At 31.2% G+C, this 57,671-nt stretch carries 54 protein-coding genes (1 of these 54 running past the window's edge); 24 read left to right on the top strand and 30 right to left on the bottom strand.

Features of this window, described 5'->3' with window-relative positions; translation table 11 throughout:
• Positions 1-787, bottom strand: the 5' portion of a protein-coding gene (gene uvrC, locus Q0049_RS02910; protein ID WP_298116385.1) for an excinuclease ABC subunit UvrC. Its footprint begins 1,010 nt before the window's first position; the window shows 787 of its 1,797 coding nt (coding positions 1-787); its start codon is at positions 785-787; its stop codon lies beyond the left edge, outside the window.
• Positions 788-899: 112 nt separating this feature from the next.
• Between uvrC and Q0049_RS02905 the strand changes: the two genes are divergently transcribed.
• A complete protein-coding gene (locus Q0049_RS02905) occupies positions 900-1,466 on the top strand; it encodes a 5-formyltetrahydrofolate cyclo-ligase (RefSeq protein WP_298116383.1) in 567 nt (188 codons plus the stop codon).
• Here Q0049_RS02905 and Q0049_RS02900 read toward each other — a convergent pair.
• Positions 1,463-2,116, bottom strand: coding sequence for a lipoprotein signal peptidase (locus Q0049_RS02900; protein ID WP_298116381.1), 654 nt, complete (start codon positions 2,114-2,116; stop codon positions 1,463-1,465). The genes Q0049_RS02905 and Q0049_RS02900 overlap by 4 nt on opposite strands.
• Positions 2,117-2,308: 192 nt before the next feature.
• On the opposite strand from Q0049_RS02900, the gene Q0049_RS02895 reads away from it, so the two are divergent.
• Positions 2,309-3,565 (top strand): hypothetical protein, encoded by a 1,257-nt coding sequence (locus Q0049_RS02895; protein WP_298116380.1) that lies wholly within the window; start codon positions 2,309-2,311, stop codon positions 3,563-3,565.
• Between the two features lie 48 nt (positions 3,566-3,613).
• Here the strand turns inward: Q0049_RS02895 and Q0049_RS02890 are convergent, their stop codons facing one another.
• The 5 genes from Q0049_RS02890 to gdhA all read right to left on the bottom strand — a co-directional run bounded on the left by Q0049_RS02890 (position 3,614) and on the right by gdhA (position 12,093).
• Positions 3,614-3,994: a TraR/DksA C4-type zinc finger protein gene (locus Q0049_RS02890; protein ID WP_298116378.1), complete on the bottom strand. Its 381-nt coding sequence runs from the start codon at positions 3,992-3,994 to the stop codon at positions 3,614-3,616.
• 8 nt (positions 3,995-4,002) lie between these two features.
• Complete coding sequence (ileS, locus tag Q0049_RS02885; protein ID WP_298116376.1) at positions 4,003-7,461, bottom strand: isoleucine--tRNA ligase; 3,459 nt, start codon at positions 7,459-7,461, stop codon at positions 4,003-4,005.
• 109 nt (positions 7,462-7,570) lie between these two features.
• The gene (gene recO, locus Q0049_RS02880) at positions 7,571-8,296 is read right to left on the bottom strand and encodes a DNA repair protein RecO (RefSeq protein ID WP_298116374.1); all 726 of its coding nucleotides are present in this window, start codon (positions 8,294-8,296) and stop codon (positions 7,571-7,573) included.
• A gap of 39 nt (positions 8,297-8,335) precedes the next feature.
• A complete protein-coding gene (locus tag Q0049_RS02875; RefSeq protein ID WP_298116372.1) occupies positions 8,336-10,633 on the bottom strand; it encodes a two-component regulator propeller domain-containing protein in 2,298 nt (765 codons plus the stop codon).
• Positions 10,634-10,749: 116 nt separating this feature from the next.
• A complete protein-coding gene (gene gdhA, locus Q0049_RS02870) occupies positions 10,750-12,093 on the bottom strand; it encodes an NADP-specific glutamate dehydrogenase (RefSeq protein WP_298116371.1) in 1,344 nt (447 codons plus the stop codon).
• A 265-nt stretch (positions 12,094-12,358) separates the two neighbouring features.
• On the opposite strand from gdhA, the gene Q0049_RS02865 reads away from it, so the two are divergent.
• On the top strand, positions 12,359-13,147 hold the full coding sequence (locus tag Q0049_RS02865) for a glutamate dehydrogenase (RefSeq protein ID WP_298116369.1): 789 nt from the start codon (positions 12,359-12,361) through the stop codon (positions 13,145-13,147).
• Between the two features lie 60 nt (positions 13,148-13,207).
• On the opposite strand, the gene Q0049_RS02860 is transcribed toward Q0049_RS02865, so the two are convergent.
• From Q0049_RS02860 to Q0049_RS02850, 3 genes are read right to left on the bottom strand one after another with little or no spacing between them, the layout of a single operon-like run.
• Positions 13,208-14,350: a cystathionine gamma-synthase gene (locus Q0049_RS02860; protein ID WP_298116366.1), complete on the bottom strand. Its 1,143-nt coding sequence runs from the start codon at positions 14,348-14,350 to the stop codon at positions 13,208-13,210.
• Positions 14,351-14,381: 31 nt separating this feature from the next.
• Positions 14,382-14,834 (bottom strand): DinB family protein, encoded by a 453-nt coding sequence (locus Q0049_RS02855; RefSeq protein ID WP_298116364.1) that lies wholly within the window; start codon positions 14,832-14,834, stop codon positions 14,382-14,384.
• Between the two features lie 9 nt (positions 14,835-14,843).
• A complete protein-coding gene (locus Q0049_RS02850) occupies positions 14,844-15,281 on the bottom strand; it encodes a thioesterase family protein (RefSeq protein ID WP_298116363.1) in 438 nt (145 codons plus the stop codon).
• 71 nt (positions 15,282-15,352) lie between these two features.
• On the opposite strand from Q0049_RS02850, the gene Q0049_RS02845 reads away from it, so the two are divergent.
• The 11 genes from Q0049_RS02845 to Q0049_RS02795 all read left to right on the top strand — a co-directional run bounded on the left by Q0049_RS02845 (position 15,353) and on the right by Q0049_RS02795 (position 23,499).
• Complete coding sequence (locus Q0049_RS02845) at positions 15,353-15,712, top strand: arsenate reductase family protein (RefSeq protein ID WP_298116361.1); 360 nt, start codon at positions 15,353-15,355, stop codon at positions 15,710-15,712.
• Positions 15,705-16,595: a DMT family transporter gene (locus Q0049_RS02840; RefSeq protein WP_298116360.1), complete on the top strand. Its 891-nt coding sequence runs from the start codon at positions 15,705-15,707 to the stop codon at positions 16,593-16,595. Before Q0049_RS02845 ends, Q0049_RS02840 begins: the two co-directional genes overlap by 8 nt.
• Before the next feature lie 96 nt (positions 16,596-16,691).
• Positions 16,692-17,552, top strand: a complete 861-nt coding sequence (locus tag Q0049_RS02835; RefSeq protein ID WP_298116358.1) for a YicC/YloC family endoribonuclease — start codon at positions 16,692-16,694, stop codon at positions 17,550-17,552.
• A gap of 53 nt (positions 17,553-17,605) precedes the next feature.
• The gene (locus tag Q0049_RS02830) at positions 17,606-17,971 is read left to right on the top strand and encodes a four helix bundle protein (protein WP_298116356.1); all 366 of its coding nucleotides are present in this window, start codon (positions 17,606-17,608) and stop codon (positions 17,969-17,971) included.
• A 29-nt stretch (positions 17,972-18,000) separates the two neighbouring features.
• Positions 18,001-18,573 (top strand): guanylate kinase, encoded by a 573-nt coding sequence (gene gmk, locus Q0049_RS02825; RefSeq protein WP_298116354.1) that lies wholly within the window; start codon positions 18,001-18,003, stop codon positions 18,571-18,573.
• Positions 18,574-18,658: 85 nt separating this feature from the next.
• The gene (gene nadD / locus Q0049_RS02820; RefSeq protein ID WP_298116352.1) at positions 18,659-19,252 is read left to right on the top strand and encodes a nicotinate (nicotinamide) nucleotide adenylyltransferase; all 594 of its coding nucleotides are present in this window, start codon (positions 18,659-18,661) and stop codon (positions 19,250-19,252) included.
• A complete protein-coding gene (locus Q0049_RS02815; protein WP_298116350.1) occupies positions 19,253-19,828 on the top strand; it encodes a Crp/Fnr family transcriptional regulator in 576 nt (191 codons plus the stop codon). It abuts the gene before it with no gap.
• An 81-nt stretch (positions 19,829-19,909) separates the two neighbouring features.
• On the top strand, positions 19,910-20,698 hold the full coding sequence (locus Q0049_RS02810) for a type 1 glutamine amidotransferase domain-containing protein (RefSeq protein WP_298116348.1): 789 nt from the start codon (positions 19,910-19,912) through the stop codon (positions 20,696-20,698).
• 3 nt (positions 20,699-20,701) lie between these two features.
• On the top strand, positions 20,702-21,868 hold the full coding sequence (locus Q0049_RS02805) for an iron-containing alcohol dehydrogenase (protein ID WP_298116346.1): 1,167 nt from the start codon (positions 20,702-20,704) through the stop codon (positions 21,866-21,868).
• A 415-nt stretch (positions 21,869-22,283) separates the two neighbouring features.
• Positions 22,284-23,279, top strand: coding sequence for an NAD(P)H-dependent glycerol-3-phosphate dehydrogenase (locus Q0049_RS02800; protein ID WP_298116344.1), 996 nt, complete (start codon positions 22,284-22,286; stop codon positions 23,277-23,279).
• Position 23,280: 1 nt separating this feature from the next.
• Positions 23,281-23,499 carry a hypothetical protein gene (locus tag Q0049_RS02795; protein ID WP_298116342.1) on the top strand — a complete coding sequence of 73 codons (219 nt, stop codon included), beginning with the start codon at positions 23,281-23,283 and terminating at the stop codon, positions 23,497-23,499.
• A 54-nt stretch (positions 23,500-23,553) separates the two neighbouring features.
• Here Q0049_RS02795 and Q0049_RS02790 read toward each other — a convergent pair whose 3' ends face one another.
• The 4 genes from Q0049_RS02790 to Q0049_RS02775 all read right to left on the bottom strand — a co-directional run bounded on the left by Q0049_RS02790 (position 23,554) and on the right by Q0049_RS02775 (position 30,398).
• Entirely contained in the window at positions 23,554-28,185 is a 4,632-nt protein-coding gene (locus Q0049_RS02790) for an FG-GAP-like repeat-containing protein (RefSeq protein ID WP_298116340.1), read from the bottom strand.
• A 160-nt stretch (positions 28,186-28,345) separates the two neighbouring features.
• A complete protein-coding gene (locus tag Q0049_RS02785; RefSeq protein WP_298116338.1) occupies positions 28,346-28,753 on the bottom strand; it encodes a hypothetical protein in 408 nt (135 codons plus the stop codon).
• Between the two features lie 161 nt (positions 28,754-28,914).
• Positions 28,915-29,934, bottom strand: a complete 1,020-nt coding sequence (pheS, locus tag Q0049_RS02780; RefSeq protein WP_298116336.1) for a phenylalanine--tRNA ligase subunit alpha — start codon at positions 29,932-29,934, stop codon at positions 28,915-28,917.
• 107 nt (positions 29,935-30,041) lie between these two features.
• Positions 30,042-30,398: a hypothetical protein gene (locus tag Q0049_RS02775; protein WP_298116334.1), complete on the bottom strand. Its 357-nt coding sequence runs from the start codon at positions 30,396-30,398 to the stop codon at positions 30,042-30,044.
• 147 nt (positions 30,399-30,545) lie between these two features.
• On the opposite strand from Q0049_RS02775, the gene Q0049_RS02770 reads away from it, so the two are divergent.
• Both Q0049_RS02770 and Q0049_RS02765 read left to right on the top strand, forming a co-directional pair.
• Entirely contained in the window at positions 30,546-31,037 is a 492-nt protein-coding gene (locus Q0049_RS02770; RefSeq protein WP_298116332.1) for a CvpA family protein, read from the top strand.
• Positions 31,038-31,086: 49 nt separating this feature from the next.
• Positions 31,087-31,572: a hypothetical protein gene (locus tag Q0049_RS02765; protein WP_298116330.1), complete on the top strand. Its 486-nt coding sequence runs from the start codon at positions 31,087-31,089 to the stop codon at positions 31,570-31,572.
• 57 nt (positions 31,573-31,629) lie between these two features.
• On the opposite strand, the gene Q0049_RS02760 is transcribed toward Q0049_RS02765, so the two are convergent.
• From Q0049_RS02760 to Q0049_RS02725, 8 genes are all read right to left on the bottom strand, one after another.
• On the bottom strand, positions 31,630-32,379 hold the full coding sequence (locus Q0049_RS02760; protein ID WP_298116328.1) for a tetratricopeptide repeat protein: 750 nt from the start codon (positions 32,377-32,379) through the stop codon (positions 31,630-31,632).
• A 5-nt stretch (positions 32,380-32,384) separates the two neighbouring features.
• Positions 32,385-34,178 carry a BatD family protein gene (locus tag Q0049_RS02755; RefSeq protein ID WP_298116326.1) on the bottom strand — a complete coding sequence of 598 codons (1,794 nt, stop codon included), beginning with the start codon at positions 34,176-34,178 and terminating at the stop codon, positions 32,385-32,387.
• Between the two features lie 27 nt (positions 34,179-34,205).
• On the bottom strand, positions 34,206-34,940 hold the full coding sequence (locus Q0049_RS02750; RefSeq protein ID WP_298116324.1) for a tetratricopeptide repeat protein: 735 nt from the start codon (positions 34,938-34,940) through the stop codon (positions 34,206-34,208).
• Between the two features lie 69 nt (positions 34,941-35,009).
• A complete protein-coding gene (locus Q0049_RS02745) occupies positions 35,010-36,050 on the bottom strand; it encodes a VWA domain-containing protein (RefSeq protein WP_298116322.1) in 1,041 nt (346 codons plus the stop codon).
• Positions 36,051-36,120: 70 nt separating this feature from the next.
• The gene (locus Q0049_RS02740; protein WP_298116320.1) at positions 36,121-37,125 is read right to left on the bottom strand and encodes a VWA domain-containing protein; all 1,005 of its coding nucleotides are present in this window, start codon (positions 37,123-37,125) and stop codon (positions 36,121-36,123) included.
• Positions 37,113-38,756 carry a BatD family protein gene (locus Q0049_RS02735; protein WP_298116318.1) on the bottom strand — a complete coding sequence of 548 codons (1,644 nt, stop codon included), beginning with the start codon at positions 38,754-38,756 and terminating at the stop codon, positions 37,113-37,115. Before Q0049_RS02735 ends, Q0049_RS02740 begins: the two co-directional genes overlap by 13 nt.
• Positions 38,757-39,626 carry a DUF58 domain-containing protein gene (locus Q0049_RS02730; protein WP_298116316.1) on the bottom strand — a complete coding sequence of 290 codons (870 nt, stop codon included), beginning with the start codon at positions 39,624-39,626 and terminating at the stop codon, positions 38,757-38,759.
• Between the two features lie 70 nt (positions 39,627-39,696).
• Positions 39,697-40,701, bottom strand: coding sequence for a MoxR family ATPase (locus Q0049_RS02725; protein ID WP_298116314.1), 1,005 nt, complete (start codon positions 40,699-40,701; stop codon positions 39,697-39,699).
• A gap of 272 nt (positions 40,702-40,973) precedes the next feature.
• Here Q0049_RS02725 and Q0049_RS02720 point away from each other — a divergent pair, with 272 nt between their 5' ends.
• From Q0049_RS02720 to Q0049_RS02695, 6 genes are all read left to right on the top strand, one after another.
• The gene (locus Q0049_RS02720; protein ID WP_298116312.1) at positions 40,974-41,366 is read left to right on the top strand and encodes a four helix bundle protein; all 393 of its coding nucleotides are present in this window, start codon (positions 40,974-40,976) and stop codon (positions 41,364-41,366) included.
• Between the two features lie 5 nt (positions 41,367-41,371).
• A complete protein-coding gene (locus tag Q0049_RS02715) occupies positions 41,372-42,274 on the top strand; it encodes an aldo/keto reductase family oxidoreductase (RefSeq protein WP_298116310.1) in 903 nt (300 codons plus the stop codon).
• Positions 42,275-42,346: 72 nt separating this feature from the next.
• Positions 42,347-43,498, top strand: coding sequence for an ATP-binding protein (locus Q0049_RS02710; protein ID WP_298116308.1), 1,152 nt, complete (start codon positions 42,347-42,349; stop codon positions 43,496-43,498).
• Positions 43,491-44,219 (top strand): metallophosphoesterase, encoded by a 729-nt coding sequence (locus tag Q0049_RS02705; protein ID WP_298116306.1) that lies wholly within the window; start codon positions 43,491-43,493, stop codon positions 44,217-44,219. The genes Q0049_RS02710 and Q0049_RS02705 overlap by 8 nt, the downstream gene beginning before the upstream one ends.
• Before the next feature lie 137 nt (positions 44,220-44,356).
• A complete protein-coding gene (locus tag Q0049_RS02700) occupies positions 44,357-44,848 on the top strand; it encodes a DUF6646 family protein (protein ID WP_298116304.1) in 492 nt (163 codons plus the stop codon).
• Between the two features lie 24 nt (positions 44,849-44,872).
• On the top strand, positions 44,873-45,448 hold the full coding sequence (locus tag Q0049_RS02695) for an alkylphosphonate utilization protein (protein ID WP_298116302.1): 576 nt from the start codon (positions 44,873-44,875) through the stop codon (positions 45,446-45,448).
• Between the two features lie 97 nt (positions 45,449-45,545).
• Here Q0049_RS02695 and Q0049_RS02690 read toward each other — a convergent pair whose 3' ends face one another.
• From Q0049_RS02690 to Q0049_RS02680, 3 genes are all read right to left on the bottom strand, one after another.
• Entirely contained in the window at positions 45,546-47,099 is a 1,554-nt protein-coding gene (locus Q0049_RS02690; RefSeq protein ID WP_298116299.1) for an aldehyde dehydrogenase family protein, read from the bottom strand.
• Between the two features lie 96 nt (positions 47,100-47,195).
• Positions 47,196-47,735: a 3-hydroxyanthranilate 3,4-dioxygenase gene (locus Q0049_RS02685; protein ID WP_298116296.1), complete on the bottom strand. Its 540-nt coding sequence runs from the start codon at positions 47,733-47,735 to the stop codon at positions 47,196-47,198.
• A 72-nt stretch (positions 47,736-47,807) separates the two neighbouring features.
• A complete protein-coding gene (locus tag Q0049_RS02680; RefSeq protein WP_298116294.1) occupies positions 47,808-48,914 on the bottom strand; it encodes an endonuclease/exonuclease/phosphatase family protein in 1,107 nt (368 codons plus the stop codon).
• A 136-nt stretch (positions 48,915-49,050) separates the two neighbouring features.
• Between Q0049_RS02680 and Q0049_RS02675 the strand changes: the two genes are divergently transcribed.
• Together Q0049_RS02675 and Q0049_RS02670 are read left to right on the top strand one after the other, a co-directional pair.
• On the top strand, positions 49,051-51,933 hold the full coding sequence (locus Q0049_RS02675; protein ID WP_298116292.1) for a TonB-dependent receptor: 2,883 nt from the start codon (positions 49,051-49,053) through the stop codon (positions 51,931-51,933).
• 19 nt (positions 51,934-51,952) lie between these two features.
• Positions 51,953-53,341, top strand: a complete 1,389-nt coding sequence (locus Q0049_RS02670) for a DUF5689 domain-containing protein (protein WP_298116290.1) — start codon at positions 51,953-51,955, stop codon at positions 53,339-53,341.
• Between the two features lie 237 nt (positions 53,342-53,578).
• Here the strand turns inward: Q0049_RS02670 and Q0049_RS02665 are convergent, their stop codons facing one another.
• The 5 genes from Q0049_RS02665 to Q0049_RS16630 form a co-directional block, all read right to left on the bottom strand.
• A complete protein-coding gene (locus Q0049_RS02665) occupies positions 53,579-54,061 on the bottom strand; it encodes a hypothetical protein (protein WP_298116288.1) in 483 nt (160 codons plus the stop codon).
• A 17-nt stretch (positions 54,062-54,078) separates the two neighbouring features.
• Positions 54,079-54,453, bottom strand: coding sequence for a hypothetical protein (locus Q0049_RS02660; RefSeq protein WP_298116286.1), 375 nt, complete (start codon positions 54,451-54,453; stop codon positions 54,079-54,081).
• Between the two features lie 256 nt (positions 54,454-54,709).
• Entirely contained in the window at positions 54,710-56,575 is a 1,866-nt protein-coding gene (locus Q0049_RS02655; protein ID WP_298116284.1) for an OmpA family protein, read from the bottom strand.
• A 19-nt stretch (positions 56,576-56,594) separates the two neighbouring features.
• Complete coding sequence (locus Q0049_RS02650) at positions 56,595-57,515, bottom strand: type IX secretion system membrane protein PorP/SprF (protein WP_298116282.1); 921 nt, start codon at positions 57,513-57,515, stop codon at positions 56,595-56,597.
• A gap of 28 nt (positions 57,516-57,543) precedes the next feature.
• A partial coding sequence (locus Q0049_RS16630; protein WP_366941668.1) for a gliding motility-associated C-terminal domain-containing protein occupies positions 57,544-57,671 on the bottom strand: 128 nt, incomplete at its 5' end.

The raw sequence follows: 57,671 nt of genomic DNA, 5'->3' as shown, positions 1-57,671 counted from the left end.
AAACAATTGAAAACACATCGATATTGGAAATTTTTGGGTTTAAAACTGTGGAACGCGATTGATAATTTTCGAGAACTTCGATTTTTTCTTTAACTTTTTGCGCTTCTTCAAATTGCATACTGGCGGCAAACTCGTGCATTTTAATTTTGAAATCTTTCAAACTCTCTTTGAAATTTCCTTTCAATATTTCACGAATAGCATCGACTTGTTTTTGGTAATTCTCCAATAATTCATAACCTTCACAACCGCCTTTGCAATTGCCAATATGAAATTCTAAGCAAACTTTGTATTTTCCTTTTTCAATGTTATTTTCGGTTAAGTCATAGTTACACGTTCGAAGTGAATACAACTCTTTTACTAAATCTAAAATGGTATTTACGGTTTTGAAATTGGTATAAGGTCCAAAATATTCAGAACCGTCTTTTATCATTCTACGTGTTGGAAATATCCGAGAAAAGGGTTCTTTTTTGATGCAAATCCAAGGATAAGTTTTGTCGTCACGCAATAAGACATTATAACGCGGTTGGAGTTTTTTAATCAAATTATTTTCCAACAAAAGCGCATCTTGCTCACTTGAAACTACAATGTGTTTGATGGTTTCAATTTTGCGAACCAGTACATTGGTTTTCCCGTTATCGTGTACTTTATTGAAATAAGAAGAAACTCTTTTTTTGAGGTTTTTTGCTTTTCCGACATATAGAATTTTACCTTCTTTATCGTAATACTGATACACTCCGGGATTATCGGGTAACGTTTGTATTTGAAGTTCTAAAGATGGGTTGTTCATTGTTTTAAGAAAATAGAGCAAAGAATAAAGAAAACAGATTTTGTAAATTATCTTCAAACAAATTTAACTTTAAATTCCACACAAAACAAATAGAGTTTTTTACTTTTACTAAATGAATAAAAAAGAGTTAAGAAAAAAGTACAAAGAGTTAAGAGTAGCTTTATCTGAAGAGACAATTGAAGATGAAAGTTTGGCAATTGCAAATCGATTGTTATCAATAGATATTTGGGACAAAACCTACTTTCATTTGTTTCTAACTATTGAAGAACAAAAAGAAATTGATACCGAATTTATTCTTCAAATTTTAGCTGGAAAAGACAAAGAAATTGTAGTTTCTAAAAGTGATTTTTCAACTTTAGAAATGACGCATTATCTACTCACAGACAATACTAAATTTAAGAAAAACAATTATAACATTCCTGAGCCAATTGATGGTTTAGAAGTTCCTGTTTCAAAAATTGACGTGGTTTTTGTTCCTCTTTTAGCTTTTGATGTAAAAGGAAATCGTGTAGGTTATGGTAAAGGTTTTTACGATAAATTTTTAGCCAATTGCAAACCCGAAACTATTAAAATAGGATTGTCTTTATTTGAAGCAGAAGAAACTATTGATGATGTTTCAGAAAATGATATTCAGTTAGATTTTTGTATTACACCAAATAAAACTTATACCTTTTCTTAGTCTAATTTATTGTGGAATACTCTTGAAATACTGTTTTGTGGAAGAGTGAATGCTCTTTTATTAAAAAATATTAATATCCCAATTCCAAGAGAAATTGCAAAATCAGCAACATTAAAAATTGCATTAAAAAAAGTTATTCTTTCTCCACCCCAAATTGGTACCCATGTTGGTAAAAGATAATTGTCAATAAAAGGAAAATAAAACATATCGACTACTTTTCCGTGAAAAAGAGTTCCGTAAGGAGTATCCGAACCTAAAACAGCAAGATTTCTTGTTGCTGGATTACTTTCATCAAAAAGAACACCATAAAAAACAGAATCAATAATATTTCCTAAAGCTCCGGCAAAAATTAATGCAATTGAAACTATAAGAAAATTTGATTTCTCTCTTTCGATTGAATCCCAAAGCCAATATCCTATGAAAGGCATTACTAAAATTCTAAAAACTGTTAGAATTACTTTACCATAATCTCCAGGAATTTTCGTTCCCCAAGCCATTCCTTCATTTTCAATAAAGTAAAACTGAAACCAATCCAAACCAAAAACATGGTATGCTTCTCCGTAGAAAAAATTTGTTTTAATAAAAACTTTTGAAAATTGATCAATAATTAAAATTAAAATTATGAGAAAAACAGCTTGATAAAGTTTCATTTTTTTTGATTTGTGTGCAAAAATAGTAATTATATCAAATAAAAAAAGAGATTTTAATAATATAAAGTAACTTATTATTCTAATTCTTAATGATTTGTATAGAATTAACGAGAAGTATTTATTTAATATTTTCTAATTTTTTTATAGGTATAAATAAAAATTGTATTTTTGATTAGATTTAAATCATTAATTATGAAAACTTTAAAGTCATTATTACTTTGTCTATCGTTAGTGTTTTTAGCTTCTTGCGATAACGACGATTCAAATTCAGAGAAAGTAAAATTTGCTGTTCCTGTAATAAAATCATTATCAGAAATTAGAAATAGTGTTTCTGTTGTTGCTGCAAAACAAACCAACTCTGATGGTAAAATATACGTGGCTCAAAACTATTTATTTTACATTGCTCAAGAAGAAGGAGTTCATGTTTATAATAATCAAAACCCTGCTTCTCCATCTAATATTGCCTTCATAAATATTGATGGTGTTCATGATATTTCTGTAAAAGGAAATTATTTATTTGCTGACAATTTTGTTGATTTATTAGTTTTTGATATTTCAAATATTAATAATATTACTTTAGTAAAAACAGTTGAAAACTCACTTTATTTCAATCCAATATATCCGTCTGATGCACTTTATTATGATTACACTCAAAATCCTACTGAAGACGAAATAATTACAGGATTTACAATCGAAATGAGAAATGTTCCTGACGAACAATATGCAATTTTATCAAGCGATGCATCATCAGGTTTTGAAAGTAGTCCATTAAGTGGTGCAAATGGAATTGGAGTTGGTGGTTCTTATGCTAAATTTCAAATAAATAACAATGCTCTTTACACTGTCAATACTTATAAATTAAATGTTTTTAATATTACTGATCCTGTAAACGCTTATTTTGACAAGGAAATTTATATGAATGGTTGGTTTGGCGGAGGCGAATTAGAAACCTTATTTATTCAAAAAGAGACTTTGTTTGTAGGTTCTACCACAGGAATGTTTACGGTAAATGCTGAAGATGAGTTTAACCCGTACTTTGTTTCAGGATTTTCACATGCAACAGCTTGTGATCCTGTAGTTGTATTTGGAAATACTGCTTATATTACAGTCCGTGGAGGAACATCTTGCGGTGCAATAGAAGATCAAATTAATGTTATTGATGTTACGGATATTGCTAGTCCTACACTAATTTCTACAACTTTTGTTGGCCAACCTTATGGTTTAGGCATTAAAGATAGTGCTTTATATGTTTGTTGCGGAACTAATGGTTTGAAAGTTTATGATGCTTCAAACAGTTCAAATTTACTTCTTGAAAACACTTATAACGAAAATCTTAAAGATGTTATTCCTCTGGATAGTCATTTGATTGCTGTAGGAACTAACAAAATTATTCAATATAATTATGGTCCAGATTTTACATTGATACCAATAAGTGAAATTACTTTTTAGAACATAAAAAAAACCTCGCAAATGCGAGGTTTTTTTTTATTTAGATATTTATCGTTGTAAATTTTTTGCTTCAATGCTCATTGTTGCATGAGGAACGATTTTTAATCTTTCTTTTCCAATTAGTTTTCCGGTTACTTTACAAACACCATACGTTTTGTTTTCTACACGGAAAAGTGCATTTTTTAGATCACGAATGAATTTTTCTTGACGAATAGCTAATGCCGAATTCGCTTCTTTACTCATGGTTTCACTTCCTTCTTCAAATGCCTTGAACGTTGGCGAAGTATCGTCAGTTCCATTATTTAAATCATTCATGTAAGCACTTTTGATTAATTCTAAATCGGTTTGTGCTTTTTCAATTTTTGCTAGGATAATTTCTTTGAACTCTGCTAAATCAGCGTCCGAGTATCTCATTACTTCTTCTACCATGCTTTATACTATTTTGAAATTAATATTTTTGTTTTTATATCGTCAAATTCAATTTCTATACCATTTTCTATATTATCAGTAAAATTTAATTCTTCTGTTAATGTTTCGTCTTTGATATAATTTTCGTTATTCTTTATTGCTTGTTCAAGCTCACCACTACGTTGAATTTGAACTTTAATTTTATCAGTTACTTCAAAACCAGAATCTTTTCTTATGTTTTGAATTCTGTTTACCAATTCTCTTGCAATTCCTTCTTGCTTCAGTTCTTCAGAAATTGTAATGTCTAAAGCTACTGTAATTCCGTTAGAATTTGCAACCAACCAACCTGGAATATCCTGAGATGTGATTTCTACATCTTGGGATGTTAAAGTTATACTATTTCCTGAAATAACAAGCGATAGTTCACCTTTAGCGTCAATTTCATTAATTTGCTCTTGTGAAAATTTTTGTATCTCACTAGAAATCAATCCCATATCTTTACCAAAACGTGGTCCAAGTGCCTTAAAATTTGGCTTAATTTGCTTCACTAAAACGCCCGATGCATCGTCTAAAAGTTCGATTTCTTTCACGTTCACTTCGGCTTTTATTAGGTCAGAAACTGCCTCGATTTCAGTACGTTGATTTTCATCAAGTATAGGAATCATAACCTTTTGCAACGGTTGACGCACTTTTATCATTTCCTTTTTACGAAGCGATAAAACTAATGACGAAACCGTTTGTGCTTTCATCATTTTACTCTCTAACGATTTATCAACAAAGTTTTCAACCGAAATTGGAAATTTTGCCAAATGTACTGACTCAAATTCCTCTGAATGTGTTGCCTGCGTTAAATCTCTGTAAAGTTTGTCCATAAAAAATGGCGCTATCGGAGCCGAAAGTTTAGCCACATTCAACAAACAAGTATAAAGCGTTTGATAAGCCGCAATTTTATCTGTTCCGTATTCACCTTTCCAGAATCTTCTTCTGCACAAACGAACGTACCAGTTACTCAAATTCTCCTGAACGAAATCAGAAATTGCTCTTGCTGCTTTTGTTGGTTCATAATCAGCATAAGCTTCATCAACGGTTTTTATCAAAGTATGCAATTCAGACAAAATCCAACGATCAATTTCAGGTCTTTCGTTTAAAGGAATTTCAGCTTCTGCATATTTGAAACCATCGATATTGGCATATAAACTAAAGAACGAATACGTATTATATAATGTTCCGAAGAATTTTCTACGCACTTCTGCAACACCTTCAATATCAAATTTCAAGTTATCCCAAGGATTTGCATTTGAAATCATATACCAACGAGTAGCATCTGGTCCATATTCTGCCAAAGTGGTGAACGGATCAACTGCATTTCCTAGACGTTTCGACATTTTTTGCCCGTTTTTATCTAAAACCAAACCATTGGAAACAACATTTTTATAAGCAATTTTATCAAAAACTAACGTTCCGATGGCGTGTAAGGTATAAAACCAACCGCGTGTTTGGTCAACTCCTTCCGCAATAAAATCGGCAGGAAATGCTTTGTTTTCGTCAATTAAATCTTTATTTTCAAATGGATAATGCCACTGCGCATAAGGCATCGCGCCAGAATCAAACCAAACATCAATTAAATCGCTTTCGCGTTTCATTAATTTGCCTGATGGTGAAACCAAAACGATATCATCAACTACATTTTTGTGTAAATCAACCAAATCGTAGTTCTCATCGCTCATATTTCCAACCTCAAAACCTTTGAATGGATTTTCTTTTTGGAAACCAGCTGCGATTGATTTCTCAATTTCAGCATATAATTCTTCAACCGAACCAATTAGTATTTCTTCTGTTCCATCTTCGGTTCTCCAAATTGGCAATGGAATTCCCCAATATCTTGAACGCGACAAATTCCAATCGTTGGCATTTTTCAACCAATTCCCAAAACGACCTTCACCAGTTGCTTTTGGCTTCCAGTTGATGGTTTCGTTCAAATCGAACATTCTATCTTTAATTTCGGTTACTTTGATGAACCAAGAATCTAACGGATAATATAAAATTGGTTTATCCGTTCTCCAACAATGTGGATAACTGTGAACGTATTTCTCGACTTTAAAAGCTTTATTTTCTTCTTTTAATTGAATAGCAATTTCAACATCGGCAGAGCGTTCTGGAGCTTCACCATCATTGTAATATTCATTTTTAACATATTTTCCAGAATAATTTCCTAAACCTTGAATGAATTTACCTTGTAAATCAACCAAAGGAACTGGATTTCCATTTTCATCAAGAACCAACATTGGTGGCACTTCTGGCGTTGCTTCTTTGGCAACTTTAGCATCATCTGCACCAAAAGTTGGAGCCGTGTGTACAATTCCTGTTCCGTCTTCAGTAGTTACGAAATCGCCCGAAATTACTCTAAAAGCATTTTCAGAATTTTGATATGGTAAAGACAATTTCATCAATTGTTCGTAACGAATTCCAACTAAATCAGCTCCTTTACATTCAGCAAGTATTTGATATGGAATATTTTTATCACCTTCTTTAAAATTTTCAAAATCAGATGGTTCATTTGAAGCAAAAAATCCTTTTCCAAATTGTTTTCCAACAAGATTTTTAGCCAAAATTACTTTAACTGGACGATAAGTATATTGATTGAACGTTTCTACTAAAACATATTCAATTCTTGGGCCAACTGTTAAGGCTGTATTGGATGGCAAAGTCCATGGCGTTGTCGTCCAAGCAAGAAAATGAATTTCGTCTAACTCTAATTGTTCAAATTTATAATGTTTTAAATTGTTTGAATTTATATAATTATAAAATTTATTGAATACATTTTCATTTTCAGATTCTAAAACCTTGAATTGGGCAACAACTGTTGTATCTGTAACGTCTCTGTAACTTCCTGGTTGGTTAACTTCATGCGAAGACAAACCTGTTCCAGCTTTGGGCGAATAAGGTTGAATGGTGTAACCTTTGTATAATAAATCTTTATTATAAATTTGTTTCAACAACCACCAAACGGTTTCCATGTATTTGGATTTGTAAGTCACATATGGATCTTCCATATCAACCCAATAACCCATTTTTTCGGTCAAATCATTCCATACGTCGGTATAACGCATAACTGTTCGTTTACAAGCTTCGTTATATTCTTCTACAGAAATGGTTTTTCCGATGTCTTCTTTGGTGATTCCTAATTCTTTTTCTGTTCCAAGTTCAACAGGTAAACCATGTGTATCCCAACCCGCTTTACGTTTTACTTGAAACCCTTTTTGAGTTTTATAACGACAAAAAATATCTTTAATAGCACGAGCCATCACGTGGTGAATTCCAGGTAATCCGTTAGCCGAAGGTGGACCTTCAAAAAACACATATGGAGTTGCTCCTTCACGCGAAGTTACACTTTGTTCAAAAACGTTGTTTTTCTTCCAAAAATCAAGAACTTCTGATGCTACTGTTGGTAAGTCAAGTCCTTTGTATTCAGTAAATTTTGTACTCATTTTGTCGTATTCTTAAATCAGTTTGCGAAAGTAATAAATAGTTGTGAGTTATGAGTTATGAGTTATGAGTTTTTGTGATTGTACAAGAAAGAATGCCTAAATTTGTCTTTTATGCAAAAACTTCCTTCAAAACGTCTAAAGATTTTGGTTTTTTGAATCCGTCGAGGTGAATAGAATAGTAATCTAATAAGATTTTTAGAAGGATTTGACGTTCGATTCCCGCGAAAACTTTTTGGTTGAAGTCAAATTTTAGGTTGATTAGCTTTTTGAACAAAAACGTTTCATGTTCCGATAAACAACTTATTCCTTGAAGCGGCGAAAAAACTCCTTCGGTCATTTCGAAAAAATTCCAATCAATTTCTGAAACATCTGGATAAAATCCTAAAAATTTTGTGATTTCTAAAAGTAAAATTAAATGAAAATTAGAAGTTTCTTCGTGAGTATCAAGCCAAATTAAAGCGGTTTCTAAAAAAGTAAATAAATCTTCGTTTTTTTCTTCTTCTTGAATGCTATGATGTAGCATTTCAGACAAGAAAATCACGATGGTGCTTTTTACAATATCCGTATTTATGGTTTGATAAGCAGTTGCTAATTTTATTTCTTTAAAATGTTCTAAAGTGCCTTTATTTTTGTGATTTGCTTCAATTTCAAGAATTGTTAAAGGTTGAAAGTAAGCAATCTTTTTCCCGAAACCTCGGGATTGATTTTTTCCAGAATAAGCACTTTGAACGAAGTAACTTTTTAATCCGTCGCTTTGTGTAAAACATTTTACAATCAAGCTTTTTTCTTGATGTTTTATAGATGAAATTACTATTGCTTTAGTTTTAATTAGCATAAAAAAGCACTTCGATTACGCTCAGTTTGACAAATATTATTATCTGATAATCATAACTTTTTTAACCGTAGTTTCAATTCCATCCTCGGCAGAAACAAAAATCATATATACTCCTGAAGCAACTTTATATTTACCAAAAGCAGTTCCATCCCATTCAATTGTTCCACCAGAAGAAGTAGTTTCAAAAACTAAATTTCCTTCGATATCAGCAATTTTTACAATAGCTTTATCTGTTAATCCTGCAATTTTTATTGTTCCTGAAAATTCAGGTCGAACAGGATTTGGATACACGTAAACATTACTCAAATCGTCTTGAGGTTTTGTAGAAGTTCCTTTAAATGAAACTAATCCTTTGTCTGTAGCAAAGAAAACTTCACCCGTAACACCATCAATTTCAATATCATTTATATTGTTACTTGGCAATGGAGAGTTGTCTTTTGTAAATTGATAAATAGTTTCTTGACCATTAGGCGAAACTAAATATACGCCTGCATCTGCAAGTGAAACCCATTTTCTATTAGCTCCATCAATGGCAATATCAACAATAAACTGCTGAAAAAATAACTCTTGTGCTAATCCATCTTCTTCAATTATTATATCACGTGTTGTAATTGCATCTTGAGATAAAAATTGGTCGACACTTGAAATAATTCTTAATCCTCTTGCTGTGCCAATCCAAAGTTGATTTCGGTTGTCAATGGCTACACATCTGACATCAATATCGGGAAGATTTCCATTGGTTTCTGTTTCAATGACAATTGATTTATTACCTAAAGTTTCATTAAATGCAATCAAACCATTTCTAATTGATGGAATCCATTTTGTATTGTTTTTATCGATAGCCGTCAAACCATAACTGGCAAAATGTGGCTCAGGAATAACCTCTGAAAAATCATAAGATTGCCAATTCCCATCAGATTTTAAAACTTTTAATCCTTTATTAACCCTTGTGTTTGTCATCCAAAGATTCTTGTTTTTATCAAATGCAACTCCATTAATTCTAACATCTATAAACGCCGTACTTAATGATTCTAATCCGTTTGAACCAGTGTTAGATTGATCAAATAACTGTATTGGTACTCCATCGACTATTTTTAAAACACCTGAAAAAAATGAACTTACATAAAGCTCTTCATCATTATTAGGATGTAATGCAATATTTGACAATGCTTTTGCGCCAAATAATTCGGAATAAGGTATAAAATCCCAACCGTTTTCTGAAGTGAATTTACTGATTGGTTTTTGAGCAGGAGAGGGAAAATAAGGATTATAGGTTCTAGAATATTTTCCATAAAGAGCCCAAAGCGTAGAGGTTGATTTTTTTAGTCTGAAAATATTATTTTCTAATGGTCCATCAGGCATTATAAATTGAAAAGTAGTTGGACTAGAAAGAGAAGTAGATACAACTCCATTTTCATTTGTACCAATATAAACAATATCATTTACGATAGTTGCGCAAGTAAATGTAACTGCAATTTCAGTTATTTGACTGGTTTGAATATCTGCTATTTGAACTAAATCTTGGTTAAAAATATAAACATGGTTTTGTGTAGTGATTATTAAATAGTTTTCATTTTCTCTAAAATCAAGTGATGGTTGGTTCAAATTTAATAATTCAATAAAGTTTGTACCATTGTATTTATAGGCAACAGAATTTATGTTTGATGCAACTAATTGATTATTGATTGTTGCAATTCCATTCCATTGTCCTGAATCAAAAAGTGACCATTGACTAAAGTCAACTAAATTAGGGTTGGTAACAACCGCTTTCCTCATACCATAAATCTCAGTAACGGCATATATTTCATTATTAAAAACTGTAGTTTGATAAACTTTTACAGTTTGTCCTGAATTACCTATGTAATATGTATCTCCAAATTCTAAAGTATTTAAATCAAAGACCGATATTCCATAATCGCATGAAATATATACTTTACTATCATGTTCGTAAAAATTATTGATTTTTTTTATTAAAGGTGAAACAGGAACTTCGTCAATAATTCCTCTTTTTGGTATTACAGTTCCATCAGAGTTTATTATTGATAAAAGTCCATTAGAATTTCCAACTAAAGTTACGTTAAATGCTTCACTTCTGTATATTGAGGTAATTAAATCTGCTTTTAAGCCATCAATTGAATTTATAGTTGAAATGTCATTTGTTGTAGTGTTTTTTGAAAAAATTGCATTTTCAGTAGCAGCAAAAAATGATGATGATGATTGTGTAATATCTTTTATTCCATTGTATGAAAAATAACCATTCCATTGTGAATTACTTTGAGAATAAGTAAAACAATGGAAAAACAAGACTAAAACAAGACTAAGCTTAATTATTTTCATTTGAAACTTTTAATATTTACAAATATAATATAAACGCAAATAATTTCTGTTTAATATGCTCGCAAAAAAAATGCCTTCAAAAAATGAAGGCATTTTAATAATATAATTATAAGTTTTTATACTATTCCTTGAGCTAACATTGCATCTGCAACTTTAACAAAGCCTGCGATATTTGCACCTTTAACATAATCAACATATCCAGTTTCATCTTTTCCATATTGTACACAAGCTGCATGGATATTTGCCATAATTCCTTTAAGCCTTTCATCAACTTCTTCTGAAGTCCAACTTAAACGTAAAGAATTTTGTGACATTTCTAAACCAGAAGTAGCAACTCCACCAGCATTTGATGCTTTTCCTGGAGCGAATAAAATTTTAGCATTTAAGAAAACTGTAACGGCTTCTGGAGTTGAAGGCATATTTGCACCTTCAGCAACACAAATACAACCATTTGCTACTAATGTTTTAGCTTCTTCTTCGTTTAATTCGTTTTGTGTAGCACAAGGCAAAGCCACATCACATTTAACTTCCCATGGACGTTTTCCTTCAACGAATTTTGCATTTGGGTATTTAGTTACATAATCAGAAATTCTTCCGTAGTTTACGTTTTTAATTTCCATCACATAAGCTAATTTTTCTGCATCAATTCCATCAGCATCATAAATATATCCAGATGAATCTGACATTGTTACCACTTTACCTCCTAATTGAGTTGCTTTTTCTGTAGCATATTGAGCTACATTTCCTGAACCTGAAACAACAACTGTTTTTCCTGCAAAACTATCTCCTTTTGTAGCAAGCATGCTTTGAGCAAAATATACATCGCCATAACCTGTAGCTTCTGGACGAATTAATGAACCTCCAAAAGAAATACCTTTACCTGTTAAAACTCCTGTAAATTCATTTCTTAATCTTTTATATTGTCCAAACATGTAACCAACTTCTCTTCCACCAACACCAATATCTCCTGCAGGAACATCAGTATCAGCACCAATATGTTTAGATAATTCTGTCATAAATGCTTGACAAAATTTCATGATTTCAATATCAGATTTCCCTTTTGGGTCAAAATCAGATCCTCCTTTTCCTCCACCCATTGGTAAAGTTGTTAAGCTGTTTTTGAAAGTTTGCTCAAAAGCTAAAAATTTCAAAATACTTAAATTAACAGAAGGATGGAAACGAATTCCTCCTTTGTATGGTCCGATTGCTGAGTTCATTTGAATTCTGTAACCTCTATTTACTTGAGTATTTCCAGCATCGTCAATCCAAGTTACACGGAACATGATTACTCTTTCTGGCTCAACCATTCTTTCCAAAAGCATTTTGCCTTCGTATTTTTTATTTTTTTCAATAAAAGGAATTACTGTTTCAGCTACTTCTTTAACAGCTTGTAAAAATTCAGATTCGTTTGGGTTTTTCTTAGCAACCGCTTCGATAAAGTTGTTAATACTTTGTGACATAATTATAATATTAATGTTTTAAGAAAACGTTTTCGTAAATAATCCGACAAATATACATTTTATAAAAATATTGACGTAATTTTTTTGAAATTCTCATCATTTTTATGCTTTTGTTAAGAAATTTTAAATAAACATGAAATAACATTCGCTTTTTAAACTATTTGATGATTTTTTTCGTTAATATAAGTGTATTTTTTTTAATTTATTTTATAAGTGATTGATGTTTTTATATATTTGTCAAGAATTGAATTAATATTTACCCGATATGTCTAAACACCTAAAAATATTTACTTTGTTTTTTCTTGGTTTCATAAATCAAGCAAATGCACAGTTTGGATTTTCCCATGAAATTGGAGCTATTGCAGGTCCAGTTGCCTTTCAATCAGATTATGGTGAAAGATATGATTTTTCTACAAATGCAGGAAACACAGGATACGGAATCGGTTTAATTCATTATTTGAATTTTTCTTATAAAGCGGAATGTAACTGTTATACTCCAGAAACTTATTTTAATGATCACTTTAAATTAAGAAGCGAATTATCTTACAATAAAACGGCTTTGCAACATTTTGGAAAATGGGTTGAAGGAGACAGAACATCTCTAACTGCTGACCAATTAAGAGCAATGAGAGGAGAAACTTCGGTTACAAACATTGGAATGCAATTAGAATTCTTCCCATATAGTATTAGAGATTTTACTGCAACAATTGGAAGTTGGGCACCTTTTATAAGTCTTGGCGGTCAATTTAGTTATTATAATCCTTCGTCCTATTCAAAAATGGGTCCAGGTTTAGGAGAATTAACAACTGTAACACCAATAAAATATCTTAATGCTTTTGATCAAAAAGGTGGTTCAACTTGGTCAGTTGTTTCAAGTGTTGGTACTCGATATAAACTAACACCTTTATCTGATTTAATGGTTGATTTGAGATGGCAATATTATTTTTCAAACTGGGTTGATGGTTTAAATCCAAATCCAGATATTTATAAAGAGAATAAAGCTAATGATTGGAACATTTGGTTAAACTTTGGTTACATTTATTATTTACAATAATAGTTAACAAAAAACATAAAAAAATCCCGATTCATTAATTCTGAATCGGGATTTTATTTTTTATCTAAATGCTTGTTCTAAATCGGCAAGTAAATCATCAATATCTTCAACGCCAGTGCTCAATCTGACTAAATCGTCTGTAATACCAACTTCAAGTCTTTTTTCTTCAGGAATTGAAGCATGTGTCATTAATGCAGGATGATTGGCTAAACTTTCAACTCCGCCAAGAGATTCTGCTAAAGTGAATACTTTTAGTTTTTCTAAAAACGAAATAGCATCTTCTTTTTTTCCTGATGTGAAGGTAAATGAAACCATTCCACCAAAACCACTCATTTGTTTTTTTGCAATATCATGGAATGGATGATCTTGTAAACCTGGATAATAAACTTTTGCGACTTCTGGATGATTGCTTAAAAATTCTGCCACTTTCATTCCGTTTTCACAATGTCTTTGAACTCTTAAATGTAATGTTTTAATTCCTCTTAAAACCAAATAACTGTCCATTGGCCCAAGTGTTCCGCCTGTTGCAAATTGTTTAAAGTGCAATTCATCACCTAATGCTTTATCCTTAATAATCAAAGCTCCAGCAATGACATCAGAATGTCCACCGAGGTATTTTGTAGCTGAATGCATTACAATATCAGCACCTAAATCTAATGGTTTTTGTAAATAAGGTGTTGCAAAAGTATTATCAACTGCAAACAGAATGTTGTGCTTTTTAGTAATTTTCGCAATTTCTGCAATATCAGCTAATTTCATTAATGGATTGGTAGGCGTTTCAACCCAAACCAACTTTGTATTTTCATTAATCAAGGATTGAAACTTATCAAAATCATTCATATCAACGAAGTGAAATTTGATACCACTATCTTTATATAAACGTGTGAATAATCTATATGTCCCACCATATAAATCGTCCATTGCAATAATTTCGTCTCCTGCTTTGAACATTCTTAACAAACAATCTGTTGCTGCTAAACCTGATGCAAATGCTAAACCTCTTGCGCCATTTTCTATAGAAGCCAAAGCATCTTCCAAAGCTTGACGCGTTGGGTTTGCAGCACGACTGTATTCATAATCACCTACAGGTTTTCCTGGACTAGTTTGAACATAAGTTGAAGTTTGAAAAACTGGAGTCATCACTGCTCCGGTTACTTTTTCGTGGTGTTGACCACCGTGTATTACTTTAGTATTAAATTTCATTGTAATTAAATTTTATCAAAGGTAAATAAGATTATATAAACTTTCTAATATTCATCATAAAACCCAAATGAATTCCTTCATGATAATTATTAAATTCCATGGCATCTTTTATATTTGCTAAATGGAATCCTGTTCCTGTTGTATATTCATCATAGGAAATGAATTTGCCACTAGCATAATCTTCTTTAGTTTTTTCTAGCAATGAAAATAATAACACTTTCAATTCCTCAATTTCTTCTTGAGTTGTAGCAGTTGGTTTTGAACCATTTTTATATTTTTCCATCATTTCGGGTGAAATATTCATTGGTAAACCCGAAAGTCGATATACCAAACCTTGCTGCGACACAATAATATGACCTAAATTCCAAGCCAAATTATTACTAAAACCTTCTGGGATTTTATTCAGTTGTTCTAACGAATAATTCTCAATGATTTTCAAATAAATGTTTCTGCTGGTTTCCCAAATTTTAAAAGTTGCTTCCATTGTATGATTTTATAATTGTGTGAAATTATCTGATTTTGGCATTAAATTCATGACATCAATTGCAATTTGTGGCGTTGGATTTGCAATTTTTCTAAGTTTTGTATCCATCCAAGCACCATCAACCGTAATTGTTGCTAGAATTTCGTCTTTGTCGTTTTTAAATTCGTGAATCAGTGTCCAACGAGAAGCGTCTTCTTTTACTTTACCTACTTTTGTGCTGATAAAAACCTTTTGATTCATTCGCATTTCTTTTCTAAAAACACATTCTTCACGAAACAATATTGGTCCAAAATGTTGTTCTTGCATGATACGCATTGACATTCCTAATTGTTCTAGAATTTCTACACGATGTTGCGCGCCAAAGTCGTAATAAGCTGAATGTCTAACATGAAAATTTGGGTCTAAATCTGACCAACGAATCGATAATTCTTTAGTAAAAGTGCTCATTAAATAGAAATTTTTGACAAAAATACAGATTATAAGTTTCAAATGATTTTTCTTTGCAAAAAGAAAAAATTATGACTGATACCATATACTATTTAGCGAGTTGCGACACGTGTAGAAAAATCATAAAATCGTTGCCAAAAAACGCCAATTTGAAGTACCACGATATAAAACAAGATCCAATTACAATAGAAGAATTAGAATATATGCATTCACTTTCTGGAAGTTACGAAGCCTTGTTTAGCAAAAAAGCGCAGTTGTATAAATCGATGGATTTAAAAAACAAAGCATTGACTGAAGAAGATTTTAAAAAATATATTTTAGAACATTATACCTTTTTAAGTCGTCCTGTTTTTATAATTCAAGACAAAATTTACATTGGAAACACACAACAAAATATGTTGCAAGTAATGAAAGCATTAGAAAATGTCTAAAAGAACTTGGGCGTTATTTGCCGCAACATTAGTTTCCATAATTTATGGTGTAACCTTTACTATTGCTAAAGATGTAATGCCAAAATATGTCGAACCGTTCGGATTTATAACCATGCGTGTTGGCGGATCGGTTTTGTTGTTTTGGTTGATTTCCTTTTTTGGACCAAAAGAAAAAATTGCTAGAGAAGATTTTCCTCGAATTGTAGCCGCTGCTCTATTTGGCGTAGCTTTAAACATGCTTACTTTTTTTAAAGGTTTGAGTTATACTTCGCCAATTATGGGTGCGGTTTTAATGGTCACAACGCCAATGATTGTATTAATTCTTTCAGCGATTATTATGAAGGAACAAATGCAAAAACGCAAAATAATCGGAATAATTTTAGGATTAGCAGGAACAATAACGTTGATTCTTTATGGAAAATCAATGGTCAATGCGCCTAACGCTACTTTAGGAAATTTACTCGTTTTTATCAATGCAATTTCCTATGGTTTTTATCTGATTTTGGTAAAAAAACTAATGGATAAATACAATGCGTTCACTTTTGTAAAATGGATTTACACCTTTGGATTTATAATGGTTTTACCGTTTGGCTGGAGCGAATTTGATGCTGTAAATTGGACAACAATTCCAGCAGATATTTTCTGGAAAATAGGATTTGTAGTCGTTTTTTCAACCTTCTTAACTTATTTATTAAATTTGGTTTCGATGCGTGAGTTAAAACCAACAACCGTTGCAGTATTCATTTATTTACAACCTCTTTTTGCAACAATATTCGCTGTTGGTTTAGGAAAAGACGAGTTGAGTTTGGTAAAATTACTTTCAGCAGTTTTAATTTTCGCTGGAGTTTATTTGGTAACACAAAAACGAGTAAAAAGTGAATAGTAATTAGTAAATAGCTTTGAAATCGATAAATTACTAATCACTTTTCACTAATCACTAATCACTATTTCATATATTTGAAGTCTATAAAACATTAGAATGATACAATCAATGACTGGTTTTGGAAAAGCATCTTTGCAATTACCAACCAAAAAAATTACAGTAGAATTAAAATCACTAAACAGTAAAGGTTTAGATTTGAATACAAGAATGCCATCGGTTTACCGCGAAATGGAATTGGGCTTACGCAATCAAATTTCTCAACGATTAGAACGCGGAAAAATTGATTTTTCTTTATACATCGAAGTTACTGGCGAAGAAACATCTTCTAAAATTAATGTGCCAATTGTTAAAGGTTACATCAATCAAATGAAAGCAGTTATTCCAAATGCTGATGAAACTGAATTGATGAAAATGGCTGTAAGAATGCCCGATGCATTAAAAACAGAACGTGACGAAATTGACGAAAACGAATGGAAGGAAATTCAAAAAGTCATTGATGAAGCACTTGAAAACATTGCTAATTTCAGAAAAGATGAAGGTGCTTCTTTAGAAAAAGAATTTCAATCTCGAATCGGAAATATTTTATCATTGATGAATCAAGCGGTTTCTTTTGATAAAGAACGTATTGAAACTGTAAAAACAAGATTGAGAACCGCTTTAGATGAACTTCAAGTGAATGTTGATGAAAATCGTTTCGAGCAAGAACTAATTTTTTATTTAGAAAAATACGATATTACAGAAGAAAAAGTTCGTTTAGAAAATCACCTAAATTATTTTATAGAAACTCTTTCAGGAACAGAAGCTAACGGAAGAAAACTAGGTTTCATTACGCAAGAAATGGGAAGAGAAATCAATACTATGGGTTCAAAATCAAACCATTCTGAAATGCAGAAATTGGTGGTGATGATGAAGGATGAATTGGAAAAGATTAAGGAACAAGTTTTAAATGTTCTTTAATTTAGTAATTAGTGAAAAGTGGTTAGTAAATAGTAATTAAAAACTGATGATTTATGGCAAACATAAGTAATTATAAAGATTTATTAATTTGGCAAAAGGGAATTATTTTGGTAGTTAGAGTTTATCAATTAGTAAAATCATTTCCTCAAGAAGAATTATACGCATTAACTTCTCAAATTAAAAGAGCTGCAGTATCAATTCCGTCAAATATAAGCGAAGGTTATGGAAGAAATACAGATAAATCTTTTAGTCATTTTCTTGATATTTCGAGAGGTTCTTTATACGAATTAGAAACACAGCTAATAATTGCAAAAGAATTGGAGTTTGTTTTGAATGTTAAATTATATAACGAAATAGTTAGTTTGATAGAAGAGAAAAGTAAAATGATAAACGCCTTTTCAAGAACTTTAAAAAACTAATCACTATTTACTAATCACTATTTACTAAAATGAAAGGAAAATTACTAGTATTCTCAGCGCCTTCAGGTTCTGGAAAAACCACTATAGTGAGGCATTTATTAGCTCAGGAAGATTTGAATTTAGAATTTTCAATATCATGTGCAACACGTGAGCCAAGAGGTCAAGAAGTAGATGGAAAAGATTATTATTTCATCAGTTGGGAAGAATTTAAAAAACACATCAAAGCCGAAGAGTTTGTTGAATGGGAAGAAGTTTATACCAATAATTATTACGGAACCTTGAAAAGCGAAGTCGAACGCATTTGGGCTAAAGGCAAAAATGTAATTTTCGACATTGATGTTTCTGGTGGATTGCGAATTAAATCAAAATTCCCTCAAGAAACACTAGCTGTTTTTGTAAAACCACCTAGCGTTGACGAATTGAAACGAAGATTAAAACAACGCTCTACAGAAAGCGATGAAAAAATCAATATGCGCATCGCAAAAGCACACGTTGAATTAGCAACAGCGCCACAATTTGATACGATTATTAAAAATTATGATTTGGATGTGGCGAAGCAAGAAGCCTATCTGTTGGTAAAGGATTTTATTCACGCGAAATAGCACCAATTCGTGAAATAAATTAACCTCAATAAATTCGTGTTAATTCGTGGAATTCGTGTAAAAAATTTAATTGAGAATCAATAAAATGAAAATAGGATTATATTTCGGAACCTTCAACCCAATTCACGTTGGACACATGATTATTGCCAATCATATGGCAGAACATTCCGATTTAAATCAAATTTGGATGGTTGTTACGCCACATAATCCACACAAGCAGAAAAACACTTTGTTGGATGATTACCAGCGTTTGCATTTAGTGAATTTAGCAACCGACGATTATCCTAAAATCAAACCTTCAGATATCGAATTCAAATTACCACAACCCAATTATACTGTAAATACCTTAGCGCATTTAAAAGATAAATTTCCGCAACACGAGTTTTGCTTGATTATGGGTGAAGATAATTTGAATTCGCTTCACAAATGGAAAAACTACGAATACATTTTAGAAAATCATGATATTTACGTTTATCCAAGATTAAATTCAGGTGAAATTGATGAACAATTTGTAAATCTCCCGAAATTTCGGGATAAAATTCATCGAGTTGGCGCACCTGTAATAGAACTTTCCTCAACTTTCATTCGCGAAAGCATCAAAAACAAAAAAAATATTCGTCCGTTATTGCCCGAAAAAGTTTGGGAATATGTAGATCATAATAATTTTTATAGGAAATAAATGAGCGAAATTCTCCGACATCAAATAGAAGAAATAACATCCTTAACCGATGAAGAATTTGAGTATGTCTTATCTCATTTTGAAACCAGAAAACTCAAGAAACACCAATTTCTTGTTCAGGAAAATGATATTGTAAAAAATGATTATTTTGTACTGAATGGATGTTTAAAATCCTATCATGTTGATTCAAATGGTAAAGAACATATTGTTCAATTTGCTACTCAAAATTGGTGGATTACTGATTTTCAAGCCTACTTTAATAAAACCAATGCAACACTTTTTATAGATTGTATAGAAGATTGCGAATTGCTATCATTATCTATAGAAAATCGTGAAAAGCTATGTTCAGAAATGCATAAAATTGAACATTTTTTTAGAAAAAAATCCAATTCTGGTTATATAGCTTTACAACAACGTATTTTATCAATGCTTAACAATAATCCACAAGAACGTTACGATAAATTATTAATTCAAAATCCTTTACTTTTTCAAAAAGTCCCAAAAAAATATATCGCTTCATATCTTGGTGTGTCGCGTGAAACCTTGAGTAGATTTAATTCAAATTCAAAAAAGTGATTTTCATCACATCAAATTTGTGATTTTCATCATTTCTCAAAACTACAAAACAAAGTAATTTTGTAACAAATAATTGAAAATATGAAATATATAAAACTCTTGGTATTACTACCTTTGTTATTCTTTAGTTGCAAAAATCAATCGGAAGAAAACAACACATCACAAATTAAAAATCAAAAAGAAAAAGTTATGAAAAAAGTATTATTCGTTGTTACAAGTCACGATCAACTAGGAAACACAGGCGAAAAAACAGGTTTTTGGACAGAGGAATTAGCCGCACCATATTACGAATTATTAGATCAAGGAATTGAAATTACAATTGCAACTCCAAAAGGTGGCCAACCTCCAATTGATCCAAAAAGTGAGGATCCATCTGCTGCGACAGAAGATACAAAACGTTTTGATAAAGATACTGAATTACAAGCAAAATTAAAAAACACCTTAAAATTAGCTGATGTAAATCAAGCCGATTATGATGCAGTTTTTTATCCAGGTGGACACGGACCATTATGGGATTTAGCTACAGACAAAAACTCTATAGCTTTAATCGAATCATTTTATACCAATAATAAACCTGTTGGATTTGTTTGTCATGCACCAGCAGTTTTAAAAGATGTAAAAATAAACGGTGAATTTCTTGTAAAAGGGAAAAAAGTAACAGGATTTTCGAATGATGAAGAAGAAGCTGTTGGGTTGACGAAAGTAGTTCCTTTTTTACTTGAAGATGCATTAAAACAAAACGGCGCAAGTTATTCTAAAGCAGAAAATTGGCAACCATATGCTGTTGAAGATGGTTTATTAATTACAGGGCAAAATCCTGCATCTTCAAAACTTGTTGCTCAAAAAATATTGAATCAATTAAAAAAATAAAATATGTTAAATTTCGAATTATACAATCCTGTCAATTATGTTTTTGGCAAAGGACAAACAGAAAAATTAGCTACATTAGTTCCAAAACATGCTAAAGTATTATTAGCTTATGGTGGTGGAAGTATCTTTAAAAATGGCGTTCACGAAGCCGTAACCTCAGCTTTAAAAGGCTATGAGATTACAGAATTTGGCGGCATCGAACCCAATCCACGATTTGAAACCTTGATGAAAGCAGTTCAAACTATTCGCGAGCAAAAAATCGATTTTATCTTAGCTGTTGGTGGCGGAAGCGTTATTGATGGAGTGAAATTCATTTCGGCAGCTTCGAAATTTGAAGGCGATGAAACAGATATTTTAAGAAAACGAATTTTATTTACCGATTTATCTAAAGTAATTCCATTTGGAACCGTTTTAACATTACCTGCAACAGGTTCAGAAATGAATTCTGGTGCTGTAGTAACTATTGAAGCAACTCATGAAAAACTGACTTTGGGCGGAAGTGCTTTGTTTCCAAAATTCTCAATTGTTGATCCAACAGTAATTACTTCGTTACCAAAAAGACAATTGCAAAATGGCGTTGTTGATGCATTCACACACGTCATGGAACAATATTTAACATTTCCTCACGACGCACTTTTACAAGATAGATTTTCAGAAAGCATTTTAAAAACTTTAATCGAAGTTGGTCCAAGTGTTGTTGAAAATCCTAGTGATTACAAACTAGCTTCAAATTTCGTTTGGAGCGCAACGATGGCGTTAAACGGATTGATTCAAAAAGGTGTTCCAAGCGATTGGGCAACCCACATGATTGGTCACGAATTAACCGCTTTATATGAAATAGATCACGCAAGAACTTTAGCGATTATTGGTCCAAATTTATACAAAGTAATGTTTGAAACTAAAAAAGACAAACTAGCACAATATGGCGAAAGAGTTTGGGACATCACTGGAAATTCTGTAGAAGAAAAAGCCGAAAAAGCTATCGAAAAAACCATTGAATTTTTCCATACCATGGGAATGAAAATTAAAATCTCTGAAAACGCAGAAAACATTGAAAAAACAGCCGATTTTATCGTAAATCGTTTCGAAGAAAGAGGTTGGAAAGCGATGGGTGAAAAGCAAAACATCACTTTAGAAAAAGTTAGAGAAATCGTAGAAATGAGTTACTGATTTTAAAAAATCAAAACACAAATTCCAAATTCCAAAATTCAAAAGGCGTTCAAGATATTATTCCTGAACGCCTTTCTCAAACCCCAAAACAAAATTTTTAACTAACTAAACAGATGAAATCACCTAACAGAAATCATATACTTTAATAACGACTATTATTTCTTGATATTATATTGAATATCATAATTTTAAGTTAAATTTACTAAAAGCTTTTCCTGCCTTCCATTACAAGATTGCTAGTAACTACCATTTTTCTATATCTCGAAAAGAGCTTCTGTTAGTCGCTTTTTCAAGCTAAGAAAAAATAGCTATTTACTTCACAATGCTTTTCATTGCAGTCAGGGCTAAACTAGTCGGTCAAGGTTTGCCAATGAATTAAAAAAAGAGTATTTTTGGATTATCAAACAAACTAATAATGAATCAATATCCAAAATTTGCAGTGATTGGTGGCGGAAGTTGGGCTACTGCAATTGCAAAAATGTTGTGCGTCAATTTAGACGAAATTGCTTGGTACATGAGGAATCAATCAGCAATTGACCATATAAAATCTCAAAAACACAATCCAAATTATTTAAGTTCGGTAGAATTTGATACTAATAAATTGCGATTAACTTCTGATATTAATGAAGCGGTTGCTTATGCAGATTATATCATTTTTGCTATTCCATCGGCTTTTTTAAGCGCGGAATTGGAAAAACTTACCGTTAGTTTAAAAGGCAAAGTAATTTTCTCTGCTATCAAAGGAATTGTTCCCGAAACATTTCTGATTGTTGGCGAACATTTCAATAAAAAATTTGATATTCCTTTTGAAAATATTGGCGTAATCACTGGACCATGTCACGCAGAAGAAGTAGCTTTAGAAAGACTTTCCTACTTAACCATTGCTTGTGGCGATTCAAATAAAGCTAAAGTTGTAGCCAAAGTTCTTGCCGGAAATTACATCAAAACAAAAATCTCTGATGATATTATCGGAACGGAATACGCAGCTATGTTGAAAAACATCTATGCTATTGCCGCAGGAATTGCACACGGTTTAGGTTATGGCGACAATTTTCAATCAGTAATTATGAGTAATGCCATTCGTGAAATGAAGAAATTCATTAGAAAAGTACACAAAATGAAACGTAACATTAATAATTCAGCTTATTTGGGCGATTTATTAGTTACAGGATATTCGGTATTCTCAAGAAATAGAATGTTCGGAAACATGATTGGAAAAGGATATACTGTAAAATCGGCGATGATGGAAATGAGTATGGTTGCTGAAGGTTATTATGCCGTAAAAAGTGCGTACAAATTAAACCAAGAATACAAAGCTAAAACGCCTATAATTGATGCCGTTTACGAAATTTTATATGAAGGAAAAGATGCTAAAAGCACTTTTAAAAAACTAACTGATAAATTAGATTAAGATGAGCGAACGTTGGAAATATCAATTAAAAATGGGTGGCTTTTGGGGTTTATTCATGGTTGTTTTCATGACCTTATTTGAACTTAAAGAAAAAACTATTTCGCAACAACTTTCGGAAACTAATTTCTATATAAGAGCAATTACTTATATTGTAATAGGTGTATTTGTCTTAGGATATTTTAATTGGAAGGAAAAAGAAAAGCGAGAGAAGAAACAATAAATTAAAAAGGGTTGTTTCAAAAAAATTTGTAACAACCCTTTTATGAAAAAAACTCTACTCTCTAAATCGAACTAACATCTTTCTAGTATATGATTTACCTTCTGTATCTGTGATTTTTACTAAATACATTCCTTTTAATTCTAAAGGCAAATTAATTCTTATCTCTTCTAAAGCTTCGGAATTTTGATCAATAACTTTCAGTCCTTCCATTGTAAAAACTTCAGCTCTCGAAATTTGTTTATTTGTAAAATCATTCCCTTTTTTATGAACTAATCCTATAAAAGCTACATCGTTTACCGGATTTGGAAATAAATTTACAACTATCATTTCTTCCTCACTATCTTTAGATTGAATAGTATTAATAACAGTATTTGTAGCTATTGGAAGATACGTATCAAACTGAATTGATGCCTTATTTTCTATCCTAGTTTCTGATTCTAAATCTGAAAAAGGTTTTACAGAAAAAGTAATATATCCTTGACTTTTTTCTTCATCCTCAAAAGTTGATGGTAAGTAAACATCATCAAGAATAAAATTAATTGTATTTCCAACAATTTCTGTTGTACCATTTTGATGACTAGCTGAAATTAATTTGAATGTTCTAATATCTAATTCTTTTGGCAATTCATCTGTAAGAACAACTCTTTGCGCTGGGAAATTCCCTATATTTTCAAAACGAATTGTATAAGTCAACTCTTGTTCAGGAAGAATGTAACCTTCTTCTCCATAACCTTTTGGAGAAACCAAAATATCGTTTGGATCGATTGCTCCATAAATTAAATAAGTTTGTTGAAGTAAATTATCAGCTTCATCACAATCTGTTGTTGCATTGGTAATTTGTCCTTTAAACACATAATTTTCACCTATTTGAACCGTTGCATCATTGCTTGTTGTAAAGTTAATCGTTTTATTTTCAAACGGATTAATTGTGCTTATAGTCCAAAAATATTTAGTATAATTTATACTATTTTCAACAAAATTTTGTTGTTGTGTAACAGCAAGTGTCGGATTTTGAATTGTGATTTTTGAAGGAATAGTAAAACTAACAATTGCATTTTGAGCTACACTTCTTGATTGATTTGAAGCAACAATTCTAAATTGATTATTAGTAAATCCTTTTCTAATTGCGGTTCCACCCATATTAATTTTTAAATCAGTTGTTGAGCAAATAGTTGTTGCAGCAATGTATATCATGGTTGAAGTCGAATAATTAGTTAAATCTAATTGCAAAGGACTTGTACTTGCTGTTAATCCGTTTTCTTCTAAAATACTTAATTCAACATTGTTTTGTGGGGCAAAAAAAGTGAATATTCCATTATCATTTGAATATAATTTAGCATTTGAAGGCAAGATTTTAATAGCTGCTCTTGAAACAACTGGTTCATCATCTTGTTTTTGACCATCGTTATTTGTGTCAAAATAAACCGTTCCAGTTACTTTTAAATTTTGAGGCTCAGTGATTTCAAGTAGTTGATTTATTGCAACATTTGTTAATGTTTGAATAATTCCACTTGGCCATTTTACAGTGATACTATCAATTACTGTAGCATTATTTAATCCAAAATGTTGCGTATAACTACTTTGTCCACCAAAACCACTTTGACTATTTACTTCTCTAAATTGAGTTGAAGTAGCTGTTCCAACAAAAACTTTTGCACCTATTGCAGAACCATTACTTACGGTTGCTACAAGATTGATTTCTAACCAATTATTAGTGTTTCCATTGTTTTTGTAAATGTGATTTTTTTGATTTGAGTGTGTTGCAACTGCTAAATCTAAATCACCATCATGATCATAATCACTCCAAGAATGTCCAAAAGACAATCCGAAATTATAAGTAATTGCTTCATCTCTATTTTCAGTAAAGTTTCCTAAACCGTCATTAAAATACAAGAACTTTCTAATTCTATCATTAGTTACAAATAAATCTAAATCGCCATCATTATCAATATCTGCAAAGCTACATCCGTGAGAACTTCCACCTTGATTTACAATTGAATTCGTGATTTTTTCAAAAGTTCCACTTCCTAAATTTTTGTACAAAAAGTTCGTCGTTGAATTTGAATTCGTAACAAATAAATCTAAATCGCCATCATTATCAATGTCACCCCAACAACTTCCAACAGATTTTCCACCTTCTTGGTTAACGATAATATTAGATTTTGAAAAAGTTCCGTTACCATCATTGTGAAATAGTGAGTTTTTATTTCCTGAACCGTTTGGTACAAATAAATCCATAAAACCATCTTGATCATAATCTGCCCATGTTGGTCCAAGAGATGAATTTGCTTCTAAAGGAATTACATCTGTTACTTCTTTTGCAAATGCTCCATTAGTTGTGTTTCTATGCAATTCATTATATTTTGTTGGAAAATAATTACACATAAATAAATCTACCTTGTTATCATTATCATAATCAGCGAAAGCGCCACCATGATAATATGAAATATCTTGAGTAAATGATTTTGTGTTATCAGCTACTAAAGTTCCATTGTCGTTTCTATAGAACTTGTTTGGATTTCTACCATTATTTAAGACTAATAAATCTTCGTCACCATCATTGTCAATATCTGCCCAAGTATTAGTCATAGAAACGCCATCTTCTGGCATAACTTGTCCTGGTGTGAATCCGCCAAGATGGTTATTCATATAGATTTTGTTTGGAACTGTCAAATCCATGTTTGTGAGATATAAATCATCCCAACCATCGCTATTGATGTCAACCCAACTTATTGTCCATGAATTACTAGTTTCAGCATTAAAAACAGCATCTTCTAAATGAGAAAAAATTAAGTTTGATGTATTTGTTGTTTGAACCGAAACTGAATTGGCAATTGTAGATTGTTGTGTTTCACCATTAACTTTTCCTGAAATTACTGTTTCTACTGTTGTGTTAAGCGTTTTTCCAACTAATTCTCCATTGTTTGCTCCAACTGTTGCAATTACCTTTGTTTCAACTTGGTATGTAGAATTTGCATCTAAAGTTGGTAAGTTATCATACGATACAACTGTTTTGTTTAATTCTTCAGATATTGTTCCAGCAGTTGTGCTTTGGTTTGGATTAATAATTTTTGATTCTACAACTTTTAAGCCATCTTGAACAATAACTTCTATTGAAGGAGTTGTTACTTCAGAACTTGTATTTACATAAGAAACTACTGTTGCTTGCTCAGCAGGAATTAGTGAGTCATCACTCACATTACTCGTTTGTGTGAAAGAATGCCCGAGTGAACTTCCTGTATAACACATCCAGTTGTCATTGAAATTACTATTTAGAACGGCAATATCATTATTACTTTCAACTATTAGATATGGTTTTTCTGGCCCAACATTTGTTCCTGTTCCATTATAAAAAGCTCTCCATTCAGCTAAACTTATTGTGCAATCTGCATATTTTTCAGGTAAAATAGTGAATGTTTTACTAAATTTTGTTCCGTTAGTATAGGCATCTTTAACTGTTACAGTAGCACCAGTTTTTGAAAATAAATACAAGTGTGAAAAAGCAGCACCATATTTTAAACCTGTTAATGGATTAGTAACATTTACTTCATTTCCTGGAGGAGCAATATAAGTTAGAAAGTTTTTACCAGCTGTTGTACCATTTTCAGAAGAAACCATTGTAGCCATATCTGATGTTCCTGGCGAACCAGTTTCAAACCAGTTTCCTTCAAAAACAGATACTTTTTTACCAGTAGAACACGTTACTCTAAATACATTTGGATAAGATACATTTCCGTTAGTTTTTCCAACCCAATCACCAGCAACTAATCTGTTTAGTGTAAGGCTTTTTACAGCAACCCAACTTCCATTTACATAACGATCTAATTGAATTGCATTATTGTTGTCCCAACTTACAATTCTAATTTCTTGTTCGCCAGCAGATTGATAAGGAACTGCAAAATACATTAATTCACCTGATGAACTTCCGTTGGATGTTGGCACATATCCACCACCATCACGTTCATTACCAAATAAAGCACCGTATTGAACTGTTACTGGTTTATTTGCAATTATAACATAAGTTTCTCCTGAAATCATGACATTTCGTCCTTCGGTTGAACTGTATATTAAATCTTCACCAATGTTTAATATTTTAGAAAAAACTTTCACAGGATTTTCAAAATTTACATCTGTAAAACCTGTATTAGTTTTGGCTTGAGTAGAAATTTTATAGAAATCAATAATCGTATTATTTTGGTAAGCAAAAACATTTATATCTCTGTTGGAAGAGGTAATCATTGGAGCATAAATAATAAATTTTTGTCCAATAGAACTTTTATCCACACTTGGAACCCAGTCATGTTGCCAATCGCTGTTAGTACTTTGTGAAGCATAAACTAATTTGTTAGATTTTACTATAAAGTAATCTCCATCCCATTTTAAAACTCCTCCCGAAGCATATCGAGCGTCATCATTAATTCCGTTGTCTTTGATGTAAAGGATATAACTTTGACCTGCATTTAAAATTCCTATTTTGGAATCGTCAGTATCGCCATCAGCACCATCATCAATAATTTCGAACTCGGTGTTATCATAAATTGCGGTTACAATTAAACACACGTTTCTTTGAACAGCATCAGCATTTGGAGCCACATATATTTGAAAGTAGGTTGATGGCTCACCTGTTGCGTAAGAATTACTTATTCCGATTAAAAGAATAAATAAATAAAATAATTTTTTCATCATTGTTTATAAGATTTGAATTGTAAATCTTGTAAACAATGAATATGCCGATAATGTAAAATGCTGATTTATAAACATTTTCATTTTTTTGGCAGAAAAAAAAATTCCCGATTTTGGAAAATTTTTTATTATTTGGAAATACTATGTAAAGAAATATGTTGAACTACCTTACAATCACTCCATTCACGAATAAAATAGGCACTTCCTCTGTGGCTCTTTCGTTAATGGTGTTTTTTCTAAAAGTGAATTTTTTATCGTAAAGCGTGTTTCCTATGAAATAGGTAACCATGAATTCGTTGTTAAGTGCTAGCACACTTTTTTCAACCATTTCTACTTTCACCACAGAAACAGACGGCACATTTGGAAAGGCATGGCGCAAAAGTGAGGTTTTTTTCATTTCACCATCAATAGTTCCAAAAGCTTTAGAAACAACCATAACACCATCTAAATTAAAGTCAGAATCGTTCACTAAATAGATGTACCAAACTTTTTCCATAAAGTCATCGCTCCATTCTTGAACGGCAGCAAGGAAAACGTTTTCTACTTTTGGGATTGTTATATCTGATTTCATTTTAAAGTAACTAAGATTTTTATTTGCCGCTAAGACACTAAGTCACAAAGATCAATTTAAAATATCTACTTTTAATAAATATTATTTTATTGATGAGATAATACAAGAATAAAAAACATTCTTTAAAAAACCTTTGTGACTTAGAGTCTTTGTGACGAAAACTATATACTGGATTTAAACTGCTCCAAGAAACGAACATCATTTTCGAAGAACATTCTGATGTCGCCAATTTGATGTAAAAGCATGGCGATACGTTCAATTCCCATTCCGAAGGCAAAACCTGAAAATTCATCAGGATTGATACCACAATTTTTTAGAACATTTGGATCAACCATTCCGCAACCGCCAATTTCTAACCAACCTGTTCCTTTGGTAATTCTGTAATCGGTTTCGGTTTTTAAACCCCAATAAATATCAATTTCGGCACTTGGTTCTGTAAAAGGAAAATAACTTGGACGCAATCGGATTTTAGATTTTCCGAACATTTCTTTAGTAAAATAAAGCAATGTTTGTTTTAAATCAGCAAACGAAACGTCTTTATCAATATACAAACCTTCCACTTGGTGGAAAATACAATGTGAACGAGACGAAACTGCTTCATTACGGAAAACTCTTCCTGGAGAAATCGTACGGATTGGTGGTTTATTGTTTTCCATATAACGCACTTGCACCGATGAAGTATGTGTACGCAACAAAACATCAGGATTGGTTTGGATGAAAAACGTGTCTTGCATATCTCTTGCAGGATGATATTCTGGCAAGTTTAATGCGGTAAAATTATGCCAATCGTCTTCGATTTCTGGACCTTCAGAAACATTGAATCCAATGGTTGAAAAAATATCAATAATTTGATTTTTTACTAAGGATATAGGATGACGAGAACCAATTTGAATAGGCTCACCTGGACGTGATAAATCGCCATAAAAACCTTTTACTTCTTCTTTGCTCTCTAACTCTTCTTGAATGGTTTTTACACGTTCTTCAGCAACAGCTTTTAGTGTATTAATTACTTGTCCGAAGTCCTTCTTTTGTTCATTCGGAATGTTTTTAAACTCATTAAAAAGTTCTTTCAACAATCCTTTACTTCCTAAATATTTTATACGAAATTGCTCTAACGATTCTTTATTTTTTTCGTTAAATGCTTTAGCTTCTTCAATATGTTGTTTAATCTTGTCTATCATCGTTCGTTCTTTGAAGGTGCAAATTTAAGGAAAAGTTAGAAGTTGGAAGTTGGAAGTTGGAAGTTTTTTAAATAAATCTTAATTCAAAAATCGTTAATCCATAATCATTAATCAATAAGTTCTTTTTCGACGAAGTAATTCACAATGGCGTCTTTCATTAAAATGGTTTGTTCGCCAGCTTTTAATGGTGGTAATTCTTCTTTTACTTTGTAGTGTGGCCATCCATCTTTATCAAAAAAATCAAATTCATAGTAACCATAAGGTTCTAATAATCTGCAAATTGCAATGTGCATTAAATTGACTTTTTCATCTTTAGCAAATACGCGTTTGAATTTACCAAGTTCTTGAACACCAATTAAGTATATAATTGAATCTAAGTCAAGTTGTTCTCCATCGGCAAATTGATTAGAAAGGATATCAACGACTTTTTCCCATCGTTCTTTTAATTGTATATCTCGAGACATTTTTTTTAATTTAGAAAATAGAGAAAAGAAAAAAAGACTTTTACTTTAATCCATAATGATTTGCAAATATATCACATTTAGCATTTCGACTACGCTCAATGTTGCAATATAAAATTTCGGTTATATTTGTGCTTCAAATATAAATTTATGGGATTTATCGATATTGTTTTTGCGGTTTTGTTGGGTTTTGCGGCTTTTAAAGGTTTGCGAAACGGATTGTTTGTGGAATTAGCTTCATTGATTTCGTTTTTTGTTGGAATTTATATTGCTGTAAAATTCTCTTACGTTGTTGGAAGTTTTATTGGCGAAAGCAAAACGGCAAAAGTTGCTGCATTTATAATCACTTTACTTATCGTTATAATCGCGATTCATTTATTAGCAAAAGTGTTTTCAAAAATTGCTGATTTTGTATTTTTAGGTTGGTTGAATAAATTGGGCGGCGCATTTTTTGCGATTCTAAAAACAACATTATTACTAGGAATTATTTTGAGTTTGTTTCAAAAAGTGAATATTGATAATGGTCTAGTAAGTAAAGAAACCCAAGAAAATTCTATTTTTTTCAATCCAATATTAAAAACTTCTGAATTTATGTTACCGGTTTTAACGGATTGGTTTAAGGATTTGAAAAGTAAAGTTTAGTTTGCAGTCGCAGTTTGCAGTAATCAGCTTTTGAAAATAAAAATATAATATGGAAACACTATTTACAATAGTAGGAATACTACTTTCGGTAATTATAATATATTTTGGATTAAAAGAGTACTTCAAGCTAAAAAATGATAGAAGATTAATATATTCAATATTATCGGATGATAATAAAGAAACTGATGATTTACGAATAACATCTATGTCTGCTGTTAATGTTTTTGTGAATTTTGGAAGTGAATTTAACTATTGTAAATTTCATTTCACCAAAAAAGAATGTTATGTTTATTTAAGATATTCCTATCCAACAAATCTATATAGTGGACCGTTTGTAATAAAAAGTGAATTCCTCAATAAATACTCTTATTTAAGTACATTTTACATCAAAAAATTTGAGATTAAAAACAATAATGAAATTTCAATTTCTATCAAAAATAAAAGGTTTATCGGCACAAAATTCAATCTGAATTTAACTTCTATTTCGGAATCTGATTTGGATTTAATAACAAAAAATCTTTCAACTAAAATTTAGATTCCTGAGGAATGACAAACTATTTTGATAAACTATCTGAACACTGCCAACTATAAACTAAAGTTCTTTAATAGCTTCATCACTTATCCAACCTGTAGTTTCGTCTGTAAGTTGGATTTTTTTCCAATTAGCAATACTTTCTAGAATGTATACTTTTGTTCCCTCATGAAGTAGAATTGTTTCAGTACTTGATACTTTTGGTTCGCCTTTTACTGAGGCTGTTTCGGCAAAAACTATGGCTGTTTTTTCAGTTTCTAATCGGTTTTTTTCGGAAATTCCTGCGGAAACAGAAATAATAATAACCATTAAAACCACAAACATTCCTGTAAAATATATTCGTTTCTTGAAAGCTGTTGGAGAAAAATAATATCCTATGAAAAAAGCTAAAAATACGAATCCAAATACAACAGCTATCCAAGCCCAAGTATCGTATCGATAACATGAAGTAAATTCGGAAATTAATTTATCAAAACCTACTTTTGGAATGATTTTGATATCATCGATTGCCATTTTTCTGGCAAAATCTAGGTTGGTTTGAATTTCTTGATCGTTCGGATTTAGTTGTAACGCTTTTTCATAATTATAAATTGCTGGAGCAACTTTATGCAATTTATAATAGCAATTTCCAAGATTAAAATACAACTCAGCTGATTGTTGACCATTTGCCAGGACACTTTCGTAGCTTGTAATTGCTGCTTCATATTTTCCGTCATTATACTGAAGATTTCCATCAACAAAAGGATTAGAAACATCGGTTGCAAAAACAGATGCAGAAATAAATAGAAATAGATAAAAAAACTTCTTCATAATTACTACTTTATTTGTTTTTCTAATTCAGAAATTATCTCAACAGCTTTGTCATAATCTTGATGAATTATTGTGCTTGATGATGGCGCATATCTTGCTAATTCACAACTTTCTGTCAAGGTTATGAATTCTTTCACCGTTTCTGAATTTGCATTTCGAGAAAGAAGAATTTCGGTGATTTTATCTTTACTCATTTCTGAAGTTTCGATATTTAATTTGGCTTTCAAGAAATTGTGCATTGCTTTTTCTAATGCAATGTAAAATGGCTCTTTATTATTGATTTGTTTTTTGGCTTCCGATAAATATTTTTTAGCTAAAGCATTTGCTCTTTTTGTTTTATTCCCAATAATATCAGCATCTTGCGTATCTTTTCGTTTTTTGAAAATTATTAGAACTGGAATTAGTAAAAATGGTAAAAATAACAATCCATAAAACAATCCTGAACCCAAGAAATCGTCTGATTCAATGCTTTCTAAATTGGTTTTTTGTTTGATAAAAGCAAATGACTTTTTAACCGTTGGTTCCTCTTTATTTGGATTAACAGCAACTGCGTTTTCTTTGCCTTGAGCAACATTTAAAACTATTTGTTGTGATGTTATTGTTTTATAACTATTGGAAGTTAAATCAAAGTAAGAAAATTGAATTGTTTTTATTGGAAAATTTCCTTTTTCGTTAGGAATAATTGTGTATTTATCTGAAATACTTCCTGTCATTCCAGAAAGTGGTGTTTGTACATTTTCAGTGTGTTCTGGATCAAACATTTCTAATGACGACGGAACAACTGGTTTAGGCAAACTAAATAACTTTAAATTTCCTGTTCCAACAACTTTCAAATCTAAATCTAAAGATTCACCACTTTTTAATGACGTTCTTGATGGTGTAACTTTAAAGTCGAATTTTCCTACTGCGCCCGAAAATCCTTCAGGTTTTCCTGCTTCAGGCAAAGGTTTTACATTGATTGTTTTTGCTCCAGCGGAAACTCTTTTTATTTGTGTTTTCGTTTCATATTCGCCAAAAATATCAACTCTACCTGTTGGCACTTCAACTTGAACATCAAGCGTTAAAGGTTCTATTTGAAGACTTCCAGCTTTTTGAGGATACAAAACTACCTTTCTAAGAACGGCATAACGATAACTTTCACCTTTGAACATTCCGTTTTGAATGACAAGATTTTTTACATCAATATTTTGACTCCAAAAATCGGCATATTTAGGCTTATCGGTTTCATTCCATCCACCAACAGCAGAACGTTGACTTACATATATTTTATAAATTACTGTAATTGGTTCATTTACATAAGGATTAGTCTTAGAAATTTCAGCAACTAAATGAACTCCATCTTTTCCTGCGTTTACTGGAACTCTTCTTTGTTGCTGCTGATAATATGGATTATTAGCATATGGGTTTTGTTGCTGTTGTTGCGCAACTGCGTTTCCAACCGTAATTGTTACAGGTTGTGTTTTATAAACTTGACCGTTAAATTCAATGGTTGCATTTTTAATGACAAGTTTCCCTTTTTTTAAAGGCATTAAAGTATAAGAATATGCTTTGTTAAAAGAGCTTCTTCCATTAACCCACGATTGACTTACCATTTGGCTTGGACCAGAAATAACTCTAAAACCTGACGCTTGAAAATTAGGAATTTCCAAATTATCGCCATCAAAATTCATATAGAATTCTATTCTCACATTTTCATTTATACCAATTTCATCTCTACTAACTCTCGCTTCAAATTTTGTTTGAGCAGAAAGTAAGTTCAAAGAAACTATTGTAAACAAAAACAATAAATACTTCTTCATTTTAATTCTTCATTTTTAATTGGATAATTACCAATCTTTTTCTGGTTTTTGAGGCTTACCTTGAACTTGTTGTGCTTTAACTTTATCTTGAACTTTTTTCTCTTCGTTATTTACAGCATCAAGAAGATTATCAATTCTTTGCTTGTTTGCTCCATTAGGTTTTGGTTGCGGTTTGTCTTGATTATCTTTTTTATCTTGATCTTTTTTGTCTTTGTCCTTATCTTTATTATCGTCTTTTTTATCTTTTTCTTTATCCTTGTCTTTATCTTTATTTTCGTCCTTTTTATCCTTGTCCTTATTTTTATCCTTGTCTTTATTGTCGTCTTTTTTTGGTGGATTGTCTTTCAGCATTTTTTTTGCTAAAGCATAATTATAACGCGTTTCTTCATCGTTAGGGTTATTTCTTAAAGCATTTTTATAAGCTTCAACTGCACCTTGATAATCTTTTTCTTTCATCAAAACATTTCCAAGATTATGAAATGCTTTATGTTTTTCTGGTTTTGTTTTTGCGTCTTGAATTGCTTTTATGAATTGATATTTAGATTCAGAATGTTGGTTTTGCTTATAAATTGTCGTTCCTAAATTATAGGATGAAATAGCTTTTTTCTTGAATTTTGATTGTGAAATTCTATAATTAGCTTCTGCTTCTGCATATTTTTTTTCTGCAAATTCTTCATTCCCTTTGGGTAAAAACTTATCTTTCTCTTGCGCTTTTATTGCAAAAGAGATTAGAATTAGAAGTAATGTTAAACATTTTTTCATACTTTTTTTGACACGAATTTCACGAATTAAGATTGTGTGATAATTGATCTTATTTTTAAAACTTCGGATTTATTTTTTTTCATTAAACAAATTCATTTTTCTAACCCATTTGGTTCTTCTTTCCAACAAGAAAACATCCAAAAATAACAGAATAAATCCAAATCCTAAAAACCATTGAAATTGTGATTTTAAATCGGCCATTTGAGTAGCTGAAAATTCGGTTTTTTCTGTATTATCTAATACTTTTTTTACATAGTCTAGAACATTTTTTGTTGCATTTCCATCTACATAACCACCTTTTGATGCTTTTGCAATTTTAGATAAAACTTCGGCATTTCTTTTGGTGACAACCACATTTCCTTCTTGATCCTTTTGTAATCCTTCACCATAACCGTTTTTAGCTAGTGGAATTGTTCCACCGTTTTCGGTTCCAACTCCAACAGTTACTATTTTTATTCCCAATTTTTGAGCATCTTCCGCTGCACTTTCTGCATTATCTGAATGATCTTCACCATCAGAAATGATGATTAATAATTTATTGGTTTTATCTTTTTTATCAAAATATTTTGAAGCTGCTAATTCAATTGCTTGATCAATAGATGTTCCTTGTGAGGAAATCATTCCTGGTTTCATACTTTGAAGAAACATTTTTGCAACAGCATAATCAGAAGTCATTGGTAAAACGGGAAAAGCACTTCCTGAATAAGCAATAATTCCAATTCTATCACTTCCTAATTGATTGATTAATTGAGAAACGAGTTGTTTACTTTTTTCTAATCTATTGGGTGCAACATCTTCTGCTAGCATACTTTTAGAAATATCAACTGCAAAAACGATATCAATTCCTTGTCGTTTTACTTTTTCAACTTTTGTTCCCATTTTTGGGTTAACCAATCCAATAATGATGAACGTTAATCCTAATAAAAACAATACCATTTTCAAAATTGGTTTGAAAGTAGATTTCTCAGGACTCAATTTTTGAATCAAATCTAAATCACCAAATTCTTGTTGCTTTTTTCTTTTCCAAAATTGAACATAAAGAAAAAGCACCACCAATATTGGGATGATGAACAATAAATATAAATAACCTTTTTCTTCTAATTCGTACATTAAATATTAGATTTTTTGATATTAGATATTAGGTTTACTTTCTAATTCTAAATCCTATTTTGCAATGATTTTATATAAAACTTTTAAAAATTGTGTTTCTTAATGTGATTTCAATTAGTAATAATAATGCTGCTATTATCACAAACGGACGAAATTTTTCGTCATAATCATAATATTTTAATTCCTCAATTTCGGTGGTTTCTAATTTATTTATTTCACCATAAATTTCTTCTAATTTAGAATTGCTAACCGCTCTAAAATATTTTCCGCCTGTGTTTTTAGCAATAGTTTTCATTAATTGCTCATCAATTTCAACTGGCATCATTCTGTATAAAAAATCTTTTCCGTTTGGAGCAAAAGCATAAGGAAACATTGCATTTCCATTAGTTCCTAATCCAATTGTGTATACTTTTATTCCGTACTCTTTAGCAATTTCCGAAGCCGTTTCTGGTTCTATGAATCCCGAATTATTTACTCCATCAGTTAAAAGAATTATCACTTTGCTTTTGGCTTTACTATCTTTCAAACGATTGACTGCAGTTGTCAACCCCATTCCTATTCCAGTTCCATCTTGAAGTACATTATCAAATTTGATGTCTGAAATGGCTTGCTTTACAATAGCTTTATCACTTGTAACTGGTGTTTTAGTATAAGCTTCACCGGCATAAACAACTACACCAATTCTATCATTTGGACGACCATCAACAAAATTAATAGCAACTTCTTTTAGTGCTTCCATTCTGTTAGGTTTCAAATCTTTTGCTAACATACTGCTTGAAAGGTCAATTGCCATGACAATGTCGATTCCTTTAGTCGTTTTTGTTTGATTGCTAATATCCACTGTTCTTGGTCGTGCCAATGCAATGATTAAAAAACACAAAGACAAAATTCGCAATCCTGATAAATGAGGTTTTAATCTTGCCAAAATCGATTTAGAACCTTTGAATCCATTAACTGAACTTATTTTTAAAGTTGCTGTTTGTTCTTTGTTTTTCCACCAAAGCCAAGCTATTGCTAAAGGAATTAGCAAAAACAACCAAAAAAATTCAGGATTTAAAAAACTTATTTTTTCCATTGCTGTTGTGCTTGTTTTAATTCGGCAGAATTAATGATTCTTACCCCAATTTTCTTACCATATTGATCACCTTCACGATGAGCGACTATGATTTGTTGCAAACCGCCATCTTGTTTGAACAATAAAATTTCGTAATACATTCTCTCGCTATCGCCATTTTCTTTATCAATAACGGTCATTGTCCCATAAGCTTTTACACCTGTAACACCTTTGCCTGTATTGAATTCTTCTTGTTTAAAGAGTATATTTTGCGCTCCTGTTTTCTCCCATGTATTAGTGATACCTTGCAAAACAGTATCAAAATTTACTTCTGTCTCTTTTTTGAATTTGTTTGTAGAAACAACAACATAAAATGAATCTGTCAAACTTCCGTAGCCAAACATCTGCATTTCTTTTAAAACTGCAAAAGCATCTTTTGGAAGAAACTTTGTTACATCCATTCTTTTTAAAACCTTAGGCGTTTCAATAATCACACCTGGATTTCCATATTCACTCAAAACCCATTCGCCTTCTACTAATTCTTTAGTTTCATTACCGAAAATTATATCTTTTACAAAGTTGAATCCTTTAGTTACAATTGCAATGGCTATACTAAGAGCTATAATTCCAATTAATGTAAAAATGGCATATTTAATTCTTCTAATTTTACGCTCAAGTAACCTTTTTGCAAGCGATTTTTGTTTTTGTTCTTCATTCCATGCTTCCAATTCGTCTTTTTCTTCAACAATTTCTGGTATAGCTTTATGAATAGTTACAATAGTGTTTGTGATACGTTTTTTATCTTCTTCAATTTCAAAATCTAATGGTTTTACTTTGGCAAATTTTACCAAATCGGCTTGCATTAAAACCTTTTCTAGATTCTCTAAAGTTTCTTTTGACAACTTTAATTTTTTGTTTTTTGCAACGTTTCTCAAGCTCACAATTAGCTCAGAAGTGGTGCTTTCCATGGCTGGAATATGAATTTCTTCTTCGATGTAAGTTCTAGCAATATCTGTTAACTCTGAATAATAATTTTTTATTTCACCGCGTTGAATAAGCTCTTTTCTTTCTAATTGTTGTAACAACGATGTTGCTTTTTCAATAGGCGAAGTGTAAACAATTTCTTCTGCTTTTTCGGGTTTTTTATAATACTTTTTGAATAACCAAAAAGCTAAAAATCCTAAACCAACAAGAAGTAAAAATGCTAAAAGATATTTCCACCAATCGCTCGAAGTTTCAACTGGAATAATATCTTTTATTTCATACATTTTCTGTTTTAAGGTATCGACTTTTACATCGGCAACTTCAACTTTTATACTATCAGAAAAAGATGGTTTTCCGTTGATTAATATTGGAATTCTTGGAATAGTATATTTTCCCGAATCAAATTGAGTCAATCCATATTTTTTGATTAATTCGTATTTGTCATTCGATTTAATCGTATCTATTTTATAAGATTCTATAACTTCTAAAGCGCCAAAATTTTTAGCTTTAGGAAAAACAACTTTATCTGTTTTCTTTACCGATGCTTTTAAAGTCAACTTGAATTCGGCTCCAATTTTTTTCTTAGTAGAATCAATAGAAGTCGTTACTTTTTGGGCAAAAAGCGACGTTGTGAATAGAAAAAATAATATATATAATTTGAATTTCATTTATCCTCTGGATTTAAAATAACCCAATAATTTTGTTACATAACTTTCGTCAACACGAGTATTAACGGTTCCTGAACCGCATTTTGAAAAAATATCTTTAAAAAACGCTACTTTTTCTTGATAGTTTTTTTCGTAATTCAATCTAACATTTTTGGAACTTGTATCAACAACCATAATATCGCCCGATTCAGCATCTTCCATTTCTACAATTCCAATGTTTGGCATCTTTTCTTCACGAACATCATATACACGAATTCCAGTAATATCATGCTTTTTTCCTGCAATTTTAAGTGTTTTTTCGTAATCATCATCAACCATAAAATCAGAAATCAAAAACACAATTGCTTTTTTCTTTTGTGTTGCCGATAAGAATTTTAATGCTTGGGACAAATCGGTTTTTCGGCTTTTAGGTTGGAATTCTAATAACTCACGAATAATTCTTAAAACGTGTGATTTTCCTTTTTTGGGTGGAATATACAATTCGATTTCATCGGAAAACAATATCAAACCAATTTTATCATTATTCTGTGTTGCCGAAAAAGCCATTGTTGCCGCAATTTCAGTAACTATTTCGCTTTTTAATTGATTTTTAGTTCCAAAACTTTCTGATCCTGAAATATCAACCATTAGCATCATGGTTAATTCGCGTTCTTCTTCAAAGACTTTTACGTAAGGTTCGTTATAACGCGCGGTAACATTCCAATCAATAGCACGAATATCGTCACCAAATTGATATTGACGTACTTCAGAAAAAGTCATTCCTCGTCCTTTAAACGACGTATGATATTCACCCGAAAAGATATGATCGCTCAATCTTCGGGTTTTGATTTCTATTTTACGAACTTTTTTTAGTAGGTCTTTCGTCTCCATCTTTTAGTGTTCAGTATTCAGTGTTCAGTATTCAGTTTGCCAACTGAGCACTGATCACTGCCAACTAAATTTAAGGTACTTCAATTTCGTTTACAATTTTGTTGATGATGTCAACTGAAGTTACATTTTCGGCTTCGGCTTCATAAGTTACACCAATTCTGTGGCGCAATACATCATGTACAACAGCACGAACGTCTTCTGGAATTACATAACCGCGACGTTTTATGAAAGCATAACATTTGGCAGCTGTAGCCAAATTGATACTTCCACGAGGTGATGAACCGAAACTTATTAATGGTTTTAAAGATTCTAATTTATATTTTTCAGGGAAACGTGTTGCAAAAATGATATCAAGAATGTATTTCTCAATTTTCTCATCCATGTAAACTTCACGAACCGCTTCTTGAGCGCGCAAAATTTGTTCTACAGAGACAACAGCGTTTACTTTTTCGTAAGAACCTTTTAGATTTTGACGAATAACTAATCTTTCTTCATCCATTTTTGGGTAATCGATAACCGTTTTAAGCATAAAACGATCGACTTGTGCTTCTGGTAATGGATACGTTCCTTCTTGCTCAATTGGATTTTGAGTCGCAAGAACTAAAAATGGTTTTTCTAACTTAAAAGTAGTATCACCAATAGTCACTTGTTTTTCTTGCATCGCTTCAAGCAAAGCTGATTGCACTTTGGCAGGCGCACGATTAATCTCATCTGCAAGAACGAAATTAGCAAAAATTGGTCCTTTTTTTATTGAAAATTCATTCGCTTTAATGTTATAAATCATTGTTCCTACAACATCGGCGGGAAGCAAATCTGGCGTAAACTGAATACGACTAAAACTTCCTTGAACTGCTTGAGACAATGTGTTAATTGCCAGCGTTTTTGCCAATCCTGGAACTCCTTCAAGAAGAATATGTCCTTGACCTAAAAGTCCAATCAACAATCGTTCTACCATGTGTTTTTGTCCTACAATGACTTTGTTCATTTCCATGGTCAATAGGTCAATAAAAGCACTTTCTCTTTCAATCTTTTCATTGATGGCTCTAATATCTAAAGCGGCAACATTTTCTTCCATAAATTCTATTTTTTTCGAGGCACAATTAAGTTCAAAATTTTAACATTTCAAAATTGAATATTTTAACACGAATAGAATGTTAACAATGCGTTAAAACTTGTAATCAAATATAGTTTTTAAGGATGATTTATGATTTTGTTTTAGTAATATTAAGGTTGCGAGTTTCGAGTTTCGAGTTTCGGGTTTCGAATTGAGAAATTAAAAATGCTATTTGAAAGGTAAAAATTTACTAAATTTGAAAGGTAATAACCTTTAATTTTCATTACATTGATATGGCTACTTTAAATACATTCGAAGAACTTGATATTTGGCAATTAGGAAGAGAAATTTGTCAAGATGTTTGGGATAAATTTGAGAGCACATCACTTGGAAAAGATTTTGAGTTAAAAAATCAAATGAATCGTAGTTCGGGTTCAATAATGGATAATATTGCTGAAGGTTTTGAAAGAAATGGTAGGAAAGAATTTATTCAGTTTTTAAGTTATTCAAAAGGTTCTTGTGGCGAATTGCGTTCTCAATTGTATCGTGCTTTTGACAGAAAACATATCACCAAAGAAGAATTTGAATTTTTAAAAGAAAAAACAATTACAGAAAGCAAGAAAATAGGTTCGTTTGTGTCCTATCTTATAAAATCTGAAAACAATGGTAGTAAATTTAATAAATAAAATATATGCAACCTCAAGATAAAAACCCGAAACCCGAAACTCGAAACTCGAAACTTTCAGAAATAATAGCCGGAACTATGAATTGGGGTGTTTGGGATAAAAAACTCAACACACAAGAAATGATTCATTTAATAAACATTTGCATCGAAAATAAAATTACCACTTTTGACCATGCTGATATTTATGGTGGTTATACTACAGAAGCTCAATTTGGAAAAGCATTTGGCGAAAGCAAAATATCAAGAGAGAAATTGCAACTAATTTCTAAATGCGGCATTCAACTTGAAGGAAGCAGATCTAATACAATAAAACACTACGATTACTCGAAAGAATACATCATTTGGTCTGTAGAAAATTCATTAAAAAATCTTCAAACGGATTATTTGGATGTTTTGCTTTTACATCGTCCAAGTCCTTTAATGGTTGCTGATGAAATTGCTGAAGCTGTTGAAAAACTTAAATCAGAAGGAAAAATAATTGATTTTGGATTATCCAATTTTACTACTTCGCAAACGGAATTAATTAAAAATAAAACGGAAATTAGTTATAATCAAATTCAATTTTCGGCAACGCATCACGAAGCCATGTTGGATGGAAGTTTAGACTACATGCAAACGCACAATATTAGACCAATGAGTTGGAATCCTTTGGGAACGGTTTTTAGAGAAGATATTGAGCAAACTAGACGATTGAAAAAACTTTTAGTACAATTGGTTGAAAAATATGGTGTTGGTTCAGATACCATTTTACTTTCATGGGTTTTAAAACATCCTTCTAAAGTTATTCCAGTTGCCGGAACGGTAAATATTGCCCGAATTCAGCAATTAATAAAAGCGGTAGAATTACCTTTAGACAATCTGGATTGGTTTGCCATTTGGACAGAAAGCATGGGAAATAAAGTGCCTTAAATTTAGTTGGCAGTGTTCAGTATTCAGTTGGCAGTCACTGAATACTGAACACCGAACACTGAACACTAAAAAATGATAAATAAACGCCTACTTATCAAGAACTTACTAGCTCACAATGATGAGTGTAGTTTTTATGACAAGAAGCGGCAGTTGAACTTACACACCAAGGAAGGAAAAGCGAAGTTTTTGAAACATATTTGTGCTTTGTCTAATTCAAATCCTTCTAATAATTCTTATATCGTTGTTGGTGTTGAAGATGAAAATAACGAAATAACTGGCGATGATTTTTTTGATGACAGTCGCATTCAGAATTTAGTGAATGCTTTTTTGGAAAATCCTCCTAAAATTCAGTATGAAAATGTTCCTTTTCCGAACTTGCCTAGAGATAAAGTCGTTGGATTAGTAACGATAAAACCCAAATCTAAAACTTCCTATTTCAAGAAAAACATTCATACCATTTTGGCTAATGCCACTTTTGTGAGAAGAGGAAGCAATACGATTCCTACAGATGAGAAAATACCATATTCTAAACTCAATATTGAAACGGTTTTAAGCATTGAAAATAGCTCTAGAAATAGTATTTCAAATACACTTGATGGTGTAATTGATTTTGTGAACCATCGTCACAAGGACATGCCTTCTAAGTATAAGGTTTTCAAGGAATTATTTGTAATATGCTGGGCTGGAATTCCAAAAAAAATTAGAGATAAAACCTTTTTTACGCGAGTTGATATCGAATTAGTAAATGAGCAAATTAAGTTGTTTTATTCTGCTCAAGATGATGTAACGATTGATTTTGATGAAAATACTTTTACAATAACCGAATATGTACCATTAGGATTGAATGACAAAACAAGTTATTATCCGTTGGAACAACAAAAACTATCTTTTTTTGACAATGGCTATTATAAAATAGAAACCGAAATGCTTTTTGAACCTCCACAGTACAATCGAAAAGTTTTGTTTCATATTTATAATTCTAATTTATCTTTGTTGAATAAATTGCAAAAAGGAATAGAATTATCTGAAAGAGAACATCAAGATTTGATTAATTTACCTTCAACATTAATGATTTGTTACCTCAACGGATTTGAAGACGCTAAACAGAAATTAATTGAAGCGAAACCTTTATTAAAATTACATCCATTTACAACTGTTTATGTAAATTTTAAAGAAGTGATGCGAGTTTTGAGGAAAGTGAAATATAATAAACAAAATGAATAGAACATTAGTAATTGGCGATATACACGGCGGATTAAGTGCATTACATCAAATAATGGAACGCGCTAACGTTACAGTAAATGATACTTTAATTTTTCTTGGAGATTATGTTGATGGCTGGAGTCAATCGCCACAAGTTATAGAATATTTGATTGATTTAAGTACAAAACAAAAATGCATCTTTATTAGAGGAAATCATGATGAACTGCTTTTAGATTGGTTAGAAAACAGCACCGACAACAGAGAATGGTACAAACATGGTGGAGAAGCTACTGTTATTGCTTATTCAACAATTTCTGAAGCAATAAGATTGAAACATATCGAATTTCTAAAATCATTAGAAAACTATTATTTAGATGATAAAAACAGACTTTTTGTTCATGCAGGATTTACAAACATGAACGGAGTTACCTATGAATATTTTCCGAAACTATTTTATTGGGATAGAACCTTGTGGGAAACGGCTTTATCATTGAATGAAAACTTAGAAAAAACAAGTTGGTTTTATCCAAGAAGATTGACTTTATACCACGAAATTTTCATTGGTCATACACCTGTCACAAGAATTGGCGAAACTATTCCAATAAAAAAAGCAGGTATATGGAATGTTGATACAGGAGCAGCTTTTAAAGGACCATTGACAATTATGGATATAGATTCTAAAGAATTTTGGCAAAGTGAACCTTTAAACAATTTGTATCCCACAGAAAAAGGAAGGAACTAATAATTAAAGTGTTGCGAGTTTCGGGTTGCGAGTTCAAGGTATTGAAATTTGGAATCAACCTTTGAAATTGATTTTTGAAATTGAAATTGCCATTGAAATGGATTCCTTATATTTGCAGTCTAAAATTTAAATAAATCATGAAAAGAATTATTACATTATTGCTTGTATTATGTGCAAGTTTTGCAAATTCACAAGCTTTTAAAGGAAAAGGAGATATTAAATTTCAAGTTGGAGCAACAATGCAAGAATATGGAACAGGAATTGCAACAACTATTGATTTTGGTGCTGGAGAAAATATTTCATACGGATTTACAACTTCCTATTTATTGAATACCACAACAAAAGCAGGAACACCAAAGTTTGAGGATAAATTTGATGCAAAAGCTCGTTTCAATGCTAACATTGGTAATGTTTTGAACATTAGTGACAAACTGGACGTTTATCCTGGACTAGATTTAGGTTTAAGAAATTTTGGAGCACATTTAGGAGCACGATATTTCTTTACAGATGGTTTTGGTGTTTATACCGAAGCAGGAATTCCTTTAGCAAAATATGATTCTGATGTAATTGGTTATGAGAGATTTAATAATCAATTTGTTTTTCAAATCGGTGCTTCATTTAACTTATAAAATCAATATTAAAAACCATACAAAATGAGTGTTGTAACCGAAAAAAGATTAAAGGACAGAAGTGGTTCATTATGCGAAATTAGCGGAAGTGATGAAAATTTAGTTGTTTATTTAGTAGAACCAAAAACAGAAGCCATTCCTGAAAACTGTATTTTAATTACAAAATCGTTAAAAGATCAAATTGAAAATCCTGAAACCATGAATCCAAACGATTGGCGTGGTTTGAGTGACAGCATGTGGAACGAAAATCTTCCAGTTCAAATTGTTTCATGGAGAATGCACGCACGTTTAAAAAATATGGATATGTTAGAAATGATGTATCTTGATGAAGATGCTTTAGAATGGGCGAAAGCTACAGGTGAAGCTGACGATGATGAAGGAAAAATTGTTCATAAAGATTCTAATGGTAATGTTTTATTAGATGGTGATTCTGTTGTTTTAATCAAAGATTTAGATGTAAAAGGAGCAACTTTCACTGCAAAACGTGGTGCGGCAGTTCACAACATAAAATTAGTTTGGGACGATGCTAATCTGATTGAAGGAAGAGTTGAAAACCAAAGTATATTTATATTGACACAATATGTTAAGAAAACGAAATAAATCTGAATTTCAGAAATAAAAAAGTCCCGGTAATTCGGGACTTTTTTGTCTATATTTTTGTCATCCTGAGCTTGTCGAAGGACTTCTCTTAAAAAAACTACAAATCAAATTTAATTCCTTGTGCTAAAGGCAATTGATCAGAATAATTAACTGTATTGGTTTGTCTTCTCATATATACTTTCCACGAATCAGAACCAGATTCTCTTCCGCCACCAGTTTCCTTTTCTCCACCAAAAGCACCACCAATTTCAGCACCAGAAGTTCCGATGTTTACGTTGGCAATACCACAATCTGAACCAGCAAAAGACAAGAATTTTTCAGCTTCTTTCATTTCGTTAGTCATAATAGCTGATGATAATCCTTGGGCAACACCATTTTGTTTTTCAATAGCATTTTCAACTTCACCACTATATTTCATTAAATATAAAATTGGTGCAAAAGTTTCGTGTTGAACGATTTCAAAAGAGTTTTCAGCTTCAATTATCGCTGGTTTTACATAACAACCAGATTCGTAACCTTCACCAGATAAAACTCCACCTTCAACCAATACTTTTCCACCTTCAGCTTTTGCTTTTTCAATAGCCGCTAAATAAGTATTTACAGCATCAGTATCAATTAATGGTCCAATATGATTTTTTTGATCCAATGGATTTCCAATAGTCAATTGACCATAAGCACCTACAATAGCATCTCTAACTTTATCATAAACACTTTCGTGAATAATTAATCTTCTGGTTGAAGTGCAACGTTGTCCTGCAGTTCCAACAGCACCAAAAACAGCACCAGGAACAACTACTTTTAAATCGGCTGAAGGTGTAATGATAATTGCATTGTTTCCACCTAACTCTAATAATGATTTCCCGAAACGTTGTGCTACTGTTGCACCAACAATTCTTCCCATTCTTGTAGAACCAGTAGCAGAAATTAAAGGAATTCTAGTATCAGTAGTCATCATTTCGCCTACTTTATAATCGCCATTGATAATACAAGAAATTCCTTCTGGTAAATTATTTGCTTTTAAAACTTCAGCAATTATATTTTGACAAGCTATAGAACATAAAGGCGCTTTTTCAGAAGCTTTCCAAACACAAACATCACCACAAATCCATGCTAATGCAGTATTCCAGGACCAAACTGCTACTGGAAAGTTAAAAGCAGAGATAATACCAACAATACCAATTGGGTGCCATTGCTCTCTCATAACATGACCTGGACGTTCTGATGGAATAGTTTGTCCGTTTAATTGACGTGATAAACCAACTGCAAAATCGCAAATGTCAATCATTTCTTGAACTTCACCATATCCTTCTTGTAACGATTTCCCCATTTCATAAGAAACTAATTTTCCTAATGGTTCTTTTAATTCTCTTAATTTATTTCCAAATTGGCGTACAATTTCTCCACGTTGTGGCGCAGGCATTGCTCTAAAAGTTAGAAAAGCAGCTTGTGCCGTTTTCATTACTTTTTCATAATCCTCAGCGGTAGTAGTTTTTACTTTTCCAATTAATTGACCATCTACTGGTGAATAACTTTCGATGATATCGCCACTCGAAAAATGATTATTTCCTGTTGAAGTTCCTTCATTAATGGCTTTTACACCAAGAATTTCTAATGCTTCGGTCATGCCGAATTGTTGCGCAATTGTTGACATTATGTGTTTTTTATGTTTTATTTTTAAATTTTATACAAAAATAGTGGTTTTTTTTGACATTTTAGCAACTTATGTAACTAGTTGAAATGCCAAAATTTAATCTTTTACAACAAATCTTGGATCGGATTCCATTATAGTTCCACACTTTTCACAAGTTCGAAGATGTTCAGAATTATAAAAATGTTTGAAATGAGTAAGAAAATCAGTTTCTATATTGTGAAGTTCAAAATAGACTTCATACAATTTATGATTGCAATTGTCACAAAACCACAGCAAACCATCAGGAATATCTTTACCTTCTCTTTTACGTTCAATTACTAAACCAATTGATCCTTCTGTTCTTGATGGTGAATGAGGTACTTTTGAAGGAAGCAAAAACATATCACCTGCAGAAAGTTTCATGGCTTTCTTTTTGCCATCATCTTGAACATAAACTGTTATTTCGCCTTCTAATTGATAAAATAATTCTTCCGTTTCATTGTAGTGAAAATCTTTTCGAGCATTTGGTCCGGCAACTATCATTACGATATAATCGCCTGAGTCAACATAAAGATTTTTATTAGCAACTGGTGGTTTAAGAAGATGCTTGTTGTCTTCAATCCATTTAAGTAGATTGAAAGGTTTTTGAATAGACATAATACAAAATTGTTTTTACGAAATTACAAAAAATAAAAAAAGGTTAGCAAAACTAACCTTTTAAATATTCTTTTAATGTAACTCTTTTATTAAATAAATATAAACCGGAAAGTGATCACTAAATCCTGGTTCAGTTTGAGAATTACGAAGTGGATAACCTTTATATTGACCTGTAGTTTGAATTAAATAAGGTTTATTATAAATTCCTGCTTTCCAATATCTATAAGAAGAATAATCATTTCTAGTTAATGGCTCAGAAATCATAATTTGGTCAAAAATATCGCCAGAATCTCTATAGAATAAAGTTGCATTTCCATCTTTAGCCATTTGTTCAAAAGGATTGTAAATATCTCTTGATTCTTTTAATTCCGATTTTTTAAGTTTTGCACCTATTTCTTTTTTGACACTTTTATTATATGAACCATCATTCAAATCTCCCATTGTGATGATTTTAGCATTTGGATTAATTTTAACCAACGAATCTATAATTTGTCTGTTCAATTTTCCAGCTGCTTCTCTAAAAGGTGAACTTTTCTTTTCTCCACCAGAACGTGATGGCCAGTGATTAACAATTATATTAACTTCTTCACCATCAAGAAATCCTGTAACTAAAAGTTGATCACGAGTATAAACTCTTTCTGATTTTGTGTCTGATTCAACAACATCATCAGTTGCTTCTTCTTTGTCTTTTTTATCAGATTTTCCTTCTTGATTTCTATAAATCATTAAAGGAATATTTGAATAACTTGTGGGTTTAAAATGCTTTTTCTGATATAGTAATGCAACATCAATTCCTCTTTTATCAGGTGAATCAAAATGTACAATTCCATAATCTCTATTAATTAATTTTGGTTGCTTAATTAAATCTTCAAGAACCATTCTATTTTCAATCTCGCATCCACCAATAAATGTAGGAGAATTATTTGGATTTTCTCCAGTTCCAATTTCTGACAAAACTTTTGATAAATTTTCAAGTTTTTTCTTGTATTTTTTTCCAGTCCAATTCATTTTACCATTTGGTAACCATTCTTCATCGTTATTTGAACCATTGATTGTGTCAAATAAATTTTCAAAATTGTAGAAAGCAACAGTATGAATTATATATTTTTTTGACTGTGAATTAGCGTTAATTGTTGCGAATAAAACAACGAAAAGGGCAATAAAATTTTTAATTTTCATAAATTGTATATTAATTTAATATCAAGTTTGTTACAAACTTCTTGCCAAAAGTAAATAATATTCTGAAATATATGTACCTTTGCGCGTTAAGAATTTGTTTTCTTAATGAAATTGTAAAATAATATTAATTTTATTTATGAAAAAACTTGTCATTAGTATTTTATTTGTAATGAGTGTAGTTTTTAGTTTTGCACAAACTGGTACCGGTTTTTATGGTAAAGTTGTGGATTCAAAAACTCAAAAACCATTACAAAATGTGATTGCTTCAATCCAAAACACAAATCAAACACAATTTACAGACGCATCGGGTAAATTTATTTTTAGAGATGCGCCAGAAGGAAGCCAACTTCTTCAAATTAAAAGTTCAGGCTATAAAACACAACTAATTACAGTTGATGTTGAAAAAGGTAAAATGGTTGATATTGGAATAGTTGTTTTCGACGAAGACATTACTGAAGAACAACAATTAAGCTTAATCACAATCACAGAAAACGATTTAGGTGATGACAACAGTGGTTCAGAAAGTACATCTGGATTACTTCAAGCTTCAAGAGATGCATTTCAACAAGCTGCGGCTTTCAATTGGGGACAAGCTCGTTTTAGAATTAGAGGTTTAGATAATGAATACGGTACCACTATGATTAATGGTATGGTGATGAATAAAATCTATGACGGAAGACCACAATGGAGTAATTGGGGTGGACTTAACGATGCTACAAGAAATCAAGAATTTACAATGGGTTCTGCACCATCAGATTATACATTTGGTGGAATTTTAGGAACTCAAGAAATTAACACTAGAGCTTCTATTTACAGACCAGGTTCAAGAATTTCATTTTCAGGAACTAACACCAACTATAGTTGGAGAGCAATGGGAACACATGCTTCTGGAATGAATAAAGATGGATGGGCATTTGTGGTTTCTGCTTCAAGAAGATGGGCTCAAGAAGGATACTTTGAAGGAACAGATTATAGTGCAAATTCTTTATTTGCATCTGTTGAAAAGAAATTCAATGACAGACACTCTTTAAACTTTACCTCAATTTTTGCTCAAAATAGTAGAGGAAAAAACTCACCAAATACAGATGAGGTAACTAAACTAGCAGGTGTAAAATATAACTCATATTGGGGTTGGCAAGATGGTCAAAAAAGAAATTCAAGAGATAAAGATGTTGAAGAGCCAATTAATATGTTAAGTCACTATTGGAAAATGACTGATAAAACAACATTGAATACAAATATTTCTTATCAAGTTGGTTCAATTGCAAATAGTAGATTAGATTACAGAAATACCGCTTATGGAATTGACTCAAATGGTAACTCATCTGTTCTTCATGATCCTACTTATTATAAAAATCTTCCAAGCTATTACACATCATTATATGAAAATGATCCAACGCTTGTTCCAAGTTCTGAATATCTACCTGGTGGTTTAGGTGGTTTATATATAGGTAACACTCCACAAAATTTAGCATATGCTTCTCTTGCAAGACAAACATTTTTATCTAATAAACAATTAGATTGGAATGCAATGTACCAAGCAAATTTAAATAATCCAACAGGTGAAAGTTTCTTCGTTTTGTATGAAGATAGAACTGATGATAAATTATGGTCTGCTAATTCAATCATTAATTCTCAAGTTGCTGATAATATAACTGTAAATGGTGGTGTAAATTTTAAAAAATTAAAATCACACAACTATCAATATTTATCAGATTTATTAGGTGGTGACTTTTTCTCTGATAGAGATTCTTTTTATACAGGAAATCAATCTCAATCTGATTTGAATAATCCTAACAGAATTGTAGGTGTTGGAGACACTTATGGTTACAATTATAATTTATTAGCAACAACTTACGATGCTTTTTCTCAATTTAAATTCACTTACAACAAAGTTGATTTTTACTTAGCTCAAAGTTATAGTCACTCTGAGTATCAAAGAGAAGGTTTATATCAAAATGGTTTGTATGAATCAAATTCTTTAGGAAAAAGCGAAAAAGTAAAATTCGATAATTTTGGGTTTAAAGGTGGTTTAACCTATAAAATTACTGGTAGACATTTCATTAATTTTAATGGTGCTTACATGACAAAAGCGCCTTCATTAAGAAATGCATTCCCTAACGCAAGATTAAATAATAATATTACTAATAACTTAGAAAGTGAAAATGTTTCTAGTGCAGATATTAGTTATGTAATTAGAACTCCTAAATTCAAATCAAGATTAACTGCTTATGCATCAAAAATAAACAACGCTATTGAAACTTCATTCTTCTTTGCTGAAGGTTTACTTGGTGATGACAATGGTGATGGTGGTGATGCTTTTGTTGGAGAAACAGTTTCTGGTATTTCTAAAAAACACATAGGTGGAGAACTTGGAATGGAGTACAATCTTACTTCTACAATTAAATTAACTGCAACTGCTGCATATGGCGAATTCACTTACGATAATAATCCTAATGTTCAAGTAAATGATGATTCTCAAGCAAGTGCTACAAATACTTATCCTGTAGTTGATTTTGGTAAAGCAAAATTGAAAGACTACAGATTGTCAGGTACACCACAACAAGCTGCTTCTTTTGGAGTTGAATATAGAGATCCTAAATTTTGGTGGATTGGAGCAAATGCTAATTACTTAGGTAATAATTATATTGACATTGCACCAGTTTTAAGAACGGAAAGATTTGGTATTGATCCATTAGACGTAAATGGATTAACGTTTACTGAAGCTACAAACGATAGAGCAAGAGAATTATTAAAACAAGAAAAATTTGACGACATAACACTTGTTAATCTTGTTGGTGGAAAATCTTGGAAAGTAGGAAATCAAACTTTTGGTTTCTTTGCTAGTGTAAACAATGTTTTTGATAAAGTTTACAAAACAGGAGGTTACGAACAAGCAAGAAATTCTAACTATAGAGAATTAAATCAAGATGTTTCTAGTGGAACGCCATCTTTTGCACCAAAATACTTTTATGGTTATGGAAGAACTTATTTTGTTAACCTTTACATTAATTTCTAATAAAAAATAATATTATCATATGAAAACAAATTTTTTAAAATCAGCTATTTTATTAGCGCTAATTTCAGGAGTTTATTCAAGCTGCGTTAATGACGACAGCTATGATGTGCCTAATGTTGAATGTACAGAAACTAGTTTAGTTAAAACTATCGAAGTTACTGATGTACCTGCAGGTACAGTTGTTGCTCAATATACTGGTGATGATGTTATTGAAGCTTATGTTACTTCAAGTGATGAAGGAGGAAATTTCTTCAAAAGTATTTCTTTTCAAACTTTAGATGGTTCAAAAGGTTTTAGCGTACCTGTTGATGCAACTTCAACTTTTACATATTTCCAACCAGGTAGAAAAGTATTAATTAAATTAAAAGACCGATATACTGACATTTCAAATGGAGGATTAAGAATTGGAGCTTTATTTGTAAATTCATCAGGAACAGCTTCTGTTGGACGTTTATCTGTTTTTGATTATGGAAAAGTATTAAATCGTTCATGTACATCTGTTGATGAAGATGATTTAGTAAGAACGCTTACTGTAAATGAAGCAAAACAAGATCAAAACTTAAATACATTAATTGAACTTGATGGTGTACAATTTTCTGATGCAGCGTTAGGACATACTTATTACGATGCAGCTAATGATTTAGGTGGTGCAACTAATCACTTATTAACAAATTCTGTTGGAAATACAGTAATTTTCAGAACAAGTAGTTTCGCTAATTTTGCAGGTAATCCTGTTCCAAGTGGTTTTGGTAAAGTTAGAGGTGTAATGACAAAATTTGGTTCAGATTATCAATTTTTAGCTAGAACTGAGGCTGACGTACAATTAACTGGAACAAGAATTGATGTAGATTTTGCTCCGCCAATTGTTGGTGCAACTGCAACACCTTTATGCTCATTAAATGAAACATTTGAATCTTATACAGCAGGAACATCTGCTACTGGTCAAAATAATTTCCCTAACTACATCAATGATGCGGCTATAGGAACTGCTTATTGGAGATGTAGAAGTAACGGAACACCAGCTAACAAATACATTCAAATGACTGCTTTTAGTACAGGACAAGCTGTTAAAACTTATTTTATAGTACCAATTGACTTTACTTGTGCTAATGGATTCTCATTTCAATCAAGAGCATCATTTAATGTAGGAGCTGTTTTAAAAGTATATTATTCAACTAACTATGTTCCTGGTGGAGCTGTAAGTGCTGCAACGTTAACTGATATTACATCATCATTTGCAATTTCAACAGCAACTTCATCGACTGCACCATTTACAAATAGTGGATTATGGTCAATTCCTACTTCATTAACAGGAAATGGTTACATCTTGTTTGAATATACTGGATCTGCAATTTCAAGTCCAGCTTTAACTACAAATATGGATTTAGATAATATCATTATCAACTAATAACATAGTTAACCCGTACAAAAAAGCGAAACTAAATTAGTTTCGCTTTTTTGTTTTTATTAAGTAGTTGGCATCACCTTTTGGAGAATAAAATTTTGACCTAAGCAAACAGAAAACTAACTAAGTGATATCTCTTTTTTATCATTTTCTTCGTTTTAAAAGCTTTAAACATAAAAAAGATAAACTACGCTTATCTTTTTTAAAATTAATCTCATCACTAACTTTGATACATTACCCCTAATTATAATGTATATCTTTAGTAACAACTATAGATACTTCTTTATTTATTACTTTAAACATATATAGTTTACTACTACCAAAAATAGGTCTATCCTTATAATTAATATTTTTCTTTTTATGGATAAATACCTCTGCAAAAAAAACGTCATTTTTTTGTTCTGAAAAAAATATTTTTATTTTACCACACCTATGTTTGTTTAATTTAACTAAATCTTCATTTATCTTAACTATTTCATTTTCAAGAATAACGTTTTCATCATTATTTTTCAATTCATCTTTAAAATAAATTTCAATATTTGAAAAAAATATAATTTCAGAGGATATATAATAATTCTTGTTTACCAAACTATAATCCCTAAACTCACTAGAATTAAATATTAATGATAAAGCATTTTTATAATTTTGAATTTCAATATCTTGATAATTTATAAAACTACCAGTATTGATCAAAATAAAAAAGTAACAGAATAATAATTTCATAATAATAATTTAAAAAGTTAATTCCTTGCACCTTTTTTTTGAAAATAGCAATTTACATTTATCGGATCATGAATGTTCTTTCTCTTAATAATGTAAATAAAAGTTTTATTTTTAACCTTAACGGTATCTTTTAAATTATTAATTATTTCATACTCCATATTTAAAATAAGAGAGTCATTTTTAACTATCCATTTACCTATTTCTTTTTCACCAATGACACCAAGGTAAACCATTGAATAATTATTATTTGAACTTAATTCAATTATGCTTCTAGAAAAACCTAAAGCATAACACTTATTTATATATACTCCTTCTAATTTCTTACTACTAGAGCAACAAACAAAAAAAGGAATATATAAAAATATCACTACTATTTTTATATATCTACACATGACTATTGAGGAGTATAAGTTTTATTACCAATACTAAATGTCCTATCGCTATTTTCCATATTTTGTAATGTCATTTCTCTTTGATTTACAGGAAGATTCAATGCTCAAATTATATCAGGATGATTATTTGTACTCCTTGGTCCAAGGAATCCCAATTTGTTATTAATTCAAATTTAACTTATCACTAACTTATATACATTACTAAAACAAAAAAACCGAGACTTTCATCTCGGTTTAAATTTATAGTGTAACTTAATTATTTTACAATTAAGAACTCTGAACGTCTGTTTTGAGAATGTTCAGCTTCTGTACAAGGCTCACATTGAACTTTAAGTTCAGTTTCACCAAATCCTTTTCCTGAAATTCTTGAAGCATCAATTCCTTTAGAAATAATATATTGAACTGTAGATTTTGCTCTTCTTTCAGATAAACTCATGTTATAGTTATCATCACCTCTTTTATCCGTATGAGATTTAGCAAAAATTACAAGATCTTTTTTGTTGTTCATTACTTGAACTAACTTATCAAGTTCAAAAGCTCCTTGTGCTGTAATATTGCTTTTATCTAATTCAAAATAAATAGGATTTAAAACAATAGCTTCTGGAGTCACAATTACGTCAATAGGCTGCAATTTAGCATCGATTTTAGCTTCTGGTCCTTTACTTTTAGCAACAGAAAAAGAGTTGCTCTCAAAGCCAATTTTTTCAGCTTGAATTGTATAAGCTTTATCACATTCTACTTTATAAGAAACTTCTCCTTTTGCATTTGATTGTTGTGAAGAAATTACATTGTTTTTATCATCTAAAATTGAAACTTTAGCATCTGCTAAAATTTCTCCTGTTTTAGCATTTGTTACAACCGTTAATAAATCTACTGCACAAATTGGAGTTGCAGCAAAAATATCATCATTCCCGTTTCTGTTACTAGCAAAGAAACCAATGTTTTTAGCTTTGTTAAATGAAAAACCAAAATCATCTTTTTCAGTATTTAATGGTTTACCCATATTTTGAGCTTCAGAACTATTAGACAAATCAATTGAATAAATATCTAAACCACCAAGACCTTGTCTTCCACTTGAAGCAAAATATAATGTTTTATTGTCATCATTAATAAATGGGAAACTTTCATTTCCTTCAGTATTAACTTTTGAACCTAAGTTTTCAGGTTTACCATAACTTCCGTCACTATTTACAGCAACTTTCCAAACATCAACACCTCCTAGAGTTCCAGGCATATCTGAAGAGAAATACAAAGTTTTTCCATCTCTACTTAAACTAGGATTACTTGTAGAATATTCTTTACTGTTGAATGGTAATGAAGTAATATTTCCCCATGCATCTCCAGATTTTGTAGCTTTATATAAATTGTTTTTTCCAAGTTTTAAGTTATTCGCTTTATCCTTTTCAAAAAGTTTTTCTCTGAAACTATCACTACTAAAAAACATAGTATTTCCATCTGTAGAAATTGTAACTGGTCCATCATGAAATTTAGAGTTCAAAGAAGTAACAGTTGTTGCTTCTGAAAATGTTCCGCTGTCACCCATTGTAGATTTATATACGTCTAAATAAGGTTCTTCATTCCAACCATAATTTCTTCTAGCTCCATTTCTAGCACTAGTAAAATACAATTCATTGTCATAAAGAACTGGTCCAAAATCAGACTTATCACTACTAACTTCTAAAGATTTAGCCGTGAAACGAGCTGTTTTTTCAACTAATTTAGGAACATAATTTGGATTCTCTTTAAAAGCTTTTGCTCTATTATCATTTGGAGACATAGCAGCAAATTTTGCCATTTGTTTGTTAGCTTCTTCATATTTCCCATTTGCTTTTAGCATTTGAGCATATCTAAAATAAGTTTCAGCATCTTGATTTGTTTCTGTTGCTTTAGCATACCAAGTCGCAGCTTCAGAAGTGTTAAACATATTATAATACGTATCTGCTAATTGTTTGTAAACATATCCATCACCTTTCCCGTTGTCAACTAACTTTTGATATTCTTTAGCAGCAGAAACATATTCATATCTATTGAATAACTTATCCGCTGTTTTTGTGTCTTTATTTTGCGCAATAAGCGAAGTGCTTATTAAACCAAAACTTAATGCTATATATAGATTTTTCATTTTTATCTTAATTTTTATGTTAGAAATATCTTGGTGATTGTGATACTTTTTTCGGGAAATTCAAATCAAATAATAACATAACCTCATGAGATGAAGGTGTTGTAATATTTAAATCAGAAACTATATGGTCATAAGCATATCCAATTCTCAAATTTGGTGTTATTGCATAGTTAACCATTGCACCAAATGAATCTTCAAGTCTGTATGTTGCACCAACTTCAAATTTTTCATTAAACAAAAAGTTTGTTGATAAATCTATAGAAGTAGGAGCATTAATTGCTGATTTAACCATAGCAAAAGGTTTGAACTTTACATTTGGATTAATATCAAAAACATAACCACCAGTTAAGAAATAGTGAAGTGTTTCAGTACCAAATTGTCTACCATTGAAATCTAAATATTTAGATTTCATAATATTTGGAATAGAAAATGAAACATAATATTTATTAGTGTAGTAAAACAAACCTGTTCCTAAGTTAAAAAAAGTTTTATTAGGATTTGGTCCACTAAAAGCATCATCATTAATATCTGGAAGAGTTGGGTAAATTGTGTTAAAATCAATTTTATGCATGGTCAAACCTGCTTTCAAACCAAATGCAATTTTGTGTTCTCCACCTAAATTAAGTGTATAAGAAAAATCTCCATAAAGATTATTTTCTTCGACAGGCCCAATTTTATCAGAAATTACAGATAATCCCATACCAACATTTTTTCCAACAGGGCTATGTAAGAAAAATGTTCCTGTAGATGGAGCATCTTCAATTTCCACCCATTGCTTTCTATATAATAAACCTCCAGATAAATTCTCTTTTGAACCTGCATAAGCTGGATTTACAACACTTAAATTATACATATATTGTGTATAATGTGGATCTTGCTGCGCGTTGACATCAACAAATGCAATTAATGCAATTAGCGTTAAATAATATAATTTTTTCATTTTCTTGGTATTTATTTATTTTGGTTAACTATTTTACTTCTCTATTAATATAAACCCATCCTGATAAAGTTTTCATACCATCACGTTCAATTACATAATAATATGTTCCATCTGGTAATTCTTCACCAGCATCAGATTGTCCTTCCCATTGATTAG

The sequence above is a fragment of the Flavobacterium sp. genome (assembly GCF_027484205.1).
Taxonomy (GTDB): domain Bacteria; phylum Bacteroidota; class Bacteroidia; order Flavobacteriales; family Flavobacteriaceae; genus Flavobacterium.
This window is presented reverse-complemented; position numbering and strand designations above follow the sequence as displayed.

Excerpts from the sequence above, each read along its gene's own strand:
- Q0049_RS02905 (WP_298116383.1), top strand. The coding sequence starts at position 900 with ATGAATAAAAAAGAGTTAAGAAAAAAGTACAAAGAGTTAAGAGTAGCT.
- Q0049_RS02900 (WP_298116381.1), bottom strand. The coding sequence starts at position 2,116 with ATGAAACTTTATCAAGCTGTTTTTCTCATAATTTTAATTTTAATTATT.
- Q0049_RS02895 (WP_298116380.1), top strand. The coding sequence starts at position 2,309 with ATGAAAACTTTAAAGTCATTATTACTTTGTCTATCGTTAGTGTTTTTA.
- Q0049_RS02890 (WP_298116378.1), bottom strand. The coding sequence starts at position 3,994 with ATGGTAGAAGAAGTAATGAGATACTCGGACGCTGATTTAGCAGAGTTC.
- ileS (WP_298116376.1), bottom strand. The coding sequence starts at position 7,461 with ATGAGTACAAAATTTACTGAATACAAAGGACTTGACTTACCAACAGTA.
- recO (WP_298116374.1), bottom strand. The coding sequence starts at position 8,296 with ATGCTAATTAAAACTAAAGCAATAGTAATTTCATCTATAAAACATCAA.
- Q0049_RS02875 (WP_298116372.1), bottom strand. The coding sequence starts at position 10,633 with ATGAAAATAATTAAGCTTAGTCTTGTTTTAGTCTTGTTTTTCCATTGT.
- gdhA (WP_298116371.1), bottom strand. The coding sequence starts at position 12,093 with ATGTCACAAAGTATTAACAACTTTATCGAAGCGGTTGCTAAGAAAAAC.
- Q0049_RS02865 (WP_298116369.1), top strand. The coding sequence starts at position 12,359 with ATGTCTAAACACCTAAAAATATTTACTTTGTTTTTTCTTGGTTTCATA.
- Q0049_RS02860 (WP_298116366.1), bottom strand. The coding sequence starts at position 14,350 with ATGAAATTTAATACTAAAGTAATACACGGTGGTCAACACCACGAAAAA.
- Q0049_RS02855 (WP_298116364.1), bottom strand. The coding sequence starts at position 14,834 with ATGGAAGCAACTTTTAAAATTTGGGAAACCAGCAGAAACATTTATTTG.
- Q0049_RS02850 (WP_298116363.1), bottom strand. The coding sequence starts at position 15,281 with ATGAGCACTTTTACTAAAGAATTATCGATTCGTTGGTCAGATTTAGAC.
- Q0049_RS02845 (WP_298116361.1), top strand. The coding sequence starts at position 15,353 with ATGACTGATACCATATACTATTTAGCGAGTTGCGACACGTGTAGAAAA.
- Q0049_RS02840 (WP_298116360.1), top strand. The coding sequence starts at position 15,705 with ATGTCTAAAAGAACTTGGGCGTTATTTGCCGCAACATTAGTTTCCATA.
- Q0049_RS02835 (WP_298116358.1), top strand. The coding sequence starts at position 16,692 with ATGATACAATCAATGACTGGTTTTGGAAAAGCATCTTTGCAATTACCA.
- Q0049_RS02830 (WP_298116356.1), top strand. The coding sequence starts at position 17,606 with ATGGCAAACATAAGTAATTATAAAGATTTATTAATTTGGCAAAAGGGA.
- gmk (WP_298116354.1), top strand. The coding sequence starts at position 18,001 with ATGAAAGGAAAATTACTAGTATTCTCAGCGCCTTCAGGTTCTGGAAAA.
- nadD (WP_298116352.1), top strand. The coding sequence starts at position 18,659 with ATGAAAATAGGATTATATTTCGGAACCTTCAACCCAATTCACGTTGGA.
- Q0049_RS02815 (WP_298116350.1), top strand. The coding sequence starts at position 19,253 with ATGAGCGAAATTCTCCGACATCAAATAGAAGAAATAACATCCTTAACC.
- Q0049_RS02810 (WP_298116348.1), top strand. The coding sequence starts at position 19,910 with ATGAAATATATAAAACTCTTGGTATTACTACCTTTGTTATTCTTTAGT.
- Q0049_RS02805 (WP_298116346.1), top strand. The coding sequence starts at position 20,702 with ATGTTAAATTTCGAATTATACAATCCTGTCAATTATGTTTTTGGCAAA.
- Q0049_RS02800 (WP_298116344.1), top strand. The coding sequence starts at position 22,284 with ATGAATCAATATCCAAAATTTGCAGTGATTGGTGGCGGAAGTTGGGCT.
- Q0049_RS02795 (WP_298116342.1), top strand. The coding sequence starts at position 23,281 with ATGAGCGAACGTTGGAAATATCAATTAAAAATGGGTGGCTTTTGGGGT.
- Q0049_RS02790 (WP_298116340.1), bottom strand. The coding sequence starts at position 28,185 with ATGATGAAAAAATTATTTTATTTATTTATTCTTTTAATCGGAATAAGT.
- Q0049_RS02785 (WP_298116338.1), bottom strand. The coding sequence starts at position 28,753 with ATGAAATCAGATATAACAATCCCAAAAGTAGAAAACGTTTTCCTTGCT.
- pheS (WP_298116336.1), bottom strand. The coding sequence starts at position 29,934 with ATGATAGACAAGATTAAACAACATATTGAAGAAGCTAAAGCATTTAAC.
- Q0049_RS02775 (WP_298116334.1), bottom strand. The coding sequence starts at position 30,398 with ATGTCTCGAGATATACAATTAAAAGAACGATGGGAAAAAGTCGTTGAT.
- Q0049_RS02770 (WP_298116332.1), top strand. The coding sequence starts at position 30,546 with ATGGGATTTATCGATATTGTTTTTGCGGTTTTGTTGGGTTTTGCGGCT.
- Q0049_RS02765 (WP_298116330.1), top strand. The coding sequence starts at position 31,087 with ATGGAAACACTATTTACAATAGTAGGAATACTACTTTCGGTAATTATA.
- Q0049_RS02760 (WP_298116328.1), bottom strand. The coding sequence starts at position 32,379 with ATGAAGAAGTTTTTTTATCTATTTCTATTTATTTCTGCATCTGTTTTT.
- Q0049_RS02755 (WP_298116326.1), bottom strand. The coding sequence starts at position 34,178 with ATGAAGAAGTATTTATTGTTTTTGTTTACAATAGTTTCTTTGAACTTA.
- Q0049_RS02750 (WP_298116324.1), bottom strand. The coding sequence starts at position 34,940 with ATGAAAAAATGTTTAACATTACTTCTAATTCTAATCTCTTTTGCAATA.
- Q0049_RS02745 (WP_298116322.1), bottom strand. The coding sequence starts at position 36,050 with ATGTACGAATTAGAAGAAAAAGGTTATTTATATTTATTGTTCATCATC.
- Q0049_RS02740 (WP_298116320.1), bottom strand. The coding sequence starts at position 37,125 with ATGGAAAAAATAAGTTTTTTAAATCCTGAATTTTTTTGGTTGTTTTTG.
- Q0049_RS02735 (WP_298116318.1), bottom strand. The coding sequence starts at position 38,756 with ATGAAATTCAAATTATATATATTATTTTTTCTATTCACAACGTCGCTT.
- Q0049_RS02730 (WP_298116316.1), bottom strand. The coding sequence starts at position 39,626 with ATGGAGACGAAAGACCTACTAAAAAAAGTTCGTAAAATAGAAATCAAA.
- Q0049_RS02725 (WP_298116314.1), bottom strand. The coding sequence starts at position 40,701 with ATGGAAGAAAATGTTGCCGCTTTAGATATTAGAGCCATCAATGAAAAG.
- Q0049_RS02720 (WP_298116312.1), top strand. The coding sequence starts at position 40,974 with ATGGCTACTTTAAATACATTCGAAGAACTTGATATTTGGCAATTAGGA.
- Q0049_RS02715 (WP_298116310.1), top strand. The coding sequence starts at position 41,372 with ATGCAACCTCAAGATAAAAACCCGAAACCCGAAACTCGAAACTCGAAA.
- Q0049_RS02710 (WP_298116308.1), top strand. The coding sequence starts at position 42,347 with ATGATAAATAAACGCCTACTTATCAAGAACTTACTAGCTCACAATGAT.
- Q0049_RS02705 (WP_298116306.1), top strand. The coding sequence starts at position 43,491 with ATGAATAGAACATTAGTAATTGGCGATATACACGGCGGATTAAGTGCA.
- Q0049_RS02700 (WP_298116304.1), top strand. The coding sequence starts at position 44,357 with ATGAAAAGAATTATTACATTATTGCTTGTATTATGTGCAAGTTTTGCA.
- Q0049_RS02695 (WP_298116302.1), top strand. The coding sequence starts at position 44,873 with ATGAGTGTTGTAACCGAAAAAAGATTAAAGGACAGAAGTGGTTCATTA.
- Q0049_RS02690 (WP_298116299.1), bottom strand. The coding sequence starts at position 47,099 with ATGTCAACAATTGCGCAACAATTCGGCATGACCGAAGCATTAGAAATT.
- Q0049_RS02685 (WP_298116296.1), bottom strand. The coding sequence starts at position 47,735 with ATGTCTATTCAAAAACCTTTCAATCTACTTAAATGGATTGAAGACAAC.
- Q0049_RS02680 (WP_298116294.1), bottom strand. The coding sequence starts at position 48,914 with ATGAAAATTAAAAATTTTATTGCCCTTTTCGTTGTTTTATTCGCAACA.
- Q0049_RS02675 (WP_298116292.1), top strand. The coding sequence starts at position 49,051 with ATGAAAAAACTTGTCATTAGTATTTTATTTGTAATGAGTGTAGTTTTT.
- Q0049_RS02670 (WP_298116290.1), top strand. The coding sequence starts at position 51,953 with ATGAAAACAAATTTTTTAAAATCAGCTATTTTATTAGCGCTAATTTCA.
- Q0049_RS02665 (WP_298116288.1), bottom strand. The coding sequence starts at position 54,061 with ATGAAATTATTATTCTGTTACTTTTTTATTTTGATCAATACTGGTAGT.
- Q0049_RS02660 (WP_298116286.1), bottom strand. The coding sequence starts at position 54,453 with ATGTGTAGATATATAAAAATAGTAGTGATATTTTTATATATTCCTTTT.
- Q0049_RS02655 (WP_298116284.1), bottom strand. The coding sequence starts at position 56,575 with ATGAAAAATCTATATATAGCATTAAGTTTTGGTTTAATAAGCACTTCG.
- Q0049_RS02650 (WP_298116282.1), bottom strand. The coding sequence starts at position 57,515 with ATGAAAAAATTATATTATTTAACGCTAATTGCATTAATTGCATTTGTT.